47 protein-coding genes and 1 pseudogene are annotated in these 43,425 nt (G+C 53.8%); 40 read left to right on the top strand and 8 right to left on the bottom strand.

The window, feature by feature from the left end; all coding sequences use genetic code 11:
- Positions 1-75 precede the first annotated feature (75 nt).
- Positions 76-489 (bottom strand): SA1362 family protein, encoded by a 414-nt coding sequence (locus A6395_RS02355; protein WP_071397717.1) that lies wholly within the window; start codon positions 487-489, stop codon positions 76-78.
- A 16-nt stretch (positions 490-505) separates the two neighbouring features.
- Entirely contained in the window at positions 506-1,447 is a 942-nt protein-coding gene (locus A6395_RS02350) for a DUF1385 domain-containing protein (protein WP_071397716.1), read from the bottom strand.
- A gap of 141 nt (positions 1,448-1,588) precedes the next feature.
- On the opposite strand from A6395_RS02350, the gene aroQ reads away from it, so the two are divergent.
- The 5 genes from aroQ (at position 1,589) to accC (ending at position 5,598) form a co-directional block, all read left to right on the top strand.
- Entirely contained in the window at positions 1,589-2,026 is a 438-nt protein-coding gene (gene aroQ, locus A6395_RS02345; protein WP_070327052.1) for a type II 3-dehydroquinate dehydratase, read from the top strand.
- A complete protein-coding gene (locus A6395_RS02340) occupies positions 2,022-3,089 on the top strand; it encodes a M24 family metallopeptidase (RefSeq protein WP_071397721.1) in 1,068 nt (355 codons plus the stop codon). Before aroQ ends, A6395_RS02340 begins: the two co-directional genes overlap by 5 nt.
- Before the next feature lie 30 nt (positions 3,090-3,119).
- On the top strand, positions 3,120-3,686 hold the full coding sequence (gene efp, locus A6395_RS02335) for an elongation factor P (protein ID WP_070327053.1): 567 nt from the start codon (positions 3,120-3,122) through the stop codon (positions 3,684-3,686).
- 114 nt (positions 3,687-3,800) lie between these two features.
- A complete protein-coding gene (gene accB, locus A6395_RS02330) occupies positions 3,801-4,247 on the top strand; it encodes an acetyl-CoA carboxylase biotin carboxyl carrier protein (protein WP_071397715.1) in 447 nt (148 codons plus the stop codon).
- 7 nt (positions 4,248-4,254) lie between these two features.
- Positions 4,255-5,598 (top strand): acetyl-CoA carboxylase biotin carboxylase subunit, encoded by a 1,344-nt coding sequence (gene accC, locus A6395_RS02325; RefSeq protein WP_071397714.1) that lies wholly within the window; start codon positions 4,255-4,257, stop codon positions 5,596-5,598.
- A 281-nt stretch (positions 5,599-5,879) separates the two neighbouring features.
- Here accC and A6395_RS02320 read toward each other — a convergent pair.
- A pseudogene (locus A6395_RS02320) lies at positions 5,880-6,995 on the bottom strand (RNA-guided endonuclease InsQ/TnpB family protein).
- Positions 6,996-7,247: 252 nt separating this feature from the next.
- Here A6395_RS02320 and nusB point away from each other — a divergent pair.
- The 10 genes from nusB (at position 7,248) to spo0A (ending at position 16,830) form a co-directional block, all read left to right on the top strand.
- Positions 7,248-7,631, top strand: a complete 384-nt coding sequence (gene nusB / locus A6395_RS02315; protein ID WP_071397713.1) for a transcription antitermination factor NusB — start codon at positions 7,248-7,250, stop codon at positions 7,629-7,631.
- A 63-nt stretch (positions 7,632-7,694) separates the two neighbouring features.
- Positions 7,695-8,531, top strand: a complete 837-nt coding sequence (locus A6395_RS02310) for a bifunctional methylenetetrahydrofolate dehydrogenase/methenyltetrahydrofolate cyclohydrolase (RefSeq protein ID WP_071397712.1) — start codon at positions 7,695-7,697, stop codon at positions 8,529-8,531.
- A complete protein-coding gene (xseA, locus tag A6395_RS02305; protein ID WP_071397711.1) occupies positions 8,524-9,873 on the top strand; it encodes an exodeoxyribonuclease VII large subunit in 1,350 nt (449 codons plus the stop codon). Before A6395_RS02310 ends, xseA begins: the two co-directional genes overlap by 8 nt.
- The gene (gene xseB / locus A6395_RS02300) at positions 9,842-10,072 is read left to right on the top strand and encodes an exodeoxyribonuclease VII small subunit (RefSeq protein WP_016510387.1); all 231 of its coding nucleotides are present in this window, start codon (positions 9,842-9,844) and stop codon (positions 10,070-10,072) included. The genes xseA and xseB overlap by 32 nt, the downstream gene beginning before the upstream one ends.
- Positions 10,069-10,944, top strand: coding sequence for a polyprenyl synthetase family protein (locus tag A6395_RS02295; RefSeq protein ID WP_071397710.1), 876 nt, complete (start codon positions 10,069-10,071; stop codon positions 10,942-10,944). Before xseB ends, A6395_RS02295 begins: the two co-directional genes overlap by 4 nt.
- A gap of 124 nt (positions 10,945-11,068) precedes the next feature.
- On the top strand, positions 11,069-12,961 hold the full coding sequence (gene dxs / locus A6395_RS02290) for a 1-deoxy-D-xylulose-5-phosphate synthase (RefSeq protein WP_071397720.1): 1,893 nt from the start codon (positions 11,069-11,071) through the stop codon (positions 12,959-12,961).
- 6 nt (positions 12,962-12,967) lie between these two features.
- Complete coding sequence (locus A6395_RS02285; protein WP_070327061.1) at positions 12,968-13,789, top strand: TlyA family RNA methyltransferase; 822 nt, start codon at positions 12,968-12,970, stop codon at positions 13,787-13,789.
- 148 nt (positions 13,790-13,937) lie between these two features.
- Positions 13,938-14,387, top strand: coding sequence for a transcriptional regulator AhrC/ArgR (gene ahrC / locus A6395_RS02280; protein ID WP_016510386.1), 450 nt, complete (start codon positions 13,938-13,940; stop codon positions 14,385-14,387).
- Positions 14,388-14,400: 13 nt separating this feature from the next.
- On the top strand, positions 14,401-16,098 hold the full coding sequence (gene recN / locus A6395_RS02275; RefSeq protein WP_070327062.1) for a DNA repair protein RecN: 1,698 nt from the start codon (positions 14,401-14,403) through the stop codon (positions 16,096-16,098).
- The gene (gene spo0A, locus A6395_RS02270) at positions 16,099-16,830 is read left to right on the top strand and encodes a sporulation transcription factor Spo0A (RefSeq protein WP_084812906.1); all 732 of its coding nucleotides are present in this window, start codon (positions 16,099-16,101) and stop codon (positions 16,828-16,830) included. It begins immediately after the preceding gene.
- Positions 16,831-17,445: 615 nt separating this feature from the next.
- Here the strand turns inward: spo0A and A6395_RS02265 are convergent.
- Positions 17,446-17,694 carry a DUF2627 domain-containing protein gene (locus A6395_RS02265; RefSeq protein WP_016510497.1) on the bottom strand — a complete coding sequence of 83 codons (249 nt, stop codon included), beginning with the start codon at positions 17,692-17,694 and terminating at the stop codon, positions 17,446-17,448.
- A 132-nt stretch (positions 17,695-17,826) separates the two neighbouring features.
- Between A6395_RS02265 and A6395_RS02260 the strand changes: the two genes are divergently transcribed.
- The 8 genes from A6395_RS02260 to A6395_RS02225 all read left to right on the top strand — a co-directional run bounded on the left by A6395_RS02260 (position 17,827) and on the right by A6395_RS02225 (position 27,440).
- Positions 17,827-19,464 (top strand): sigma 54-interacting transcriptional regulator, encoded by a 1,638-nt coding sequence (locus tag A6395_RS02260; protein WP_071397709.1) that lies wholly within the window; start codon positions 17,827-17,829, stop codon positions 19,462-19,464.
- Between the two features lie 123 nt (positions 19,465-19,587).
- Positions 19,588-20,484, top strand: a complete 897-nt coding sequence (gene yqiS / locus A6395_RS02255) for a phosphate butyryltransferase (RefSeq protein WP_070327064.1) — start codon at positions 19,588-19,590, stop codon at positions 20,482-20,484.
- Positions 20,485-20,508: 24 nt separating this feature from the next.
- The gene (locus A6395_RS02250; protein WP_070327065.1) at positions 20,509-21,630 is read left to right on the top strand and encodes a Glu/Leu/Phe/Val family dehydrogenase; all 1,122 of its coding nucleotides are present in this window, start codon (positions 20,509-20,511) and stop codon (positions 21,628-21,630) included.
- A 1-nt stretch (position 21,631) separates the two neighbouring features.
- Positions 21,632-22,723, top strand: coding sequence for a butyrate kinase (gene buk / locus A6395_RS02245; RefSeq protein ID WP_071397708.1), 1,092 nt, complete (start codon positions 21,632-21,634; stop codon positions 22,721-22,723).
- Positions 22,707-24,116: a dihydrolipoyl dehydrogenase gene (gene lpdA / locus A6395_RS02240; protein WP_071397707.1), complete on the top strand. Its 1,410-nt coding sequence runs from the start codon at positions 22,707-22,709 to the stop codon at positions 24,114-24,116. Before buk ends, lpdA begins: the two co-directional genes overlap by 17 nt.
- Positions 24,117-24,139: 23 nt before the next feature.
- Positions 24,140-25,138: a thiamine pyrophosphate-dependent dehydrogenase E1 component subunit alpha gene (locus A6395_RS02235; RefSeq protein ID WP_071397718.1), complete on the top strand. Its 999-nt coding sequence runs from the start codon at positions 24,140-24,142 to the stop codon at positions 25,136-25,138.
- A complete protein-coding gene (locus A6395_RS02230) occupies positions 25,138-26,115 on the top strand; it encodes an alpha-ketoacid dehydrogenase subunit beta (protein ID WP_071397706.1) in 978 nt (325 codons plus the stop codon). The genes A6395_RS02235 and A6395_RS02230 overlap by 1 nt, the downstream gene beginning before the upstream one ends.
- A gap of 11 nt (positions 26,116-26,126) precedes the next feature.
- Positions 26,127-27,440, top strand: coding sequence for a dihydrolipoamide acetyltransferase family protein (locus A6395_RS02225; RefSeq protein WP_071397705.1), 1,314 nt, complete (start codon positions 26,127-26,129; stop codon positions 27,438-27,440).
- A gap of 41 nt (positions 27,441-27,481) precedes the next feature.
- Here the strand turns inward: A6395_RS02225 and A6395_RS02220 are convergent, their stop codons facing one another.
- Positions 27,482-28,258, bottom strand: a complete 777-nt coding sequence (locus tag A6395_RS02220; RefSeq protein ID WP_071397704.1) for a sporulation protein — start codon at positions 28,256-28,258, stop codon at positions 27,482-27,484.
- Positions 28,259-28,357: 99 nt separating this feature from the next.
- Between A6395_RS02220 and A6395_RS02215 the strand changes: the two genes are divergently transcribed.
- The 8 genes from A6395_RS02215 (at position 28,358) to A6395_RS02180 (ending at position 34,115) form a co-directional block, all read left to right on the top strand.
- Positions 28,358-29,542: a class I SAM-dependent methyltransferase gene (locus A6395_RS02215; RefSeq protein WP_071397703.1), complete on the top strand. Its 1,185-nt coding sequence runs from the start codon at positions 28,358-28,360 to the stop codon at positions 29,540-29,542.
- A 34-nt stretch (positions 29,543-29,576) separates the two neighbouring features.
- Positions 29,577-30,005: a BrxA/BrxB family bacilliredoxin gene (locus A6395_RS02210; protein WP_070327072.1), complete on the top strand. Its 429-nt coding sequence runs from the start codon at positions 29,577-29,579 to the stop codon at positions 30,003-30,005.
- Between the two features lie 59 nt (positions 30,006-30,064).
- A complete protein-coding gene (locus tag A6395_RS02205) occupies positions 30,065-30,406 on the top strand; it encodes a DUF952 domain-containing protein (protein WP_071397702.1) in 342 nt (113 codons plus the stop codon).
- A 182-nt stretch (positions 30,407-30,588) separates the two neighbouring features.
- Positions 30,589-31,380, top strand: coding sequence for a transporter substrate-binding domain-containing protein (locus tag A6395_RS02200; protein WP_071397701.1), 792 nt, complete (start codon positions 30,589-30,591; stop codon positions 31,378-31,380).
- Between the two features lie 56 nt (positions 31,381-31,436).
- Positions 31,437-32,096, top strand: a complete 660-nt coding sequence (locus A6395_RS02195; protein WP_071397700.1) for an amino acid ABC transporter permease — start codon at positions 31,437-31,439, stop codon at positions 32,094-32,096.
- Positions 32,093-32,815 (top strand): amino acid ABC transporter ATP-binding protein, encoded by a 723-nt coding sequence (locus tag A6395_RS02190; protein WP_071397699.1) that lies wholly within the window; start codon positions 32,093-32,095, stop codon positions 32,813-32,815. The genes A6395_RS02195 and A6395_RS02190 overlap by 4 nt, the downstream gene beginning before the upstream one ends.
- 38 nt (positions 32,816-32,853) lie before the next feature.
- On the top strand, positions 32,854-33,528 hold the full coding sequence (locus A6395_RS02185) for a metal-dependent hydrolase (RefSeq protein WP_071397698.1): 675 nt from the start codon (positions 32,854-32,856) through the stop codon (positions 33,526-33,528).
- On the top strand, positions 33,528-34,115 hold the full coding sequence (locus tag A6395_RS02180) for an HD domain-containing protein (protein WP_071397697.1): 588 nt from the start codon (positions 33,528-33,530) through the stop codon (positions 34,113-34,115). Before A6395_RS02185 ends, A6395_RS02180 begins: the two co-directional genes overlap by 1 nt.
- A 33-nt stretch (positions 34,116-34,148) precedes the next feature.
- On the opposite strand, the gene fadH is transcribed toward A6395_RS02180, so the two are convergent.
- Together fadH and A6395_RS02170 are read right to left on the bottom strand one after the other, a co-directional pair.
- Positions 34,149-34,919 carry a 2,4-dienoyl-CoA reductase gene (fadH, locus tag A6395_RS02175; protein ID WP_173647370.1) on the bottom strand — a complete coding sequence of 257 codons (771 nt, stop codon included), beginning with the start codon at positions 34,917-34,919 and terminating at the stop codon, positions 34,149-34,151.
- Positions 34,920-35,008: 89 nt separating this feature from the next.
- Positions 35,009-36,091 carry an N-acetylglucosaminidase gene (locus A6395_RS02170; protein WP_252100499.1) on the bottom strand — a complete coding sequence of 361 codons (1,083 nt, stop codon included), beginning with the start codon at positions 36,089-36,091 and terminating at the stop codon, positions 35,009-35,011.
- A 67-nt stretch (positions 36,092-36,158) separates the two neighbouring features.
- Between A6395_RS02170 and A6395_RS02165 the strand changes: the two genes are divergently transcribed.
- Together A6395_RS02165 and A6395_RS02160 are read left to right on the top strand one after the other, a co-directional pair.
- Entirely contained in the window at positions 36,159-37,157 is a 999-nt protein-coding gene (locus tag A6395_RS02165; protein WP_071397694.1) for an aromatic acid exporter family protein, read from the top strand.
- A 171-nt stretch (positions 37,158-37,328) separates the two neighbouring features.
- Entirely contained in the window at positions 37,329-38,459 is a 1,131-nt protein-coding gene (locus A6395_RS02160) for a M20/M25/M40 family metallo-hydrolase (RefSeq protein WP_071397693.1), read from the top strand.
- Between the two features lie 45 nt (positions 38,460-38,504).
- On the opposite strand, the gene A6395_RS16065 is transcribed toward A6395_RS02160, so the two are convergent.
- The gene (locus tag A6395_RS16065) at positions 38,505-38,678 is read right to left on the bottom strand and encodes a hypothetical protein (protein WP_173647369.1); all 174 of its coding nucleotides are present in this window, start codon (positions 38,676-38,678) and stop codon (positions 38,505-38,507) included.
- A 74-nt stretch (positions 38,679-38,752) separates the two neighbouring features.
- On the opposite strand from A6395_RS16065, the gene rnz reads away from it, so the two are divergent.
- The 7 genes from rnz to A6395_RS02125 are packed head-to-tail and all read left to right on the top strand — an operon-like array spanning position 38,753 to position 43,414.
- Complete coding sequence (rnz, locus tag A6395_RS02155) at positions 38,753-39,658, top strand: ribonuclease Z (protein ID WP_071397692.1); 906 nt, start codon at positions 38,753-38,755, stop codon at positions 39,656-39,658.
- A 1-nt stretch (position 39,659) separates the two neighbouring features.
- The gene (locus A6395_RS02150) at positions 39,660-40,550 is read left to right on the top strand and encodes a hypothetical protein (protein WP_071397691.1); all 891 of its coding nucleotides are present in this window, start codon (positions 39,660-39,662) and stop codon (positions 40,548-40,550) included.
- Positions 40,551-40,570: 20 nt separating this feature from the next.
- Entirely contained in the window at positions 40,571-40,960 is a 390-nt protein-coding gene (locus A6395_RS02145) for a DUF4430 domain-containing protein (RefSeq protein ID WP_252100498.1), read from the top strand.
- A complete protein-coding gene (locus A6395_RS02140) occupies positions 40,938-41,615 on the top strand; it encodes a hypothetical protein (RefSeq protein WP_071397689.1) in 678 nt (225 codons plus the stop codon). Before A6395_RS02145 ends, A6395_RS02140 begins: the two co-directional genes overlap by 23 nt.
- Positions 41,575-42,537: an ATP-binding cassette domain-containing protein gene (locus A6395_RS02135; protein ID WP_071397688.1), complete on the top strand. Its 963-nt coding sequence runs from the start codon at positions 41,575-41,577 to the stop codon at positions 42,535-42,537. Before A6395_RS02140 ends, A6395_RS02135 begins: the two co-directional genes overlap by 41 nt.
- The gene (locus A6395_RS02130) at positions 42,510-43,055 is read left to right on the top strand and encodes a hypothetical protein (RefSeq protein ID WP_071397687.1); all 546 of its coding nucleotides are present in this window, start codon (positions 42,510-42,512) and stop codon (positions 43,053-43,055) included. The genes A6395_RS02135 and A6395_RS02130 overlap by 28 nt, the downstream gene beginning before the upstream one ends.
- 32 nt (positions 43,056-43,087) lie before the next feature.
- Positions 43,088-43,414, top strand: a complete 327-nt coding sequence (locus tag A6395_RS02125) for a hypothetical protein (RefSeq protein ID WP_071397686.1) — start codon at positions 43,088-43,090, stop codon at positions 43,412-43,414.
- The last annotated feature ends 11 nt before the right edge of the window (positions 43,415-43,425 follow it).

Here is a 43,425-nt window from a genome sequence, read left to right as displayed (position 1 = left end):
GGAACAATACCGCAACTTACCGTATATCGGATTTGTCGAGACAGACTAAAAGGAGCGCCTCGAGAGGCGCTCCTTTTACATGTTCGCTTTCTTTTTCTTCTTGCCCTTTTTCCCTTCGATGACGGTCAGGTGAGGGGCGTCGCTGCGATGGACGCTCGTGCGCTTCGACAGTTTGGTCACGTTCGAGCCTGATTTGGTGTTCTTTTTCTTAGCGGCCGCTGCGGAAGGTTTGACTTTTTGGCCATTGCCCGGTCGCGCCATCCGTTTTTTCGACGCTTGTGCGGTCTTCCGGTAACGCACGTCCTCGGCCGAAATTTTAGGAGCCATGAAGACCCGGTAAATCACGTAAAAGATTAACCCGAAAATACCGATGAAGAGTAGCTGTCTGAACAATCGACCAGGATCGGTCGCTAACGTATGTCCGACTCCGATGAAGCCTAAGATGAACACGATGGTCGCCGCGGTCGAGCCGATTCTTTGTCTGATCATGGTGTTTTCCTCCTCTTTATCCCTCTCTTTGGACGTCCGGTTGACCGAGTTCGGAACGTTCCCACGTCTCGAACGCTTCGATGGCGACGCGAATCTGTTCGTCGTTCGGTTCTCGCGTCGTTAATAGTTGCAATGAAAGTCCTGGTTTACCGAGCACGGATAAAAACCGATGCTCCCGGAAGCGATTGGTGAATTGAAGCACCTCGAACGAGATGCCGATGACGACCGGCAACAGCGCGATCCGGCTGACGAGCCGGACCCAAAGTGGGTCGATCGGGACGACCATATAGACGCCGATGCCGACAAAAACGGTGAACAGGATGAAGCTTGAACCACACCGATAGTGGAGGCGTGAGCTTGAACGGACGTTATCAACGGTGATCGGTCGTCCGGATTCGTAGCAGTTGATAACTTTATGCTCGGCGCCATGATATTGGAAGACGCGTCTGATGAGCGGGGTCAATGAAATCAAGTATAGGTAGCTGAGCAGTAATACTAGTTTAATTCCCCCTTCGAGCAGGTTTTGAATCACGTGACCGGACAGTGCGGGCACGTTTTGGAACATAGCGGCAAGGAGCGCCGGGGTGACGTTGAAGATCAATTTTCCGAAGATGTAAGAAATGACACCGACGATGGCGATCATGATGACCATGAGGATGTTTTGCTTCTGCTCTGGTTTCTCCGTGACGTCTTCGCTCGGGTCGACGTCATAGCGATCGCTCGCGAAGTTCATGTGGGCCGATCCGTTCTTTAACGACTCGTATAAAGCGACGATGCCGCGAAGGAACGGGACTTTTTTCAACGATTGGACCCACGGGACGAGGAGTCGAGGCTGTTTGAACGTCTCGATCGATCCGTCTTTACGCCGGATGGCCGAGGCGCTCTCGGTGCGTCCTTGGAACATGACGCCTTCGACGAGTGCTTGACCGCCGACGGGGATCAACTTTTTATTTTTCATAGGTTCTCCTCGATTCTGACAAGTATATAGTTGAATTATAACGTGATTCGATCGAAAAACGAAACCTCAGGTGACGCGATTATCGCTCGTCGCATAAATTTGTTACAATAAGAAAGACTTGACGAATGAGGGGGAAGGCTTGTGCATATACTTGTCTTGAACGGACCGAATTTGAACTTGCTAGGTAGACGGGAACCGGATGTGTACGGGGATGTCTCGCTGAAAGGCTTGACGGCAGAACTGTTGCTCGAAGCACCGGGAGATGTTCGTCTCACGTTCATCCAGTCCAATCATGAAGGTGAGCTGATCGATGCGTTGCATGAGGCGTATGATTACGCGGGCGTCATCTTGAACGCCGGGGCGTATACGCATACGTCGATTGCATTGCGGGACGCGATTGCCGCTATTTCAGCCCCGGTCGTCGAAGTACATATCTCGAACGTGCATGCCCGTGAGTCGTTTCGTCACGAATCGAAACTTGCCGGTGTCTGCCTCGGCGTCATCAGCGGCTTCGGATTGACGAGCTATACGCTCGCGTTGCATGCACTCATCGAACATTGGAGGAATCGACATGATTGAACGCGTCAACAAGCTACAAGCTCAGTTAGAAATGAACGGGATCGATGGATTGCTCGTGACGAAACGAGAGAACATTCGTTACTTGTCTGGGTTTACCGGGTCGAGTGGGGTCATTTTGATCACAGCGAAGGCGGCGAGTTTCATCACGGACTTCCGCTATACCGAGCAGGCAGCTAGCCAAGTAACCGGTTATGACATCATCGAGCTCGAAACATCGCTCATCAATTCGGTGTCTGACATCGCGAGCCGAGAAGGGGTGAAGCGTCTCGGGATCGAACAAGATGACATGACGGTCGGGACGTATCGGACTTATGAAAAAGAGGTAGCGGCTGAACTGGTCGAGACGTCAGGAATCGTGGAAAAGCTGCGCTTGATTAAGGACGAGGCAGAGATTAAGATAATGAAGGAAGCTGCGGCGATTGCTGATGCGGCGTTTGCCCACATCCAGACGTTCATTCGCCCGGGACGCACTGAGAAAGAAGTCGCCAATGAGTTGGAGATGTTCATGCGCGGCCAAGGTGCGGATTCGTCTTCATTCGATATGATCGTCGCTTCTGGTCATCGTTCGGCATTGCCGCACGGTGTGGCCAGTGACAAAGTCATCGAAGCCGGTGAACTCGTGACGCTCGACTTTGGAGCGTACTACAAAGGGTACTGTTCGGATATTACGCGCACGCTCGCAGTCGGCGAGATCTCAGACAAATTGCGCGAAATTTATGACACGGTGTTACGTGCCCAACTGGCAGGCGTGGAAGGGACTCGGGCCGGCATCACTGGCATCGAGGCTGACGCGTTGACGCGTGACGTCATCAAAGAAGCCGGGTACGGCGAGTACTTCGGCCACTCAACCGGTCACGGACTCGGAATGGAAGTACATGAGGCGCCAGGGTTGTCATTCCGGTCTGACACGGTGCTCGAACCTGGGATGGTCGTCACAATCGAGCCAGGGATCTACATCGCCGGCATCGGTGGCTGCCGCATCGAAGATGATGTCGTCATCACGAAGGATGGAAATGTCCGTCTCACGCAGTCGCCAAAAGAGTTAATCACGATCGAGGCTTGAGTCTCAGCTCATTTTTAGGAGGAAATCAATATGGTATCAGTAAACGATTTAAAGACAGGATTAACAGTCAAAACATCAGATGGTTCGATTTGGCAAGTCATCGAGTTCCAACACGTCAAACCAGGTAAAGGCGCAGCGTTCGTTCGTACAAAAATGCGCAACTTACGTTCTGGTGCGATTCAAGAGACGACGTTCCGGGGCGGCGAGCGGGTCGAACGCGCTCACATCGAACGTAAAAAAATGCAGTATTTGTATCCGATGGGCGACACGTACGTCTTCATGGATACGGAGTCATATGAGCAGCTCGAATTGACGGGCGAGCAAGTGAAAGCGGCGCTTCCGTTCATGCTCGAGAACATGGAAGTGAGCATCGCTGATTATAACGGTGAGATCCTCGGGATCGAGCTTCCGACGACGGTCGTCTTGACGATCACAGAAGCTGACCCAGGTGTTAAAGGGGATACGGCGTCGAACGTCAAAAAGAACGCTACGGTCGAGACAGGCCATATCATTCAAGTCCCGCTCTTCATCGAGCCAGGTGAAAAAGTAACGGTCGACACACGTACCGGCGACTTCATGGGACGTTATAACGGGTAATACGAGCAGTGTCCATTCAAACGAATGGGCACTTTTTTTGTCGTTGCATTCACTGGTCTGACCAGTTATAGTAGAGTAGAGATTAGTACCAGGTATAAATAGGGGGTTTATTTCATGCAAATCGATCATATTAAAGAGCTGATTGAACTGCTCGACCAGACGTCTATCCATGAGATGGAGCTCGAGACGTCCGAGTTCAAACTGTCATTAAAAAAAGAAACGGCGCAGCAAATCGTCGCGAGCACACCGCTTGCTCAACCGAGTACTGCTCCGTTATCTGTACCAGCCGTAGAAGAGAGCGAAGCGCCTCAAGCGGAAGTGAGCAACTTACGTACCATCACATCTCCGATGGTCGGAACGTTTTATTCACGCCCGGCCCCGGATAAAGACACATACGTCAAAGTAGGCGACCGTGTCGAGATGGGTCAGGTCGTCTGTATATTAGAAGCGATGAAACTGTTCAACGATGTCGAGGCCGAAATCAGCGGGGAAGTCGTTGAAATCCTCGTCGCCGACGGCGATCTAGTCGAATATGGCCAAGCGCTCTTTAGCGTGAAGTGAGGGTGCTATGAAATTACTCATTGCAAACCGCGGCGAGATCGCGGTACGAATCATTCGGGCAGCCAAAGAAATGAATATCCCGACAGTCGCCGTCTTTTCGGAGGCAGATCGTGAGGCGTTGCACGTTCGTCTCGCGGACGAGGCGTATTGTATCGGACCGAACCCGTCGAAAGACTCTTATTTGAATATCCCGAACATCTTGTCGGTCGCTTGTGCGGTCGATGCGACGATGATCCATCCTGGGTATGGATTTTTGGCAGAAAATGCCGAGTTCGCCGAGATGAGCGAAGCGTGCGGGATCCAGTTCGTCGGTCCGAGCAGCTATGCGATTCGGAAGATGGGCATTAAAGATGAAGCGAAGCGGACGATGATCGAGTCAGGTGTGCCTGTCGTCCCGGGATCGAGCGGTGTCGTGACGGACGATGAGGCGATTGAACTCGCCCGAGAAATCGGTTATCCGGTCATCATCAAGGCGACGGCCGGAGGCGGCGGACGCGGGATTCGTGTCGCTTTCGACGAAGAAGAGCTCATCAAAGGACTCGTCGCGACCCGTAAAGAAGCGAAGCAAGCCTTTGGGAACGGTGACGTCTATTTAGAGAAATATATCGAATCGTTCCGTCACGTCGAGGTGCAAGTGCTCGCTGACCAGTACGGGAACGTCATTCATTTAGGAGAACGAGACTGCACGATCCAACGCCGGATGCAGAAACTGATCGAGGAGGCCCCGTCGCCTGCGATCGACGAGGCGACGCGTCAAGCGATGGGAGAAGCGGCCGTCAAAGCGGCGAAAGCGATCCAATATTCGGGCGCCGGGACGATCGAGTTTATTTATGTCCCTGAATCGAACGAGTTTTACTTTATGGAAATGAACACGCGAATCCAAGTCGAGCATCCGGTCACGGAGATGATCACCGGCTTTGATCTCGTCCAAGCGCAACTTGAAGTCGCGCTCGGGCATCCGCTCGCCATCTCACAGGCCGATATCGTCTTTAGCGGTCATTCGATCGAATGCCGCATTAACGCCGAAGACCCGTTCACCGACTTCCGTCCGATGGCCGGCAAGATCGATCAATATATCGTTCCAGGAGGAATGGGGGTACGGGTCGACAGCGGCTTATACGCAGGTGCCGTCATCCCGCCGTTCTATGACTCGATGGTGGCGAAGTTGATCGTCCACGCCCCTACTCGCGAGGAAGCGATTGCGAAGATGCTCCGTGCCCTTGACGAGTTCACGGTGTCGGGTATTCATACGACGATTCCGTTCCATCAACAAGTCATGGCGCACGAACATTTCCGTAACGGTGCGTTCGACACGAAATTTGTCGAAAAAGAAATGATACTGACGAAATGAGTCGAACGAGGAAGCCCGAACATTATTTCGGGCTTCCTTGTTTTTTGTACTGAATTTGTGAGTGCTTTATGCTAAACTATCACAGTCAACAACCCGCCACTTAACGCCTTGACGGTCCGTTTGAGGTGGGGGCTTGCGTCCATCGAGGACTCGACGGCGCCTCTACCCTCGTAGAGTACGGTTACGCTCGTTCCTGCCCGGTAGTGCGGACGGCGCTCATGCGCCTCCTACCTTCGCGTGGCGGAACATCGGGACGGTTGACCTCGCCCCTTCCATGGGGGTCATGCTCCCGTGGCACCTGTACCGATGTGTTCGATGCCTTTCCGATGCAGGTTCATCGCGCCGACGCGGTCATCATTCGATCGGTACCGGCAGTTCTTGCATTGGAACGTGTGCAGCTTCTTGTCCCGGTTCGCCTTCTCGGTGTGCCCGCATGTCGGACAGGTCTGGGAGGTGTGTCTCGGGTCGACGACGATCACCTTCTGACCGTTCAGTGCGGCCTTGTACTCGAGCATGCGACGGAACTGGTAGAACGCCCACGACACGGAGACGTAGCGGTTTCTCGCCCGCACCTTCTCTGTGGCGGCATGGATGCCGGTCAGGTCCTCCAACACGAACAGCGTGCCCCTCGGGTATCGGTCGACGAGTGCCTTCGTGACCTGATGGTTCACATCGGTCACATAACGGTTTTCTCTCGAGCCGAGCTGTCTCAGCCGCTTGCGGGCCGATGGGGTCTGCCGTCGTTGGAGCTGTTCGCGGGTGGCTTTAAACGTGCCTCGCTTGTGCTTCACCATTCTTCCGTCGTAGAAGGTGGTCTCGCCCTGGCTGTCGTACGTGACCGCCAGGAAGTTGATGCCGAGGTCCACACCGACGATGTTTGTGACGCAAGCGTCGTCGAGTTCGGGGAACGTCTTCGTCACGGGGATGTGTAGGAACCATTTCTCGTGTTTGTGCACCAGTTTGGCTGTGCCGAACCGCCACGTTCCGTTGAAGTACTGCCTCATGCCCTTACGCGCATAGTCCAGCTTGATCCGTCCGTCCAGCGTGTTCACGCTGAACCGGTCCTGGGTGAGCGAGTAGTCGCGGTTCCAGACGAGGTCGTATTCGGGACGCTTGAACTCCACACGGGACCACGCGTGCCCGTTCGACTTCGCCGACTTGTACCGAACGATCACCGTCTTCATGACCGACTGGGCCATCTGGCTCTTCAGGCCGAACCGTTGCCGGAGCTCGGCATAGTGCGAGTCGTTGAGGCTCGCCTGGTTCAGGTCCCTCGTCTCGAAGACGTGTCCCGACAGCTAGTCACAAGCCGACCGGTATGCGTCCATCGTTGCCCTCAGGATAGCCGCTTGAGGGGGCGGGACGAAGAGTTGGACCTTCGCAGTGATGGTGGACATTGGGTTCACCGCCTTTCACTAGAGATAATATTTTTTTCCCGTAGAGAACAGTTTACAAACGAACAACCGGAGAGGATGGGCAAGAGATGAGGCCGGTATCGATAGCGACGTTGTCTGCCAAAACGGACATGCGTGATTCAGTCCCGGCGGCAATTTCTCCCCCACTTATCGTCGGGCTGTGCCCGGAGCACGATTGAAGTAGGGGTATCCTTGCCGATTAAAGATGAAAGCAAGCAAAAGGAGAGTATCTGAATGAAACGTCATGAAGCACGGGAAAAAGCGATTCAAACGCTTTTTCAAATCGAAGTATCAAAACTTGAGGTAGACGAGGCTATCGAATTTGCCCTCGACGGCATGGAAACAGATCCATTCTACGAGCAACTCGTCGTTGAAACGTTGGAGAAGAAAGACGAGATCGACGCGTTGCTCATCGAGAACTTAAAGAACTGGCGGCTTGACCGACTCGGCAACGTCGAGCGGACGATTCTTCGGATGGCGACATATGAATTGCTGTATGTCGAAACGATTCCAGATAAAGTCACGATCAATGAAGCGGTCGAACTCGCTAAGTCATTCGCTGACGAAGAAGCGGCCAAACTCGTGAACGGCGTACTCGGAAACATCATTAAAGCGTAAGTATAAACAGAGAAGACACCACACCAACTACAGAGAAACCTAACATAACGGGGGATGAGAGAGATGGCAGTAGTGATCGACGGGAAACAAATCGCAGCATCGTATCGGGAAACGTTGAAAGATCAGGTGACAGCTCTTCGGGCGCGCAGTATCACCCCGAAATTAAAAGTCATTTTAATCGGGGACGACCCAGCGAGCCACAGTTACGTTCGCGGGAAAGAGCGAGCGGCCAAAGAGATTGGCATCGACTCGCAAATACTTCGATTTGATGATGACATGACCGAAGCGGATTTACTGAAGCTGATTGATTTATTGAATGAAGATCAAGCGGTACATGGGATTCTCGTCCAACTCCCGTTACCGAACCATATCGATGAATCGCGCGTCATCATGCGAATTTCACCAGACAAAGACGTCGATGGCTTCCATCCAGAGAACGTCGGGAAGATGATGCTCGGTCTTGACACGCTGTTGCCGTGCACGCCGCATGGCATTTTACACCTCGTCAAAACGCAGACCGACCTCGTCGGGAAGCATGTCGTCGTCGTCGGGAGAAGTCAGATCGTCGGCAAACCGGTCGGCATGCTGTTTTTGAACGAGTCGTCGACTGTCACGTATTGCCATTCGAAGACGGCTGACCTCGGAGCGATGACGAGACAGGCCGATATTTTGATCGTCGCGGTCGGACGGGCCGGACTCGTCACGGCCGACATGGTCAAACCAGGTGCGATCGTCATCGACGTCGGTGTCAACCGTGTCGACAATCGTCTCGTCGGGGACGTCGACTATGAAGGTGTCAAAGACGTGGCGAGCGCCATCACGCCTGTACCTGGCGGCGTCGGACCGATGACGATCACGATGCTCATGCATAACACGGTCGAGGTCGCTTCGCGTGGCTAATGCGATTCAAGTGTCCGAAGTCGTCCGTTACGTCAAACGACAGCTTGACGACGATCCGATTTTACAACAAATCGCGGTCGTCGGTGAGATCTCGAACTTTAAACGTTACGCTTCGGGTCATTGCTATTTCACGTTGAAAGATGAGGCGTCTCGTATGAAAGCCGTCATGTTTTCACGTGACGCCAGAACGCTCACGTTCGAACCGACAGACGGGATGAACGTCGTCGTCGTCGCGCGCGTGACGATGTACGAGGCGACGGGTGACGTTCAGCTGTACGTTGAACTGATGCGTCAAGACGGTGTCGGTCTATTGTTTGAACGTTACGAGGCGAGAAAACGCGAACTCGAAGCGAAGGGGTGGTTCGACGCGGGCCGGAAGCGTTCGCTCCCGGCCTTCCCTGAACGAATCGGGATCATCACGTCCCCCAAAGGTGCTGCCTTGCACGACATCGCGACGACACTGCGGCGCCGGGCGCCACACGTAGCCATCACGTTCGCCCCGGTTGCCGTCCAAGGTGACTTGGCGGCCCCGCAAGTGGCGAGTGCGATTCGCTGGATGAACGAACGGACGGACTGTGACGTCTTGATCGTCGGCCGGGGCGGCGGCTCGATCGAGGAACTGTGGGCGTTCAACGAAGATATCGTCGTTGAAGCGATTTACAACTCGACGATTCCGGTCATCTCGGCCGTCGGTCACGAAACCGACTTCACGCTTGCCGATTTTGTCGCCGATTTACGTGCGGCCACACCGACGGCTGCGGCGGAACTTGCGACGGCGACGATCGATGCGCAGCGAAAAGACGTCGAGCGTTTGACGATGCAGTTGCAGCGTTCCGTCACGAATCAAATGACAGCTGTGCGCGACCGGCTCGAACGGGCGGCGAACAGCTACGGGTTGAAGTCGCCGCGGTTCACGCTCTCACAAAAGCGGGACCGGTTCGCTCAGGCTGAGATCCGGCTCGAGCAAGGTGTCACCAAACAACTGACGTTCGCCCGCCATCGTCTCGCTCAATCGCAGCAGCGGCTCGATGTCCGGAATTTGGCTCGGGCACTGCGGACGAACGATGAACGGTACCGTCAATTTGAAGGACGACTGAACCGGATTCGGCCGCTCGAACGGCCGACCGAACGCTTTGCCGCGCAGGTCGGCAGGTTGCATGCGGTCAGCCCGCTCGCGGTCCTATCCCGAGGCTATACGCTTACCGAGCAAGACGGGACGTACGTGAAAGATGTCAAACAACTACATGACGGAGTCGTGACGATCCGTTTCCGAGACGGTCACGCCGTCGCGGAAGTGAAGGAGAGACATTATGGCGAAGAAACAAGAAGAACAGACGTTTGAGACGGCGCTAGCCCGACTCGAAGACATCGTGGCGAAACTTGAGACTGGAGAAGTCGCGCTTGAAGAAGCGATGACGCTCTACGAGGAAGGTGTTCGTCTGTCGGCGCTTTGTCAGTCAAAATTGACGGCTGCCGAAAAGAAAATGGACGAAATTTTAGAACTTGACGGTACGCTCCGTGACAAAGGAGGCGCCGTATGAGTCAGTTGATGCTCGATGAGTGGAAACGTGCGGTCGAACAGGCGATGAGTCGTCTCGTTGACGACGCTTCCATGCCGGAGCGACTGTTCGAAGCGATGACCTATTCATTAGAGGCGGGTGGGAAACGGATTCGTCCGGCCCTCCTGTACGCCGTCCTCGATACATACGGCCGACCGATTGAAATTGGTCACGAAGCCGCCGTCGCACTCGAGATGGTACATACGTATTCACTCATTCATGACGATTTGCCGGCGATGGACGACGACGATGTCCGCAGAGGCCGTCCGACGAACCATCGCCAGTTTGATGAAGCGACCGCGATCCTTGCGGGCGATGCGCTCTTGACGGACGCATTTCAAGTGATCACCCGCACGCACGCCGCGCCTGAAAAACTAGTGAGTTTGATTTCACGGTTCAGCGAGGCGGCCGGTAGCGCCGGGATGGTCGGTGGACAGCTAGACGACATGCTAGCCGAGAAACGACTACACGTATCGCTAGAGACGCTTCAGTCGATTCATGCCCGCAAGACCGGGGCGCTGCTCGTCTATGCGCTCGAAGCAGGAGCGATTTTGGCCGATGCGTCCGCAAGCGACCAAGCGGCATTGAAGCGTTTCGGAGCGCATCTCGGTGTTGCGTTCCAAATCCAAGATGACATTTTAGACGTCGAAGGCGATGAGGCGTTGATCGGGAAACGCGTCGGTTCGGACGAAGGGAACGATAAATCGACGTATCCGAAGCTGCTCGGTCTTGACGGTGCGAAACAAGCGCTCGCTCAAGAAGTCGCGCAAGCTGAAGCTGCGCTCGCCGAACTGTCGGTCGCTTCACCTCGTTTGCATGAGCTACTTTATTTTGTCGTCAAACGCAATCATTGACTTTAGGTGACACGATGAGCACATCGTGTCACCTTTGTTTTTCTGTATGTATAGCATATATGGACACATTCTTGTAAAATGTAAGGTACGAATCAGTAATACGACAGGAGAAAGGATGGTCATCATGGACCTGACATCCATTCAAGACCCGTCATTTTTAAAGAAAATGTCGGTGACCGAGATCGAAGCGCTTGGCGCAGACATCAGACGGTTCTTGATTGAAAAATTGGCAGAAACGGGAGGGCATCTCGGACCGAACCTCGGCGTTGTCGAGTTGACGCTTGCCTTACACCGTGTATTTGACAGTCCGAAAGATCAACTCGTATGGGACGTGGGGCATCAAGCCTATGTCCACAAAATTTTAACGGGACGGACGAACCAGTTCGACACGCTTCGCCAGTATAATGGCTTATGTGGGTTCCCGAAGCGCTGTGAGAGCGAGCACGATGTATGGGAGACGGGGCACAGTTCGACCTCGTTGTCGGCGGCAATGGGGATTGCCATCGCCAACGAGCTAAAAGGGCGAGCGGATGATCGCGCCATCGCCATCATCGGAGACGGTGCTCTCACGGGCGGAATGGCGCTCGAAGCACTCAATCACATCGGGGCCGAGAAACAAAACGTCATCGTCATTTTAAATGACAATGAAATGTCGATCGCGCCAAACGTCGGGGCGATGCATAATATGCTCGGCCGGATGCGGGCGTCACGTAAACTGAAGCATGCCCGCGAGGAAGTCGAAGCGCTCATCAAGCACATCCCGATTGTCGGAAGTTCGCTCGAACGCAGTGGCGAACGAGTCAAGGACATGTTGAAGTCGGCACTCATACCGGGTACGTTCTTCGAAGAACTTGGCTTCACTTACTTCGGACCGACGGACGGTCACGATTTGAAAGATTTGCTCGAGACACTCGAGTATGCGAAAAAAATTGATGGACCGGTACTCGTCCATGTCATCACGAAAAAAGGCAAAGGCTATCGTCCGGCCGAACTAGATGGCATCGGGACGTGGCACGGTCTCGGACCGTACAAGATTGAATCTGGTGAAGTCATTAAAGGGAAAGTCAAAGGACCGAGCTATTCAAAAGTCGTTGCCGAAACGATCACGAAAGTCGCGGAGACGGATGAGCGTGTGACGTTGATCACGCCAGCGATGAGCGTCGGTTCGAAACTGGACTGTTTCAACAAGCAATTCCCGGAACGCATGTTTGACGTCGGCATCGCCGAGCAACATGCGGTCACGCTCGCCGGAGGTCAAGCGACACAAGGTCTCAAACCGGTCGTTTCAATCTATTCGACGTTCTTCCAGCGCGCCTATGATCAGCTCGTACACGATATTTGCCGCCAAAACTTGAACGTCGTCTTCACGATTGACCGGTCGGGCCTTGTCGGCGCCGACGGGGAGACGCACCAAGGCGTGTTCGATATCGCCTTCATGCGCCATGTGCCAAACATTCGGATTTTGATGGCGAAAGATGAGGAAGAATTGCAACATCTCGTCTACACGGCGTTAAAATATGATGATGGACCGATCGCTGTGCGGTTCCCGCGCGGAGAAGGCATCGGTACCCCGATGAGTGAGACGTTGCGTGAACTTCCGCTCGATGAGTGGGAAGTCGTGGCTGACGGGACGGACGTGGCCATCTTGACGTTCGGGCCGCAAGTGCAAGATGCGCTAGAAGTGAGAACGCTCCTCGAAGGACAACGGAGCGTACGGGTCATCAACTGCCGTACGATCAAACCGCTCGACGATGCGATGCTTACCGCACTCTATGAGGAAGGCATCCCGCTCGTCACGCTCGAAGAGGCCGTTCTTGCCGGAGGATTCGGAAGCAGCGTGCTCGAGCATGCGAGTGATGCGAGACAGTTCCCGCGCGTCCTTCGTCTAGGGATTCCGGACCGTTATATTGAACATGGCGCGGTCAATCAACTGCTAGAAGAGATCGGACTCAGACCGTCTCAAATCGCGGAATCGGTAGAGCAGTTCATTCAAATGACAAATCGACAGAATGTGTGAGGAATTATGGAAAAACGAAATAAAACAAGATTAGATGTATTGCTCGTCGATCGCGGGTTAGCGGAGACGAGAGAGAAAGCGAAACGGGCCGTCATGGCCGGAATCGTATACAGCGGGACGGAGCGGCTCGATAAAGCCGGCGATAAAGTGTTTGACGACATCCCGCTCGAAGTCAAAGGGCAGACGATGCCTTACGTCGGCCGTGGCGGATTAAAGCTTGAAAAAGCACTCCAAGTGTTCCCGCTCGACGTCTCCGGACGTATCGGGATTGATATCGGCTCGTCGACGGGTGGTTTCACCGACTGTGCCCTTCAAAACGGGGCGACGCAAATGTATGCGGTCGACGTCGGTTACAATCAGTTGGCTTGGAAGCTTCGGAGCGACGAACGTGTCGTCGTCATGGAACGGATGAACTTTCGGCACGCAACGAACGAGCAGTTCCCGATTCAACCCGACTTTGCGACGATTGACGTCTCGTTCATCTCGCTTCGGCTGATGATTCCGCCGTTAAAACAAATTTTAAAACCGGACGGTGTCGTCATGGCGCTCATCAAGCCTCAATTTGAGGCCGGTAAAGCGGATGTCGGTAAAAAAGGCATCGTTCGGGACCGGTCGATTCATGAACGCGTCGTCAATGAGATGGTCCGCTACTTCGCATCTGAAGGGTTCTGGGTCGAAGGGCTCGACTTCTCGCCGATCACTGGCGGTGACGGCAATATCGAATTCTTGCTGTTCGCCCGTTACACGGGGATCGGTGGGGTCGAACCAGCTCTCGACGTGTCAGCGGTCATCGACAAGGCACATACTCAACTGAAGAAAACCGTATGAACAGCTGCAGACGATTTGTCTGCAGCTGTTTTTAAAGGTGGTTGCTCACCATATCTTTCCTTTTCAACCTTGGAATGGTAGACCTTTTTTCGTCAATACTTTAGAATGATACTGTATATGTGAAACGAAAAATGAGGTGTCAGGGCGTATGAACAAAGGACAGCGATTGATTAAAATTCGAGAAATCGTTACGAATCGTGAAATTGAGACCCAAGATGAACTCGTGGACGAACTCCATCGGTCTGGTTACCCAGTGACGCAAGCGACGGTGTCGCGTGACATTAAAGAACTTCATCTCGTCAAGGTGCCGCTCAACGACGGCCGCTATAAGTATAGTCTGCCGGCCGACCAGCGCTTCAACCCGTATGGCAAGATGAAACGGATACTCGGCGACAGCTTCGTCTCAGTCGACTCGGCCCAAAACTTGGTCGTCATGAAGGTGTTGCCTGGTAATGCGGACGCGATCGGCGTCTTGATTGACCACCTGTCATGGGATGAATTGATCGGGACAGTGTGCGGGGATGATACGATCTTGATGATTGCGCGGGATGAGGACCAAGCGAAACAAATCATCGAACGACTACTCGGAATGTTATGAGGTGAATTATCGGATGTTAGCAGAACTATCGATCAAACAATTTGCGATCATCGATGAATTGAACGTCACGTTCAAGCGCGGGATGACCGTATTGACCGGGGAGACCGGGGCGGGAAAATCAATTCTCTTGGATGCGATCGGACTGCTCGTCGGTGGACGGGGTTCGAGTGAATTCGTGCGTTACGGTCAAGATAAAGCGGAAATCGAAGGGCTGTTCGTCGTCGAACCCGATCATTTGATCATCGAGGCGGCGACGCAGTACGGAATCGAGATCGAGGAAGGGACCGTCATTTTGCGCCGTGATTTACATAGTAGCGGCAAGAGTGTGTGTCGTGTCAACGGCAAAATGATGCCGCTGTCGACGTTGCGTGAGTTGGGACGTCTCTTGGTCGATATTCATGGACAACACGAGCATCAACATTTGATGGATGCCGAGCATCATCTCGGCATATTGGACAGTTTCGGCGAAACGGATTTGGCCCCGTTGTTAGCGCGTTATCACGAGACGTACACCGATTGGAAACGTGTCGCTGATGAACTGAAACGACTCAGTCAGAGCGAGCAGGAATTGGCCCAACGAATGGACTTATTATCGTTTCAAACGAATGAAATCGACGCGGCCGAGCTCAAAGTCGGGGAAGAGCAGGCGTTGACTGAAGAACGGAACGAACTTGCAAACTTTGAACGGATTCATCAGCACGTCCGCTTGTCTTACGACGCCGTTGCGGACGAGGGGAAAGGGATTGATCAAATCGGCATCGCGATGCGGGAGATGGAAGAAGGTTCGGCGCTCACGGCATCACTTGCGCCGATGGCCGAGATGATCTCGAACGCATACTTCCTGCTTGAAGACGCCAAGTTCCAATTGCGCGACCAACTCGATTCGCTTGAATTTGATCCGATCCGGCTCGATGAGATTGAAACGCGCCTCGCGTTGTTCCAACAATTGAAACGGAAATACGGGGCGACGATTGACGACGTCATCACGTACGGAGAAAAAATCACAGAAGAGTTAAAAACGATGACAAATCGGGAAGAACATCTTCAAGAAATAACAGATCGTCTCGACAGGCTCGAACATTTGATGCGTTCGGCCGGCCTCGAGTTGTCGGCAGCAAGGAAACGAGCAGCCGGCGAGCTTGAGAAGGCAATTCAGCGTGAGTTGAAAGAGCTCTATATGGAGAAGACGAAATTTGAGGTCCGATTCAAAGAAGTGTCGTGCAAGGCGGACGGGCTCGATCAAGTCGAATTCTATATGATGACGAACGTCGGAGAGCCGTTCAAGCCGCTAGCGAAAGTCGCCTCAGGCGGAGAGCTGTCACGGGTCATGCTCGCGTTAAAATCGATTTTCTCAAGGACGGTCGGTGTCGCGTCAATTATTTTTGACGAAGTCGATACGGGTGTCTCGGGGCGGGTTGCCCAAGCGATGGGAGAGAAGATCTTCCGCTTGTCGGTCGGTTCACAAGTGCTTTGTATCACGCATTTGGCCCAAGTGGCCGCCATGGCGGATCATCACTTGTATATTACGAAGACCGAGACGGACGAACGGACGAAGACAAACGTCGCCGCGCTTAGCCATGAGGACCGCATCGATGAACTCGGAAGAATGATTGCCGGTGCGCAAATGACCGATTTGACGAAACAGCATGTGGAGGAGCTGCTTGATATGTCCCTCCAATTAAAACGGAAGTTTATCGAAGGAGTGTCTTAATTGATTACATTATGCATTGCGGACGACAATCGTGAAATCGTCGACTTGTTGACTCGACAACTTGAGTCCGAGTCCGACTTGAAAGTCGTAGGGACCGCTTTCGACGGCGAAGCATGCCTAGACGTCGTCAAGACACACCAGCCGGACGTGCTACTGCTAGATATCATCATGCCGCATCTTGACGGGATCGGTGTGCTAGAACGGCTTCAAGTAGACTTGCCGCACACGAAGCCGGAAGTGATCATGCTCAGCGCTTTCGGAAAAGATGAAGTCACGAAACAAGCCGTTCAACTGGGTGCTTCTTATTTCTTGGTCAAACCGTTCAACATTCAACAACTGATCTCTAAAATCCGCGAGCTGGCTGCGGGTTCAAGCCGCGAATTCGAGCCGATGTCGCCAGAAGAACTCGACATCTCGCTCTTGTTGCAACAGCTCGGCATCTCGCCGCGGATCAAAGGATTTAAGTATATCCGCCAAGCGGTCGTCTATGTGAGGGAGCGGCAAGAACTTTTAGGGTTGATCACAAAGGAATTGTATCCGATGATTGCCAAAGAACATGAGACGACGTCGTCTCGGGTCGAGCGGGCGATGCGTCACGCGATTAAGACGGCTTGGGAAAACGGGATGCGGGATCACGAGATGTTTGACGGTCGTCCAGAGCGGGAGCGCAGCCCGAAAAACTCAGAATTTATTTCGTATTTCGTAACGTACCAATCGTTCAAACAACAGTGAAGGAGTCAGGGGAATCCCCCTGATTTCTTTTCTGTTTTATAAAGAAAGCGCTTGCATTTTTGATGACTCTTGTTATAATAAAGGTGTACCAAGTTACTTGGACGAGCGTCAGATGAACGCTTTCTAACATGTTCCGGAACAGGTTAGAGCAAGAAATCATCTCGGCTCGCTATCCGTTAATAGCTCAGAGGTGCGAACGACATCTCAAATCGTTATTGTTCCGACGAGAGGTCGCGACATTCGCTCATTTGCGAGACGATTCCGACATCGGTTCGAAGCTAGGGACCCATGTCAGGGTAAAACGAATCGTTCAGTTGACCAAAAGGAGTGTTGTCAATCGTTGAACATCTCAATGGCAAGCGTTCGACTTCACAATGGATGGTTGGACATGACCCGATGAACATTTGTTAGTAACTCGAATGAGTACGTTTCCGTTCACGCAAGACGGCAGTTACTAATTTCTTTCAAACTTCTTCATTAAGAAGACCATTGGATCTCATGTCAAAGCAGTATAGCAAGTATGAAAGGAGATCATCCGTAGTGATCACAATTCAATATGAATAAAAAGGTTCCGCACTTGAAATGAAGTCAAGTTAGGGAACCTTTTTTTTGTGTTCAAGAATCTATTCGTGGGACTTTTCCTGTCTTCTTGTCGCGATTAAAGATATATCCTGCAACGAAACCGATACCGCCCATTGCCAGTAACAGACCGAACGTTCCTTGCAACATCGATGCTGCAGCAACCGACTCGATCCATGTGAATGGGGCACTCGTTTTTAAAAAGAAGCTGTCACGTAAAAGTTTGATGCCGTAAACACCGAATAGGCCTGGGATGATTAGGATCAGAAGCGCGATCACACGCATAGTATCTCCTCCTTTTCCATTCATTATTTTAACAGAAAACGAGAGCGGAGACACTGCCTTTTTCGAAGAGTTGCGAAAAGGAAGGCGGTTGAGTAGCATGAATATAGATTAGGAAAATGGGGGATTTTAAAAATGAATAAACGATTGTTGATTGTCGGAGCGGGGAAAGGCGGGACCGAGGTGCTCAAGATGCTCCTTGATTCCCCACTTGTCACCGTCGCTGCCGTCATCGACTCGGACATAGAGGCAGAGGGATTGAAGCTTGCACGGAGTTGGGGGATCCAGACTTCGAGCGATTGGCGCGCGTGTGCCGACAAAAAAGTCGACTTTGTGATCGAGACGACCGGACAGAGCGAGACGTTCGTTGAACTGAAGGACCATTTTTCGGAGGCGGTCGTGCTGCCAGGCGAGTTTATTCGGATCGTCGTCGAGCGGCTGAAGCAGAACCAACAGATGCTCGAAGCGATCATCGACTGTACGAGCGAGGCGATCTCGGTCGCCGACCATAACGGGAATACGATTTTAATCAATCCGTCCTATACCCGCTTGACCGGATTTAAAAAAGAAGATGTCGTTGATAAACCGGCGACGGCCGACATTGGAATGCAGGAGAGCGTGCACTTGAAAGTGTTATCGACCGGTCAAGGCGTACGTGATATTCGGATGCAGATCGGGGCGACGCGCCGAGACATCCTCGTCAACGCCGAACCGATTGTGGTCGAAGGGAAACTGCGTGGTTCCGTCGGCGTCATTCGCGACGTGTCACAAATTCGGGCGTTGCGTGATGAGTTGAAGGAAGCGAAGACGCGGATTCGCAACTTGGAGGCGAAATATCAATTTACAGATATCATTGCGACGAGCGAAGCGATGCGCTTTGTCATCGAACAAGCCCGCCTAGCGGCGCTCACGCCGGTCACCGTGCTCATACGCGGCGAGTCCGGCACCGGAAAAGAACTGTTCGCCCACGCCATTCACGGCGAATCGCCGCGGAAGTTTAAAAAGTTTGTCCGGGTCAACTGTGCAGCCATCTCGCCGACGCTGTTAGAGAGCGAACTGTTCGGGTATGAGGACGGTGCGTTCAGCGGGGCAAGGCGCGGCGGGAAAGTCGGCTATTTCGAGGAGGCGGACGGCGGATCTTTGTTTTTAGACGAGATTGGCGAACTCCCGGTCGACGTTCAAGTCAAGCTGCTCCGTGTCCTCCAAGAACATGAAATCGTTCGAGTCGGGGGCACGAACGCGATCCCGGTCGATGTCCGGATCATCGCGGCGACGAACGCGAACTTAGAACAGAAAGTGGCGGACGGGACGTTTCGTGAGGATTTATATTATCGGATCAACCGGATGCCGATCCACATCCCACCGCTCCGTGACCGACTTGAAGAGATCGAGCCGCTTTGCGAGCGGATCATCCGTAAACTGAATCAAGAGTACGGTCGACTCGTCCACGGGGTCGATCAAGCTGCGATTGAACTATTAAAGAGTCAATACTGGAAAGGGAACGTCCGTGAGCTTGAGAATGTGATCGGCCGGGCGATGATTTATATGGCGAGTTCTGAGCAATGGATCGCTCCCCATCACCTTCAACTATCGACACGGACCGTCACGGCGCGATCAGTCGAAGCCGTATCGCTTCAAGACGCCGTCGCTCGCTATGAACGAGATTTGATCGACCGGGCGATCGCTGAAGCGGACGGGAACAAATCAGAAGCAGCGCGGCGGTTACACATCTCGATCCGGACGCTGTATAATAAACTTGAACGTCTGCAGTAATATGCATGCATAATTTTGCTTACTGTGTAATATATTGCAGGGTGACCTCTTGTTTAAAGCGCTTTCAAAAATGGAAACAAACTTGCATAATATAAAGTGTAGACAGGTTAGGGGGGGACAACGATGAACTTTGACAGGATGCTCGAACGGGCAAAACGGTTAGATGGATGTACCGTGTCGATTGCCGGGGCGGCCGACGTGGAAGTGATCCGCGCCGTCAAGCTTGCGACCGACCATGGATTGTCACGATTTATCCTATTCGGTGACGCCCGGGAAATTAAACGCTTGTGTGATGAACATGACATTGCCGAGTCGACAATCGATATTTTGCACGTCAAGGGAGAAGCCGATATCGCCAAACGAGCGACACTTGCGGTTCGAAACGGCGAGGCTGATGTTCTCATGAAAGGAATGGTGTCGACCTCGGTCTTTATGAAGGCGGTGCTCAGCCGGGAGTCGGGACTCAGGACGAGCCGGACGCTAAGCCACGTCGCCTTGTTCCAAATTCCAAATCGGGAGCGGTTGATCGGTGTGACCGACGCGGCAATCCATATCGCTCCGACGCTCGAAGAAAAAGTCGATATCATTCATAACGCGGTCGGCGCGATGCGAGACATCGGTTACGAGTTGCCGCGTGTCGCTGCCATCGCGGCAGTTGAAGTGGTCAATCCGCAAATGACCGCGACGATGGACGCCGCACTCCTTGCCCAGATGAACCGGCGCGGTCAAATCAAGGGTTGCGTCGTCGACGGACCGCTCGCACTCGACAACGCAGTCGACATGATTGCCGCCAAACAAAAAGGGATCGCTAGTGAAGTGGCCGGACAAGCCGACTTATTGCTCGTTCCATACATAGAGGTCGGCAACGTCCTTTATAAATCGATCATGTACTTCGCCGGGGCCAGCGTCGCGGCGATCGTCGTCGGGGCCAGTGCCCCCGTCGTCTTGACAAGCCGGGCCGACACGGCCGAGGCGAAACTTTATTCGCTCGCGTTCGCCCTATTGCACGCTAAAAAATAACTGATGACTCAGGAGGAATAAAAAATGATGGAAACAAACATGGAACCACGCTTTCGAATTTTTGACGTATTGCAGGCTGAAGACTATGAGCAGATCGTATTTTGCCAAGATCAAGCATCAGGCTTGAAAGCGATCATCGCGATTCATGATACGACGCTCGGACCAGCCCTCGGCGGACTGCGGATGTGGAATTATACATCAGAAGAAGAGGCGCTCACAGACGTGCTACGTCTCGCCAAAGGGATGACGTACAAGAATGCGGCGGCGGGACTCAACCTCGGCGGCGGAAAAGCCGTCATCATCGGGAACGCGAAGACGGACAAATCGGAAGCATTGTTCCGTGCCTTTGGCCGCTACGTCCAGTCGCTCAGCGGTCGCTACATCACGGCTGAAGACGTCAACACGACCGTCGCCGATATGGACTTCATCCATATGGAGACCGACTACGTGACGGGCGTCAGCCCGGCGTTCGGCTCGAGCGGCAACCCGTCTCCTGTTACTGCGTACGGTGTCTATCGCGGCATGAAGGCGGCCGCGAAGTGGAAGTTCGGTTCCGACTCGCTCGCCGGCAAGACGGTCGCCGTCCAAGGTGTCGGGAACGTCGCCTATAACTTGTGCCGCCACTTGCATGAGGAAGGCGCGCATCTGATCGTCACGGACATTAACGAAGACGCGCTCAAACGGGCCGAGACGGACTTTGGGGCGACAGTCGTCAAACCGGATGAGATTTATGCGGTTGAGTGTGACATCTTCGCGCCATGTGCGCTCGGTGCGGTCATCAACGATGCGACGATCCCGCAACTGAAAGCTCAAATCGTGGCCGGTGCGGCCAACAACCAACTCGCTGAAGACCGTCACGGCGATGTGTTAGAGGAGCGAGGTATTCTGTACGCACCTGACTTCGTCATCAATGCAGGCGGTGTCATCAACGTGGCCGATGAGCTCGAAGGGTACAACCGCGAGCGGGCCATGAAGAAAGTCGACTTGATTTATGACAACATGCAACGTGTGTTCGAAATCGCTGAACGGGACGGGGTACCGACTCACGTCGCGGCAGAGAAGATGGCCGAAGAGCGTATCCAGATGATGTCGCGTTCGCGCAGCCAGTTCTTGAAAGTCGAAAAGAGCCTGTTAGGTGGGCGCTAACATGACGAGACAACTCGTTCTAGCGATCAACCCGGGATCGACGTCAACGAAAGTCGGTTTATTTGAGGGCTCAGACGAAATTTTGTCGAAAACGGTCCGCCACGGAGAAGATGTCACAGGATTGTCACTCCCGGAACAATTGCCTCACCGGGAGCGAGAAGTACGGGACTTGTTAATTGAATCAGGCATCGCCGGCGAATCGTTGTCGGCGATTGTCGGTCGCGGCGGACTGCTCGCCCCAATGACTTCGGGGACATATGTTGTCAATGAACTCATGCGCGAAGATCTCACGAGCGGGCGCTACGGCGTGCACGCATCCAACTTGGGCGGCTTGATCGCCCATAAGCTCGGAGAATTATTTCAAGTACCGAATTTTATCGTCGACCCGGTAGTCGTCGACGAGATGCATGACCTCGCTCGAGCGACGGGCATGCCAGAAATCAATCGACGGAGCATCTTCCACGCCTTGAATCAAAAAGCCGTGGGCAAGCGCTTCGCAGCAGAAAATGGAAGCGATTACAACGAGCTCAACTTGATTATCGCGCATCTCGGGGGCGGCATCACGGTCGGGGCGCACGCGTCCGGGAACGTCATCGATGTGAACAATGGACTCGACGGGGACGGTCCGCTCGCACCGGAACGAGCCGGCTCGATTCCTGTTGGACAGGTAGTAGAACTATGTTATAGTACCAGGTATAATAAAGGCGACATGAAACAGAAAATCGTCGGTCGCGGTGGGTTATATGCGCATCTCGGTACGGTCGACGCCATCGAGATCGAAGACCGGATGGCAGCAGGTGACGATAAGGCCGCACTTCTCTATGAGACGATGGCGTACCGAGTCGCCCAAGAGATCTCCAAGCACGGGGCCACGCTGTCAGGGAACGTCGATGCCATCATCTTGACGGGCGGGATCGCCTACTCGGATTGGCTGACCGGGAAGATCAAAGACCGGGTCGGCTATTTGGCACCCGTCCACGTCTATCCGGGTGAGGATGAATTGAAGGCGCTCACGGAAGGGGCCCTCCGGATCATCCGGCAAGAAGAAGCTGTAAAAGCATATGAGGGGGATACACATGGCACGAGAATTTGATGTCATCGTCATCGGCGGCGGACCTGGTGGTTACGTCGCCGCGATCAAAGCGGCGCAGGCCGGTAAGCGCGTCGCGATCGTCGAGGCGGAAAAACTAGGCGGGACATGTCTACATAAAGGCTGCATCCCGACAAAAGCGCTCTTGAAGGCAGCACACGTCTATCAAACGGCGAAACATGGCGAAACGTATGGCGTAGAAGTCGGGGCGGTCACGTTCAACATGGCACGGGCACAAACGTTCAAACGAGAGCTCGTCTCCGGCCTTGAGAAAGGCATCGAGCACTTGATGAAGCAAGGAAAAATCGAAGTGTTCCGTGGCAAAGCCTCGATCCTCGGACCGAGCATCTTCTCGCCCCAACCGGGAACGGTCGCGGTCGAGGATGAAACCGGCGAGTCGGAGCTGTTGTTGCCGAACCAGTTGATCATCGCGACGGGATCGATCCCCCGGGAGCTCCCAGGGTTGCCGTTCGATCATGAGCGCATCCTCAATTCAGACGACTTGCTCCGGTTCGAGCAGTTACCGACGTCCATCGCCATCATCGGAGGCGGCGTCATCGGCGTCGAATGGGCATCGATGCTGATCGACCTCGATGTCGACGTGACGCTGATCGAGGTCGGCGAACGTCTGTTACCGCTCGAAGACAAGGCCGTCTCGCGAGAAGTCGAGCGACTGCTCAAGAAGCGCGGCGTGCGTGTGAAGAAAAATGTGACGGTCGACCCGGAACGCACGACCGTGTCAGCGGACGATGTCGCGCTCGCGGTCGGTGACGAACAACTTACGGTCGACTGTGTGCTCGTCTCGATCGGTCGGATCGCGAATACGGAAGACCTCGGGCTGCAGAACACGTCGATCATCGTCGAGAACGGCGTCATCCAAGTCGACTCGCAATATCGGACGAAAGAGCGTCACATTTTTGCGATCGGCGACTGCATCGGAAAACTCCAGCTCGCCCACGTCGCGTCAGCTGAAGGTGTCAAAGCGGTCGAAGCGATTCTCGGTCAAGAACCGACACCGCTCGACTACAACGTCATCCCGCGCTGTGTGTACGGTGTACCCGAAGTCGCATCGGTCGGATTGACCGAAGAGGCGGCAAAAGCAGCGGGACACGTTGTCAAGACGGGGACATACCGTTTCAACGGTCTCGGGAAAGCCCGGATCGAAGGACAAGCCGACGGATTCGTCAAGCTGATCTCAGATTCGGGCACTGACGACCTGCTCGGAGTGCACATCGTCGGACCAAAAGCGACAGAACTGATCACGGAAGGCGGGCTCGCCCTCGTCTTGAACGCGACGGCTTGGGAGATGGGTCAGCTCGTCCACCCGCACCCGGCACTGAGCGAAGCATTCCAAGAAGCGGCGCTCGCCGTGGACGGGTTACCGATTCACGCCTAAGGAGGAAACAGGAAATGGAACAAATGACTGTGAATTCATATGAAGAGCTCGGCTTGTCGAAACAAGACCTCACCGCGATGTTTGAGACGATGGTCCGGGCCCGTAAAATCGATGAACGGATGTGGAAATTGAACCGGGCCGGAAAAATCCCGTTCGTCGTCTCGTGTCAAGGACAAGAAGCGGCCCAAGTCGGGGCGGCGTTCGCCCTCGAGAAAGGGACCGACTACATCCTCCCATACTACCGGGACGTCGCCGTCGTCTTGCATTTCGGTCAGACGGCGCGTGACTTGATGTTGTCGGCGTTCGCCAAAGCGGAAGACCCGAACTCGGGCGGCCGGCAAATGCCAGGTCACTTCGGCTCGAAACAACTTCGAATCGTGACGGGGTCGTCTCCGGTGACGACACAAGTACCGCACGCGGTCGGTGTCGCACTTGCGGCCAAACTGAAAAAAGAAGAGCTCGTCACGTTCGTATCGTTCGGTGAAGGCTCGTCGAACCAAGGGGACTTCCACGAAGGGGCGAACTTTGCCGGCGTGCATAAACTTCCGGTCATTTTGTTCTGTGAGAACAACAAGTACGCGATCTCGGTACCGCTGTCGAAGCAACTCGCATGTGAGCGCGTCTCGGACCGGGCGAAAGGATACGGAATGCCAGGAGTTACAGTTGACGGGACAGACCCGATCGCCGTCTACGTCGCCGTGAAAGAGGCGCGCGCGCGCGCAATCCGCGGAGAAGGGCCGACGTTGATCGAGGCGGAAGTCGAACGGCTCGTGCCGCACTCGTCGGATGACGATGACAAGGCATACCGCTCGTCAGAAGAACTCGCCGAACTGAAAAACCGCGACGGGATTCAGTTGTTCCGGAAGCGATTGCTCGAAGATGGCGTCGCAACCGAGGCCGAACTCACAGACATCGAGACGAAAGTCGACGTCGAAGTGAACGAAGCGACGACATACGCCGACAAGGCGCCTTACGCGTCACCGGAATCGACGATGGACCACGTGTACGAGGGGGATAACTGATGAAAACGTTTATTGAAGCGATCAACGAAGCAATCCATGAAGAGATGGAGCGCGATGAGAACGTGTTCGTGCTCGGTGAGGACGTCGGCGTCCGCGGTGGTGTCTTCCGGGCGACGCAAGGCTTGATTGAAAAGTATGGTGAGGACCGTGTCATCGATGCTCCGCTCGCTGAAAGTGCGATCGCAGGCGTCGGGATCGGTGCGGCCATGTATGGGATGCGGCCGATCGCCGAGATGCAGTTCGCCGACTTCATCATGCCGGCCGTCAACCAAATCGTGTCCGAGGCGGCGAAGATCCGTTATCGTTCGAACAATGACTGGACGTGTCCGATGGTCATCCGGGCGCCGTTCGGGGGCGGGATCCATGGCGCGCTCTATCATTCACAGTCGGTCGAGGGCATGTTCAACTCGACGCCTGGTTTGAAAGTCGTCATCCCGTCCGACCCGGTCGACGCCAAAGGACTGCTCAAGGCGGCGATCCGTTCGAACGATCCTGTCCTGTTCTTTGAGCACAAACGAGCGTACCGCTTGTTAAAGGCGGACTTACCGACTGACGACTATACGGTCGAGATCGGCAAGGCCGCCGTCAAACGTGAAGGCGACGACGTGACGATCATCACGTACGGCCTCTGTGTCCACATGGCCCAAGAAGCCGCGAAGACGCTCGAGGCAGAAGGGATCAGCACGCATATTTTAGATTTACGCACGGTCTATCCGCTCGATCAAGACGCGATCGTCGAAGCCGTCAAGAAGACGGGGAAAGTCCTGCTCGTGACCGAAGACAACAAAGAAGGCAGCATCATCGGGGAAGTTGCAGCTATCATCGCCGAAAAGGCGCTGTTTGAACTCGATGCGCCAATCGAGCGCTTGGCAGGACCGGACGTGCCGTCGATGCCATACGCTCCACCGATGGAGAAATACTTCATCGTATCCCCTGAAAAAATTGCGGAGCGGGCCCGTCAGCTCGCTGCGTTTTAAGGAGGGGTCTCATGGAACAGATAATCAAAATGCCACAACTCGGGGAAAGTGTGACCGAAGGGACGATCACGACATTCCTCGTCAAGCCGGGCGACCGGGTCGAAGAGTATGAACCACTCGCTGAAGTCATGACCGATAAAGTGACGGCCGAGATCCCGGCGACGAGTGCTGGGATCATTAAAGAGCTGTTGATTGGTGAAGGGGATACGGTCAGCGTCGGCACGCCAGTCTTGACGATGGAAGTCACAAGCGCTACTGATGAGCCCGCCGAAGTGACAACTGAAGACACGAAGCAGCCGGAACAGGCTGCGGTCGTCGCGACCGTTCCTGTTTCCGCGCCGCCGCGTAATAGAAGCGCGAACGGGCGTTTCTCACCGGCCGTCATCCGTCTCGCGAGTGAGAACGATATCGATTTAGATCAACTCGACGGCTCAGGACTCGGTGGCCGGATCACGCGCAAAGACGTCCTTCGTTACTTATCGGAAGGTCGTCCGCGCCAACCGGAACCGGCGACGCAAGTACCGGTTCAAGAGACGATGACGCAAGTGAAGCTCGATGTGCCAGAAACCGTCACGAAGCCTGTTGTCGCGCCAATGACCGCTTCGACACCGAGTGAATCGTCAGACCGTATCGAGATGATCCCGACGGCGGGTGTCCGTCAAGCGATCGCGAGCAACATGGTCCGCTCGAAGCACGAGGCACCGCACGCGTGGCTCATGATTGAAGTCGACGTGACGAACCTCGTCGAGGCGCGCGCCAAATTGAAAGATGAGTTCTTCGAACGGGAAGGCGTCAAGTTGACGTTCATGCCGTTCTTCATGAAGGCTGCGGTCGAAGGTCTGAAGAAACATCCGATGATGAATTCTGAGTGGGCTGGGGACCATATCAAAGTCCACAAAGATATCCATCTATCGGTCGCCGTCGCGGCGAACGATGCGCTCTACGTCCCGGTCATCAAGCATGCGGACGAGAAGAACATCAAAGGGCTCGCCGTCGCGCTTCAAGACGTCGCCGGCCGTGCCCGTGCGAACCGCTTGAAAGCCGACGAGATGCGTGGCGGCACGTTCACGATCAACAATACGGGCGCTTTCGGATCGATCCAATCGGCCCCGATCTTGAACTACCCGCAAGCGGCGATTCTCTCGGTCGAGTCGATCGTGAAGCGTCCAGTCTGGGTGAACGGTATGTTCGCAGCACGCGACATGGTCAACTTGTGCATGTCGGTCGATCACCGCGTCCTCGACGGTCTCGTCGCCGGACAGTTTTTACAGGCGATCAAACAGTCGCTCGAATCAATCGACCCGAACACGTACACACTTTATTGATCTAAAAAGGAGCCGCGGACGCATGTCCGTGGCTCCTTTCGTTAAATTGACCGTTCAATCAATGACTCGATGTCGCGGCGAATGCGTTCGGGCGAAGACAAGTCGGCCTGCGAGTAGCTGAGCCGATGTGTCGATTCGTCGGTCCCGGTCAAGTCGGCGAATAGACTGCCTAAACTATGGACGCTCTTGTCGACTTGGATCAACAAGTCAAGGTTCGTCTCGTCTTGGAGCAAGATGACCTCGAGTTCATCGAGCCGGCGCCCGAAGCTTGTGCCGTTAGGCGAATACTCGAGCTCTTGAGCGATCGGGAGTCGTCCCGAGCGATGTCTAGCCGGCAGCATCTCGGTGTCGGCTTTTTTTAGCCGGAAACCGATATCGTCGAGCACGTCGAGGATGACTTGCTGCTCGTGGTTCGGTTTGACGAGAATCGAATCCTCATCTTTCGGGTCGACCGCTTGGGCGATATCGAGGCCGGTCTCGATCCATGTCTTCGACTGGCTGACGGAGATCGGTGTGTTGAACGGTACTTCGATCGTGAACGGGATCTCTTTCACTTCGTCCGGTCCGATCATGAACGGTGCCTCGTTCAACAGGATTTTTTCGATTGTGAACGTCGAATAGGTCGTCTTGTCATTGACCTCGTGCTTGTAGAGCGTATTGAAGAAAATGTAGATACGGTCGACCGATTGTTCGACGTTGCCGCCTTTGATGTGGACGACCCCGTCGAGCGTACCGCCGGGAACACAACTGTTCTCCGCTAGGCGCGTATCGACGGTCGCGGCCCCGATTCCAATCGATGAAAGTAACTTTTTAAACATATGGTGATCCTCCTTTGACGTTTGCACGTGTTCGTGTAATAGTATGTACGGATGCACGTTTAAAAAGTTTCGAAACTACTTAAAAAAAGGATGAATCAAGTGGAATATACAGATTTGATGGAACGGCTCAACGGTCTGATCGAAGATGGGGAGCTCGTGACGGCGACAATCAGTCAACCACGTCAAAAATCGAACGATTTACGCCGGGTGAAACTGAAGCCGGTATTGTTGAAAGATGAGTACCACATACAGTTTGAATACCAATTTGAGCGCGTCATGAAACATAAAAATTTACGTACGGAAGAAGCGATCGCAGAGCTTGGACAGCTGCTCGAAAACTTCCGGCAAGGACAGTTTCAGCTGAAAGCGACCGAGCTCCATTTCCAACTCTCGAAAAAGTTTAAAGTGACGTATAAAGAGCGGCCAACGGACATGAAGCAAGTGAAACTGACGCACAACCGCGAAAAGCAGTACGTGCTGCCGGTCGATGAGCCGGTCCCGTTCCTGATTCGCCTCGGCGTCCAGTCGGCAGATGGGAAAGTGAAGCGTCAGAAGTACGATAAGTTTAAACAAATCAACCGGTTCCTCGAGTTCATCGAGGATTCGATCAAATACCTTCCGACCGACCGGACTGTCCGGATTCTCGATTTCGGTTCGGGCAAATCGTATCTCACGTTCGCCTTGTACCATTTTTTGCATGAGATGAAAGGGTATGACGTACACATTACCGGGCTCGATTTGAAGAAGGAAGTGATCGAGGAGTGCGCGGGGATTGCCCGCGACCTCGGCTACGAACGGCTCGAGTTTCTCGTTGGGGACATCAATGAATTTGAAGGCGAGTCGGCGGTCGATATGGTCGTCACGCTCCATGCCTGCGACGTCGCGACCGACATGGCGCTCGCGCGAGCGGTCCGCTGGGGGGCAAAAGTCATCTTGAGCGTGCCGTGTTGCCAGAAAGAACTGAACCGGCAACTCGCGGCGCCGAGCCTAGACGTCATGCTACAACATGGCCTCGTCAAGGAACGGTTCGCGGCGCTCGCTACTGATTCGATCCGAGCCGAACTGCTAGGTCTCGTCGGCTACGAAGCGCAGTTGCTCGAATTTATCGATATGGAACATACGCCAAAAAATATTTTGATCCGCGCCTATTTGACGAACCGCGAAGCGACCGAAGAGCAGCGCGTCCGCTACAAAGCGTTCAAGTCGTTACTCGGTGCGGACCCGTTCCTTGAAGGTCAGTTGAGCGATAGACTTGTCCTAACCGATCCACAAGACGTAAAATAAGAAAGATAAGACGAAAGTCGAAAGGGGAAACAATATGGATTTTCAATTATACTTTCAAGATGTAGTCGAACAGGCACGCAATGAGGTACGGGCAGCAGGATACACCGAACTGACGACACCGGAAGAAGTCGATGCGGCACTGAAAAAAGAAGGCAAGACGCTCGTGCTCGTCAACTCGGTATGCGGTTGCGCCGGCGGGATCGCTCGTCCGGCGGCGGCCTACGTGAACAAGATGGAAGGCACGAAACCGGATCAGTTCGTCACTGTTTTCGCCGGGCAAGACCGGGAAGCGACGGACCGGGCTCGTGAGTATTTCGAAGGGTACGCCCCGTCGTCACCATCGATCGCGCTACTCGAAGATGGTAACATCGTCACGATGGTCGAACGGAGCACGATCGAGTCGTCGACGGCTGAAGAGCTCGTCGAACAGTTACAGACGTTGTTCGATATTTATTACGCGTAATCAATGTGTGGGCGCAAAGGCTTTGCCTTTGCGCTTTTCCTTAAGAAGGGATCGATCGAATGGAACCAGTCGTTAAAATCATGAGTGAGGCGGAATATGCGATCGCCTTGTCGCGAGGTGAGATCAACGAAGAATCGCTCCAAACGGAAGGATACGTTCGTTGCTGCACCCCGCAACAGATCAGTAAAGTCGCGAGGCGCCACTATCATGGGGAGCGGGTCGTGCTCGTCTCGTTTCATATTGGGCGCCTCGGCAGCTTGCTCCACTACGAGCTAGATGAGGACGGAGATCGCTATCCGCACGTGTATAGCGCCATCCCGATCACATCGGTGAAACGGGTGCAACCTTATGGGTCGACAGATAATGGTACGGTCACGTATTTCGCTTACGAGCGGATGTGACCGTATTTTTTTTGGTTTTTATGCATGAATATACTTTACAATTAATAATTATGTGTATATAGTGGTTGAAGAACAAGTCAGACATATGAAGAGCGAAAGAACTATTGAGACAGAAAAACAAATATGTCATAATTTTGTTAAAGTTCTGACAATTCCATCTTATTGAAAAGGGGAAAATGAACATGAAAAAAAGTCTTCTAGCATTATGTATCGCAGCACTGGCTGCATTTTCGGTCGCCTGTGGCGCCGACGTCAATGAAGGCGGGTCATCGTCGACGAATGAGGAAGACGACAAAGTCCTCGTCATGGGGACGAGCGCGGACTACTTCCCTTATGAGTTCGTCGATACGGCGAGCGGTGACGAAATCGTCGGATTCGATATCGACATCGCCAAACAAGTGGCCGACAACATGGGCTATGAATTGAAAATTGAAGATATGGACTTCGGTAGCTTGCTCGGGGCCTTGAACGCTGGACGTGTCGATTTCGTCATGGCGGGCATGACACCGACTGAAGAGCGGAAAGAGAACGCCGACTTCACAGATATTTACTTTACGGCGAAAAACTTGATTTTATCAAAAGGCGACGCGATTCAAACGCTTGAAGACCTAGACGGGAAACAAGTCGGCGTCCAACTCGGTTCGATCCAAGAAGGGATCGCCAAAGACCAGATCCCCGGAGCGGAAATCGTCGCCTTGAACAAAATCCCTGAGATCATTCAAGAAATCAAGACAGGCCGCATCGACGCAATGGTCATCGAAGATACGGTCGCGAAGAAGTACCTCGACCAAGACAGCGAACTAGCGACGTTTGAAATCGTTGACGAAGAAGAAGCCGGCTCGGCCGCGGCTTTCCGTAAAGACGATGAGCTCCGCGATCAGTTCAACGAAGAGTTGAACAAATTGATCGAATCAGGAGAAATCGAGAAGTTAGCTCAAAAATGGTTCGAAGAAGAAGCAGCACCAGCTGAATAATTATGGATTAAGGCTGACTGAAAACATCAGTCAGCCTTTTTTAGGAGGAACTTATAATGGATTTTAGTCGGATTTATGATTCTATCCCGTACATTCTTGAAGGGATCCCGGTCATGTTTCAAGTCGTGCTCGTCTCGGCGCTGTTCGGGATCACGTTCGGTGTCATCGTGGCCACGTTCAAGATCGTGCCGAACCGTCTCGTCAACTTCATCGGACACGCCTACACGGCCGTGTTCCGGGGAACACCGCTCATCTTGCAACTCGCCATTATCCACTTCGGCTTACCGCAGTTGACGGGCTTTATCACGACACCTTATCAATCGGCCGTCATCGCCTTCTCGCTCAACTCGGCGGCGTACATCTCGGAGATCATTCGGGCCGGGATTCAAGCGGTCGACAAAGGCCAGTGGGAAGCGTCTGACGCGCTAGGTGTTCCATATGTCAAACAGCTGCGCTCGATCATCTTGCCGCAGGCGTTTAAAAACATCTTGCCTGCACTCGTCAACGAGATGATCACGCTCACGAAAGAGTCGGCACTCGTCTCGACGGTCGGCGTCCTCGATATTATGCGCCGGGCCCAAATCGTCGGAGGACAAAAGGCAATCTACTTCGAACCGCTCCTGTTCGCTGGTGTGATATACTTTACGATAGTGATGGTGTTGACATACTTTGGTCAACGTCTTGAAAAACGGTTAAGAAAGAGTGATGGCAGATGATACAAGTAAAGGATTTATTCAAACAGTTCGGTGACCTTGAAGTGTTGAAAGGGATTACGACTTCGATTGAACAAGGAGAAGTCGTCGCCGTCATCGGTCCGTCGGGTTCCGGTAAGTCGACGTTCTTACGTTGCTTGAACATGCTCGAAGTGCCGACAAGCGGAACGGTCAGCGTCGCCGGATACGAGTTGACGAAAAAAGGGGCCAACGTCTCGAAGGCACGGCAAAATATCGGTATGGTGTTCCAACAGTTCAACTTGTTCCCGCATATGAACGTGCTCGACAACTTGACGTACGCACCGATCAACGTGTTGAAAGTCAGCAAGGCTGAAGCAATCGAACGAGCGAAGACGTTGCTCGAGCGTGTCGGATTATCGGAGAAGATCGATGCTTATCCGAGTCAGTTGTCAGGCGGACAAAAACAACGTGTCGCGATCGCCCGGGCGCTTGCCATGGAGCCGAACGTCATGTTGTTTGACGAGCCGACGTCGGCGCTCGACCCGGAGATGGTCAATGAAGTGCTCGACGTCATGAAAGGACTCGCCGATTCAGGTATGACGATGGTCGTCGTCACGCACGAGATGGGCTTTGCCCGTGAAGTGGCTGACCGTGTCCTGTTCCTTGATGAAGGAATCTTGATGGAGGAAGGCAAACCGGACGACCTGCTCCTCAACCCGCAGACGGACCGGGCCAAACGGTTCTTAGAAAAAGTCTTGTGATGACACGTTCCATCTGACACCAGAAAGGGAGGATTCGAATGAAGATCACTTACTATGGCCATGCGACAGTCCAGCTCGATATCGACGAAATGAGCGTCTTGATCGATCCGTTTTTGACGAGTAACCCGCATACGGACGTCGACCCGGCGACATTGAAAGCCGACTACATCTTGTTGACGCATGCGCATTTCGACCATATCGAGGACGTCGAACTGATCGCGAAAGAAACGGGCGCGACGATCGTCGCGACACATGAACTCGCGACCTATTACGAGAAAAAAGGCTATTCGGTCCACGGCATGAATATCGGGGGCGGGTATTCCTTCCCGTTCGGCCGTGTGACGATGACGCAGGCGTTCCACAGCTCGAGCCTTGACATGGGCGACGTCCCGGTCTATATGGGGATGCCGGGTGGCTTCATCATCGAGACGAACTCACTAACGCTTTACCATGCGGGTGATACGGCATTGTTCTCGGACATGAAACTGTACGGTGAACGGTTCGAGATCGACGTCGCCTTCCTGCCGATCGGGGACAACTTCACGATGGGTCCGGTTGACGCGCTCGATGCCGCCCATTGGCTGCAGGCGAAACGAATCGTCCCGATCCATTTCGATACGTTCCCACCGATCAAACAAGATGCACGTGCCTTTTGTGACCAGTTACATCAGCGCGGTCTGTTGATCGAACCGAACACGACGATCGAGATTTGATGACGCGTCAAGCGATTCAAGCGACCGAACGTTTCGTGACGAAGCTTCATACCGGAGATCATACCGGGCATGACATGAGTCATCTCGAACGGGTGCGTCGGCTCGCCGAACATCTCGCTGAAGGGATGGCGGTCGACCCGCTCGTCGTCACGCTCGCAGCGCTGCTTCATGACGTCGAGGACGCGAAACTCGGACGAGCCAAAGGGCTCGTCCGGCATCATCTCGAGACGATCGCCCTCAGTACAAGCCAGACGGATCACGTACTCGCCGTCATCGCGGAGACGTCGTTCTCGCAAGGCAGACTGCCGACGACGCTCGAGAGTGCGATCATTCAAGACGCAGACCGGCTCGATGCGGTCGGTGCGATCGGCATCGCCAGGACGTTCCAGTATGCCGGATCACGAGGCACACCGCTCTATGATCCGGACGACCCTTCGAGCGCCATCGCGCATTTTAGTGACAAACTGCTCTTGCTCGCAGACGGGATGCATACGGACCGGGCGAAAGCGATCGCCCGCGACCGTCACGCGTTCATGACGTCTTTCTTGAAGCAGTTCGAGGCGGAATGGGTTGGCGAAGATATGTAAAACGGCCGAGGAGGGATCCTCGGCCGTTTGGCGTTAAAATGGATGTTTATTGAGCCAATGCCCGCCGTCGAGCGAGATGCATTCACCGTTCAAGTAACGCATCTCATCCGACGTCATCCAGAAAGCGAGGTCGGCGATCTCTTCCGGTGTCCCGAAGCGGCCGAGCGGGACGTTGCGGCGGATGCGCTCGACTTCTTTGACGTGGACCGCGAGTTTGTCGGCCCCGCCAGTCCGTTCGATCGGTCCCGGGCTGATCGCGTTCACGCGGGCCCCGAACTGATAGCCCCATTCGACGGCGAGTGTCCGGGTCAAGTTCAGGACGCCTGCTTTAGCGGCGGCGCTTGGTGCGACACCAGCACCCGCCTGCCACGCGTACGACGCGACCATGTTGATGATCGAACCGTCACGGAGTTGTTCGCGCTCCCAGTGCTTTCCGAGGACGTGCGTACAGTTGAACGTGCCGTTCAAGACGATGTCGATGACACTCGTCCAACCGTTCGGTGTCAAATCGAGCATCGGACAGACAAAATTGCCGGCTGCGTTATTAACGAGCGCATGCACCGGACCGAATCGTTCGACAATCTGATCGAGCGCTTGGGCGCACGCCTCGTAATCGCGGACGTCGTGTTGGACGGGTAACGCTTGTCCCGCACCGATCGTCTCGAGTTCAGTCATCGTTTCTTGTAGGCGTTCCTCGTTGCGGCCGCTGATGGCGACGTTCCAGCCCTCTGTTTTAAATTTTAGCGCCATCGCTTTCCCCATGCCGGACGAACCGCCGGTAATCCAAATCGTTTTCAAATGAATCTCCCCCTTCGAATGAATGGTCGTTCATTTTTAGTATTCGGGTTTGACTCTTGGGATTCCTGCAAAAAAAAGCGACGGCCGTTTGGCCGTCACTGGAGCTGTTCCAAATAGTTTAATCCGAGCTCGCGGTCGATGCGATACATCGTCCCGGCGACTTTCTCGCCCCAATACGGGTCCGAGGCGTAGAAGACGTTGACACCTTCTTGCTTGTTGCCGGGGAACGGGCCGCGGTCGTACGATCCGGTCACATACTTCTCGGCGAACAAGCGGGCCGCAGCATCAACACTCGCCTCGACTGAAGCGAACGTCGAGGCGTTACCGCTCGGGTCGTCATCTGTCGCTTTGAACCCGAAGAGATTATTTTTATCGCGGGCGATCGCGGACGTCCCGTATCCCGACTCGTGACCAGCGACGGCGAGTAAGAACAGGGCGTTAATACCGAACTCGGCTTCGGCGTCCTTGAAGGCATCACCTTTTCCGGTGAGCGGACTGTCACCAAGCGTGGCAAGAAATTGATCGAGTTCGCGGGCCGAGTACGGCGATTTGGACTGAATCGAGGCGAATTGGTACGGTGAATCGAAGACGTCCCGGACGTTTTCTGTATAAAACCGGTCCGACGCTTCCTGAGGGGCCGGTCCGACCAAGAACGTCCCAGCCAAGTTCCCGTTCGCTTCAACGGTATGGAGCACTTGTCCGTCTCGCATCTCGTAGTAGCCGCGTTTCTCGACGACGGCGTCCGGGTATAGCGTCATGTCGGCCAGCGGTACGTACACGTCGGCACCGGAGATGGTGACTCGCAAATGGTCAGAACCCTTTCCGACGAGCCTAAGCCGGGTGCCGCCGGCGACGTACGACTGCCGCTCTTTGAACGCGGCATCTTTATACAGGTTCGTGACCCGGTCGGTCGGCGTGACGGCGATGCCGGTGCCGGTAAAGTCGATGACTTCGCCGGACGGGCCGAGCAAGGCGCGATTGTCGCCGCGTTCCATGTAAGTGCGGGCTTCAGCGAGCGACTCGAATTGACGGGACGAGACGTCACCATCTGCGAACGTCTCGACGGTGTACGTCCCGTCCCCTCGTTCTTGTAACCAAAGAAAGCCGAAGATGGCAAGTGCTAAGCTGAGCAGGGCGGGCAAGAGCCGGCGTCGTTGTTTTTTCTTCAATAGGATCACTTCCAAACTTGAGGATTGCCAAACAGAGAAAACTAGTAAACAATTTTGTATGAGAGGAGGGAATGATATGAAAATTGGTACACGTACGTTAAAGACGGCGGTCGCGGCTGGGATCGCGATGCTCATCGCTGAGACGATCCATCTCGATTATTACGTCTTCGCGGCCATCATCGCCATCCTCAGCATCCAAGAGACGCGCAAGAAGTCATTTCGGGCCTCATATGAACGTGTCATGGCAAGCTTGCTCGCCATCGGGATGGGCGCGTTGATGTTCACGCTGCTCGGCTATTCGCCGGCGACGCTTACACTTTATTTTGTCATGTTCATCCCGCTCGTTCAACAGCTCAAACTGCAGGACGGCATGATCACGAGTGTCGTCATCTTGACCCATCTGTACACCGAAGGACGGTTCTCACTCGACTTGTTCTTGAACGAACTCCTGTTGATCGCGATCGGGGTTGGCGTCGGACTCGTCGTCAACATGTATATGCCGACGCTCGATAAAGACATCGAGCGCATTAAAGAGAGTATCAACCGGGCGCTCGCGGTCCACTTCTATGACGTCGCAGCCTGTGTCGAGACCGGTGTGTACAATAACCATTCGATGATGCTGTTGAAGACGCGTGACTATTTAAAGAACGGGAAAGACTTGGCGCTCCGCCGGATGGGAAACTCGATCGGGAAGCGCAACGAAGACATGGACTATCTATACTTCCGGATGCGCGAGCGCCAGTACGACATTTTGAAGCGGATTGCTGATAATGCGCGGGAAATCACGATGGTCGTCAATGAGGCGAAACCCGTCGCCACATTTTTACGCCGCGTCGGCGACAACGTCAACGAGCAGGCTGACGCCTCGGCGTTTCTTCGCGAGCTCGAGGAGATCATCGACCATTATCGAAAAAACGTACCTCTCCCCACATCGCGTGAGGAATTTGAGGTACGCTCGTCACTGCTCAATATTTTGTCAGATGTAAAGAGTTACTTGATCTTGAAAGAACGATACATTCTCCTGTTACAGGAACATGGCCATTCCCGACAAAAACGTGCTAAGCAAGAAGATTGATACGATGACGACGACGCCGATTTGAATGATGCGTTGTCGTTTTTGTTGTTTTTTTCTCATGAGAATCCTCCAAAACGTGTTTGACCTCATTGTACAGAATGGAAAAGGTTCGTGCAAACGACATGAGTTTGTTATAATAACCAAGAAATGTTTGGATGGAGGGATGTTTTTATGGTAAACGAGACACGTGTGCTGGACACATTTTTACAGTTGGTCAGCATCGATTCAGAGACAAAAGAAGAAGCGGTCATCTGTGAGCATTTAAAGTCGGTCTTCACAGAACTCGGATGTGACGTCTACGAAGACGACGCATCGACAAAAACTGCGCATTCAGGAAACAATCTTATCGTCACGTTGGCTGCGACGAAAAAGGGCGTTGACCCGATTTACTTCACGGCCCACATGGATACGGTCACACCAGGTAAAGGCATCAAAACGAGTATTAAAGACGGTTATATCGTCACAGACGGGACGACGATTCTCGGTTCCGACGACAAGACGGGGCTTACAGCGATGATCGAACTCGTTCGGGTCTTGAAAGAGGAGGCGATCCCACACGGTCAGATCCAGTTCGTCATCACGGTCGGGGAAGAATCGGGTCTCGTCGGTGCGAAAGTGCTCGACCTCTCGAAAATCGATGCGAAATTCGGTTTCGCACTCGACTCGGACGGACCGGTCGGCGATATTATCGTGGCAGCTCCAACCCAAGCAAAAGTGAACGCGAAAATTTACGGGAAGACGGCCCACGCCGGTGTCGCCCCAGAAAAAGGCGTCTCGGCGATTCAAATCGCAGCGAAAGCGATCGCAAAAATGAAGCTCGGCCGGATCGATGAAGAGACGACGGCTAACATTGGACGCTTCGAAGGCGGACGTGCGACGAATATCGTCTGTGATTACGTCGAAGTGCTCGCCGAGGCTCGTTCGCTTATCCATGATAAGATGGAAGCGCAAGCCGAAGCGATGAAGCAAGCGTATATTGAAGCGGCTGAGACGCACGGCGGTCGTGCCGAAGTCGAGATTGACATCATGTACCCGGGCTTCAAGTTCGAAGAAGGCGACGAGGTCGTCGAAGTGGCGAAGTCAGCCGCGACAGCGATTGGACGTCCGATTCGTATCCTTCATTCGGGCGGGGGCTCAGATGCGAACGTGATCGCCGGTGGAGGCATTCCGACGGTCAACCTTGCTGTCGGGTATGAAGAAATCCATACGACGAACGAACGCATGCCGCTCGTCGAACTGTATAAGTTGATTGAACTCGTTGTTGAAATTGTAGAGCAAGTCGCAACACGGGAAACAAACTAAAAAAAGAGCCGACGCTAAGTCGGCTCTTCCTATGTGTTCGTGTGTTTATGCGGCGAACTCCAACGATTCTAAGACGAGTTCGTCTGAGCAGTGAAGTTCGGTCGCTATGTCGTGAATTCGGATCGAGGTGCCAGCTTCTTGTTGGTGTTTGCGATTCATTGAAGTCGCTCGCTCCCGAATCACTTCATACAAAGCGTCGGAATGTTCAACTTTATTCATCACGGATCACATCCTTTTCAACGAGTGACTCAAGTATAGCATGGATTAGGCTAGCAGAAAGGACAAATATATTTATGAAGTTACATTTTTTAGGAACTGGGTCAGGCATGCCCTCGAAACAACGGAACGTTTCCGGGCTCGCGCTCACATTGCCTAAACAGACGTGGCTGATCGATTGCGGGGAGGCGACCCAGCACCAGATTCTCCATACCGCGATCAAACCGCGAAAAGTATCGGCCGTTTGGATCACGCATCTACACGGGGACCATGTCTTCGGGTTGCCAGGTTTCTTATCGACGCGTTCCGCCCTTGACGGAAAAGGTCCGCTCACACTGTACGGGCCGCGTGGCATCAAGCAATGGCTCGAGCTGACGTTGAAACTGACCGGTTCATATTTAGGCTATGACCTGACGATTGTCGAATATGAGGACGGGGACACGTTCGAGCAAGACGGTCATCTCGTCACGGTGCGGAAGCTCGCGCATCGCTTTCCATCTTACGGGTTTCGCATCGAGGCACCGGCGCGTCCGGGGACGCTTCTCGTCGACAAGGTGAGAGCACTCGGTATTCCGAGCGGTCCCATCTATCGGACAATCAAACAAGCGGACACGTTTGAATTTGCAGGGAAAACATACGCGTCTAAAGAATACGTCACAGAATCGGTCCGCGGTGCGATCGTTGCCATCTTAGGGGATACGACTCCGTGCGAGAACGCATTCGTGCTCGCACGAGCTGCCGACGTCCTCGTCCACGAGGCGACGTTTATGCAAGGGGAGTCAAAACTTGCGAGACAATATGGTCATTCGACGACTGTCGAAGCCGCAATGCTCGCGAACAAGGCGGGCGCGGGCCGCTTGATCGTCACCCATATCTCAGCCCGCTACCAAGGCCGAGAGGCAGAATTTGAGGACGAGGTCGTGTCTGGGTTTGCGGATAGCCATGTGGCAACCGATTTTTCCGAGTTTATAGTGGGGGATTGATGTGACAATACAACTATACGTTTGGCTGGGTTTCATCGTCATCAGCCTGTTGCTAGGTGTAAGATTGAATCAGTTGAAAGAGCCAGAACCAAATTTTTTCGCGAAATTCTTATTCTACTCGTTACTCGGAATTGTTTCGTTTCCGATCGGCGGGTTTCATATCCCAATCGGATTTCTGATGTCATTCTTGTTCTTTCCGAAACGAAACAGCCGGTATAAATGGTACGGGGCGCTCGTCGGCTTCTTCTTCTTTATCGTTTTACTGTTCGTACCTTTGTTCGACCAATCTGAATTCCGGGCCGAATCTCAACAAATCGGGCCGGTGTCGGTGCAAGACGAGTCGTTCGACCGGATGACAGATACGATTTTACGCCGGATCAACGGCGAGGTGATCAAGCTCGATCGCAGCAAGATGATTGTCGACCGGGACGGTGAACTGCAATCACTCGAGTATTTGCTCATGGTCGAACGCAACAGCTCGTTCCAGCAAATCCGCATCAACTATGACGACTCAGGGGAACTTGAATATCGTCAAGTCGATGAGATGAACAAAAGTTCCGGTCGAGCCTTTTTCGAGAAGCTCGTCGACTTCGAACACGTGATCGAAGCCGTACGGGGGACAGCGTGGGAAGACTTTGCCAAACAAGTCGAGGCACCGCTCTTGCAGCTCTCATTTGACGGACTGTACGACATGTACACGTTCGAGAACGAAGCGATGCTCATGATCAACCGGGACGGACGAATCGTCAAATTCTGGCTTCAGCGGGAACCCGTGCTCGCCAACAGTATTCAATTGACCGGTTTGACCCGTGAAGGCAGAACAACAGGCGAAAAATATACGATTCTTTACAACTACTCCATCCACCAACGAGAGGATTTGACGGATCAATGAAAAAATTGCTCATCATGGGTATGATGATACCTTTATTGGCAGCTTGTGCTGGAGAAGAGACATCGAACGGACAAAGTGAGTCTTGTGACGTCGAACCGACGATTTCCGTTTACGACGCGTCGACAGAAGAGACGTTGTACCATGAGAAAAGTGTCTGCCTAGAGGATGGCTCGACAGTGCTCGATGCCCTCAAGGCGACAGAATTGCCGATTGATTCGGTCGGAAGCGGGGAGATGACCTACGTCACGGCAATCGACGGGATTCAAGAAAAATCGGCCGGTCAGTCATCTGGTTGGGTGTACGCCTTTAACGGAAGCCCTGGCGATGAAGGGGCGGCTGCAAAAGAAGTCGAGTCCACCGACATCATCCAATGGCGGTTTGAAGAAGATGCGATTTCTTTCTTCGAATGAGGCGGATTGGGAGCGTAGACATGCTGTCACGCTCCTTTTCTTTCTACTCGTCCATCTGTACGTCTTGATCCATGTGAACGGTTCGTTAAGTCTGCTCGCCGGGCTGGTCTTGTTGTTACTGTTGGAGCGGCGCTTTCCCGTCGCGATGCTCGGTCTGCTCGTCGCGTTCGCGCTGATCTCGCTCGCACCGATCTTGCTCCAGTGGGACGTCTCCATCCGTGCGCTCAGCGACCAAATTGTCCGCTTGGCGACGTTTTTATTCGGAATGGTTTGGGCGAGCCGTTTCATGCGATTAGAACGGCTATTGCCGCTCTTGCGACGCTTTCCGCAATCGACCCGGTTGCTGTACGGCGCTTGGGCGCTCGTCCCGTCGATGGAACGGGCCATCCGTTTGTCGCTTCGCAGTCACCAGCGACAAGACTGGCGAGAAGCGATCGTCGTCGGGATTGACAGCCAGCGCCGTGAACCCGTTTACGCGTTGCCGCGCTTACGTCCATTCCAAGGTGATGATCTCGTTCATCTGTTCATCTTGTTTAGTTGTTTTGTGGCGGCGCTTAAGTGGTCACCACTCATCTGGTTGCTTTACCCGTATTTGACGAAAGGAGGTGTGCGAGATGCGTTGGTTATCCTCAGAGCACGGACGTCAGCCAATTGAGGAGTGGGTCGCTTCAGAGCGGGCCCACATCGTCAATCTCGATGACCCGCTCGCTGGTTCGGTCGCCTCACTGCTCGCCGGTGATGATGCGATGCGCGGCGCCGAACTGGCAGCTCTCTTGCAAATCGATCATCTGTCCAAAAAACGATTTGATGAATGCTCGAGCGGAGAACAACAACTCGTTCGAATCGCTCACGTGCTCGGCGAAAATCCCGATGCGCTCGTTCTCATCGAGCCGTTCCGTTATCTCGATCGATTCCGAAGCGAACACTTGTCGATGCTGCTTCGGCGGCTAGGACAGCTCGGGATTAGCGTCGCTTATACGGACCGGTCGCGTGAAGGCGGTGCAACACATGCGTTCACGGTCGTAAAGTCGTCTAGTGAAGCATCGATTAACGTCAAAGACGTGTCCTATCGCCATCCGTTGCAACCCGCCTACGCGGTCGAACACGTGTCGTACCGGTCTGACGGACCAGGGTTAACGGTGTGCATCGGGACGAACGGCAGTGGCAAGTCGACACTCCTAGAACTGATGGCGAAGAGTCTGCGTCCGCTATACGGGAAAGTGAAGTTATCAGAGCGGCCGCTCTATCTTCCGGCAGACCCCGAGTACGGGCCGTTCCCAAAATCGTTGAATCGACGGGTCGAACAGTTGCAGGCGGTACTCGCGTCCACGTCGTCACTCATCGTCCTCGACGAGCCGACGGTCGGACTGTCGGAGAACGAACGAGACGCCTTCGTTGCGGCAATCGTACAAAAAGCCGAGACGGCGCGTATTTTATGTGCGACCCACGATGAACGCTTGATTGCGGCGGCAGGTCATGTCTTATGTATGGCGAGCGGAGCGGTCGTTTTTGACGGCACGCGCGAACAGTACATGGATCGGAGTGCGTTATGGTCACTTACGTCCTCGCCCTCATAATCGCGTTCGCACTCTTGTCGAAGTTTGAGCGGACGAAGTCACCTATTTCTGTATTGACGCAGCTTCTTGCGCTCGCCGTCATCGGGCGGTGGCTTTTCATGGCGATCCCGAACGTGCAACCGACGACCGCACTATTGATGCTGACCGCGCTCTATTTTGGATGGACGAGTGCAGGCATGCTCGCTTTATTCGTCCCGATTTTATCTGGGCTTTTACTCGGCCTTGGTCCGTTCGTTTTGTACCAGTTTCTCGGTTGGCTGCTCGTGATCACGCTCGTTTACTTGTTACGACCGGTCTTGTTGCGGTCGCGACTATTACTTTGGTCAATTGGTCTCGGCTCTGGTTTTTTATTCGGCTGGACGGCGAACTTGTCGTTCGCGGAAGTGATTGGAGCCGACTTTATCAAATTGCTCATCCTTAGCTTGCCGTTCGATTTGGCGCATGGAATCGCAAACGTCTTCTTTTTGATCGTCCTACATGATTTATTCGTTCGCATATTTGTCCGAGAAGACGGGTAAAAATGAGTACTACTCGAGTGAGGTGGTTGAGCATGGGCGGATACGTCAATATGTATGAGATCGGTTTGTTCCTCTTCATCGGACTATTGTTTATGGCCGTCAATATCTTACTGATGTCGCGTCGGCTCATTCAGACACGATACGCGATGTTGAGCATCCTCGCTTCTAGCGTCTGGCCGGCACTGATGATCGTCTTATCCGTTCAAGACGTCAATCTTCTCGAGGAGCTACGAGCCCGAACGGTCACACTTGAAGCCGTGTTCGCCTGGTCTCTCGTCGTCACGACGGCGCTCATGACGGTGATACCAGCTTTTATCTTCATTCGACGTCTGATTCAGCTGTCACGCCATGGCGGCTGATTCCTTATACT

The organism is Exiguobacterium sp. SH31, from assembly GCF_001816105.1.
Classification (GTDB): domain Bacteria; phylum Bacillota; class Bacilli; order Exiguobacteriales; family Exiguobacteriaceae; genus Exiguobacterium; species Exiguobacterium aurantiacum_A.
The sequence above is the reverse complement of the archived record's forward strand: the minus strand, read 5'-3'. Positions and strand labels throughout refer to the sequence as shown.

Coding starts and splice junctions, on each gene's coding strand:
- A6395_RS02355 (WP_071397717.1), bottom strand. CDS start 489: ATGATCAGACAAAGAATCGGCTCGACCGCGGCGACCATCGTGTTCATC.
- A6395_RS02350 (WP_071397716.1), bottom strand. CDS start 1,447: ATGAAAAATAAAAAGTTGATCCCCGTCGGCGGTCAAGCACTCGTCGAA.
- efp (WP_070327053.1), top strand. CDS start 3,120: ATGGTATCAGTAAACGATTTAAAGACAGGATTAACAGTCAAAACATCA.
- accB (WP_071397715.1), top strand. CDS start 3,801: ATGCAAATCGATCATATTAAAGAGCTGATTGAACTGCTCGACCAGACG.
- accC (WP_071397714.1), top strand. CDS start 4,255: ATGAAATTACTCATTGCAAACCGCGGCGAGATCGCGGTACGAATCATT.
- nusB (WP_071397713.1), top strand. CDS start 7,248: ATGAAACGTCATGAAGCACGGGAAAAAGCGATTCAAACGCTTTTTCAA.
- A6395_RS02310 (WP_071397712.1), top strand. CDS start 7,695: ATGGCAGTAGTGATCGACGGGAAACAAATCGCAGCATCGTATCGGGAA.
- xseB (WP_016510387.1), top strand. CDS start 9,842: ATGGCGAAGAAACAAGAAGAACAGACGTTTGAGACGGCGCTAGCCCGA.
- A6395_RS02295 (WP_071397710.1), top strand. CDS start 10,069: ATGAGTCAGTTGATGCTCGATGAGTGGAAACGTGCGGTCGAACAGGCG.
- dxs (WP_071397720.1), top strand. CDS start 11,069: ATGGACCTGACATCCATTCAAGACCCGTCATTTTTAAAGAAAATGTCG.
- A6395_RS02285 (WP_070327061.1), top strand. CDS start 12,968: ATGGAAAAACGAAATAAAACAAGATTAGATGTATTGCTCGTCGATCGC.
- ahrC (WP_016510386.1), top strand. CDS start 13,938: ATGAACAAAGGACAGCGATTGATTAAAATTCGAGAAATCGTTACGAAT.
- recN (WP_070327062.1), top strand. CDS start 14,401: ATGTTAGCAGAACTATCGATCAAACAATTTGCGATCATCGATGAATTG.
- A6395_RS02265 (WP_016510497.1), bottom strand. CDS start 17,694: ATGCGTGTGATCGCGCTTCTGATCCTAATCATCCCAGGCCTATTCGGT.
- A6395_RS02260 (WP_071397709.1), top strand. CDS start 17,827: ATGAATAAACGATTGTTGATTGTCGGAGCGGGGAAAGGCGGGACCGAG.
- yqiS (WP_070327064.1), top strand. CDS start 19,588: ATGAACTTTGACAGGATGCTCGAACGGGCAAAACGGTTAGATGGATGT.
- A6395_RS02250 (WP_070327065.1), top strand. CDS start 20,509: ATGATGGAAACAAACATGGAACCACGCTTTCGAATTTTTGACGTATTG.
- buk (WP_071397708.1), top strand. CDS start 21,632: ATGACGAGACAACTCGTTCTAGCGATCAACCCGGGATCGACGTCAACG.
- lpdA (WP_071397707.1), top strand. CDS start 22,707: ATGGCACGAGAATTTGATGTCATCGTCATCGGCGGCGGACCTGGTGGT.
- A6395_RS02235 (WP_071397718.1), top strand. CDS start 24,140: ATGACTGTGAATTCATATGAAGAGCTCGGCTTGTCGAAACAAGACCTC.
- A6395_RS02230 (WP_071397706.1), top strand. CDS start 25,138: ATGAAAACGTTTATTGAAGCGATCAACGAAGCAATCCATGAAGAGATG.
- A6395_RS02225 (WP_071397705.1), top strand. CDS start 26,127: ATGGAACAGATAATCAAAATGCCACAACTCGGGGAAAGTGTGACCGAA.
- A6395_RS02220 (WP_071397704.1), bottom strand. CDS start 28,258: ATGTTTAAAAAGTTACTTTCATCGATTGGAATCGGGGCCGCGACCGTC.
- A6395_RS02210 (WP_070327072.1), top strand. CDS start 29,577: ATGGATTTTCAATTATACTTTCAAGATGTAGTCGAACAGGCACGCAAT.
- A6395_RS02205 (WP_071397702.1), top strand. CDS start 30,065: ATGGAACCAGTCGTTAAAATCATGAGTGAGGCGGAATATGCGATCGCC.
- A6395_RS02200 (WP_071397701.1), top strand. CDS start 30,589: ATGAAAAAAAGTCTTCTAGCATTATGTATCGCAGCACTGGCTGCATTT.
- A6395_RS02195 (WP_071397700.1), top strand. CDS start 31,437: ATGGATTTTAGTCGGATTTATGATTCTATCCCGTACATTCTTGAAGGG.
- A6395_RS02190 (WP_071397699.1), top strand. CDS start 32,093: ATGATACAAGTAAAGGATTTATTCAAACAGTTCGGTGACCTTGAAGTG.
- A6395_RS02185 (WP_071397698.1), top strand. CDS start 32,854: ATGAAGATCACTTACTATGGCCATGCGACAGTCCAGCTCGATATCGAC.
- A6395_RS02180 (WP_071397697.1), top strand. CDS start 33,528: ATGACGCGTCAAGCGATTCAAGCGACCGAACGTTTCGTGACGAAGCTT.
- A6395_RS02165 (WP_071397694.1), top strand. CDS start 36,159: ATGAAAATTGGTACACGTACGTTAAAGACGGCGGTCGCGGCTGGGATC.
- A6395_RS02160 (WP_071397693.1), top strand. CDS start 37,329: ATGGTAAACGAGACACGTGTGCTGGACACATTTTTACAGTTGGTCAGC.
- A6395_RS16065 (WP_173647369.1), bottom strand. CDS start 38,678: ATGAATAAAGTTGAACATTCCGACGCTTTGTATGAAGTGATTCGGGAG.
- rnz (WP_071397692.1), top strand. CDS start 38,753: ATGAAGTTACATTTTTTAGGAACTGGGTCAGGCATGCCCTCGAAACAA.
- A6395_RS02145 (WP_252100498.1), top strand. CDS start 40,571: ATGATGATACCTTTATTGGCAGCTTGTGCTGGAGAAGAGACATCGAAC.
- A6395_RS02140 (WP_071397689.1), top strand. CDS start 40,938: ATGCGATTTCTTTCTTCGAATGAGGCGGATTGGGAGCGTAGACATGCT.
- A6395_RS02135 (WP_071397688.1), top strand. CDS start 41,575: ATGCGTTGGTTATCCTCAGAGCACGGACGTCAGCCAATTGAGGAGTGG.
- A6395_RS02130 (WP_071397687.1), top strand. CDS start 42,510: ATGGTCACTTACGTCCTCGCCCTCATAATCGCGTTCGCACTCTTGTCG.
- A6395_RS02125 (WP_071397686.1), top strand. CDS start 43,088: ATGGGCGGATACGTCAATATGTATGAGATCGGTTTGTTCCTCTTCATC.